Origin of the sequence: Streptosporangium sp. OZ121 (assembly GCF_051918885.1) — a bacterium.
Classification (GTDB): domain Bacteria; phylum Actinomycetota; class Actinomycetes; order Streptosporangiales; family Streptosporangiaceae; genus Streptosporangium.
In genome coordinates, this window is record NZ_JBPXMC010000045.1 from 1 (window position 1) to 49,679 (window position 49,679).

Sequence of the window (49,679 nt, forward strand, 5' to 3'; positions counted from 1 at the left end):
TGCCGGTGGACGCGGACATGCCCGACGCCCTGGAGGCGGACGAACGTCACGGACGGGTGTTCGGGCTGGGAGTCCCACCGGCAGCCGTCGCCGTCCTTGGGCCAGGTCACCGTGTCGAACCGGCCGCGCCCCTTGAAACGCGGATACCCCGGTGTGCGGCCGGCCTGGAGGCGGGCGAAGAACGCGGCGAACGCCGTGTCCAGGCGGCGCAGGGTGGCCTGCTGGGAAGAAAACGACCACCGGCCCTGACCGTCGGGGTCCTCGGCGCGGATGTGCTCGTGGTCGGGCATCACCTCAAGCGCCACGATCTGCCGGCCGTGCTCGTCGGCCTTGGCGTGGATCAACTCCTCCAGGCGGGTCTTGACCCGACCGTCCAGAACCGGGCGGCGGTACTTCGGGCACCACACCACGTGGTATCCGAGGTCGTAGGCCGCGCCGGGACAGGTGCGCACCTGACGCGTCACACGACCATTGCAACAGCGCCATCCATCCAACGCGCGACGAACGGAGAACTCTGATGCGTACGTCAGACGGGTCACTGCACGCTCGGGCCTTGGCGGCCCTCCCGCTCCCGATTCCCCCGTCACCCAAAGGCGACGGTCCCCTCGGGAGGAACTGATGGACACGGGCGGAGTCGGGCCGCCCGAGATGCTCGGGCGGCCAGGCGGCCGACGGCGTGAAGTGGCTGTTTCGCGAAAACGATCACCGTCAGCACGTTCCGCACCGGCGGACACGGGAACGAACACCGGATCGGCTGGACGACATATCGCCAGGTCGTGCGGCGCCCGCCCACATCGGCGGGCGGCCGCACGCCGGGTTCCAAGGACGTGACGCATGCATATCGATCTCACCGGCAAGACGGCACTGGTCACCGGATCCACCCAGGGCATCGGGGCGGCCATCGCCACCGGCCTCGCGCGGGCGGGCGCGACGGTCGCCGTCAACGGCCGCAAACCCGACAAGGTCGACGCCGCAGCCGACGCGCTGCGCGCCGAGGTCCCCGGCGCTCGGGTCGTCCCGCTCGCCGCCGACCTCGCCACCGAGGAGGGCGCGGAACGCGCCGTGGACCTCCTGCCGGACGTCGACGTCCTGGTCAACAATCTCGGGATCTTCGAGTCGAAGGACGCCCTGGAGATCACCGACGACGAGTGGCGCCGCTACTTCGAGGTGAACGTCCTGGCGGCGGTCCGCCTCACCCGCGCCTACCTGCCGGGGATGACGGCGCGCTCCTGGGGCCGCGTCCAGTACATCGCCAGCGACTCCGCGATCGTCACCCCCATCGAGATGATCCAGTACGGCATGTCCAAGACCGCCCTGCTGGCCGTCTCGCGCGGCTTCGCCAAGAAGGCCGCGGGCAGCGGCGTCACCGTCAACTCCGTCATCGCCGGACCCACCCACACCGGCGGCGTGAAGGACTTCGTCTACGGGCTCGTCGACCGGGACCTGCCCTGGGAGGAGGCCCAGCGCGCCTTCATGCGGGCGCACCGCCCGCAGTCACTCCTGCAACGGCTGATCGAGCCGGAGGAGATCGCCAACATGGTCGTCTACCTCAGCTCACCGCAGGCCTCCGCCACCACGGGCGGTGCCCTGCGCGTCGACGGGGGATACGTCGACGCCATCATCCCCTGAGCGGCGAGGGATGCCCCCGCTCTTCCGGCGGGCCGCCGACCGGCTGACCGACGCCGCACCCGGCTGGCTGGTCGAGACGGTCAGGCCCGTGCCCGCGCCGCTCCGGTGGTGGCCGATGCTGCGCATGGCCGTGGCGGTGACCGTCCCGCTCCTGCTGGGGTTCGCCACCGGTGACGTCACGGTCGGCCTGCTGCCGGCCCTGGGCGCGATGAACGCCGGCATGGCCGACCGGGGCGGCCCGTACCGGGCCAGGATCATCCTGATGGGCGCGGCCGGTGTCGCCGGGGCGCTGGGGTACCTCGTCGGGTCCGCGGTCCGCGGCCACGGCTGGTGGATCGTGCCGGTCGTGGTGGCCGTCTCGGTGGTGTCCGCGTTCATCAGCACGGGCGGGGCCACCGGCTCGGCCGCCGGGCTGCAGCTGCTGGTGATGACGGGGATCGCCACCGGCATAGGACTGCCGGGGGCGTCGGAGGCGAACGCGCTCGCGTTCCTGCTGGGCGTGCTGTGGGTGATCGTGCTGGGGGTCGCCGACTGGCCGTTCCACCCCCGGGCACCGGAGCGGGCCGCCGTGATCGAGGTCTACCAGGCCCTCGACCGGCTGTTCTCCGATCGCGACGCCCCCGCGCTGGCGGCGTTCGACACCGCTCTCAAGCGCGGCTACGACGTCGTGCTCGGCGCCCGCTCCCCGGCGGCGGGGCTGGATCCCGGCCGCACCCGTCTGGTGGCCCTGCTGAACCAGGCCTCACTGATCCGCAACGCGCTGCTCTCGCTGCGCTACGAGGGACGCGAGCCGCCCGCCGGGACCGTGCCCGCCGTCAGGGCCGTCGCCGGGTCACTCGCCGGTGGGCCCGCGCCCCGGATGTCGCCCTGCGAGCCCGGCTCGCCCGCCGCGCGTGCTCTTCACTTCGCCGTGCGGGGGGCCGCCGAGCTGGCGTCCGGCGGCGACGTCGCGGCGGACCAGCTGCCCTACGAACCGGTCGGCTACCGTTCCCGGATCCTCGCCGTCGCGGAGCAGATGTGGCGGGGCCACCTCGTCCGCGTCTACACGGTCCGGCTCGGACTCTGCATGGGCGTCGCCGCCGCGTTCAGCGCGTCCGGCCGGTTCGAACGGTCCTACTGGATGATGCTGACCGTCGCGCTGGTGCTCAAGCCCGACTTCGGGTCGGTGTTCGCGCGTGCCGTACAACGCGCGCTCGGTACCGTCGTGGGCGCGCTGATCGGCACCCTGGTGCTCGTCCTGGTGCCGTACGGCCCGCAGCTCCTGATCCCCATCGCCGTGTGCGCGGCGCTCATGCCGTACGGCATGCAACGCAACTGGGGGCTGATGTCGACCTTCCAGGCGTCGCTGGTCCTGCTCCTGGTGGACCTGCTGACCCACGGGGGCCCCGACCTGGGCAGGATCCGGCTGGTGGACACGCTGATCGGATGCGTGATCGTCCTGGTGCTGGGATACCTGCCGTGGCCGGCGAGCTGGGAGGCGCCGGTCGGCCCGCGGCTCGCCGACGCGGTGGCGGCCACCGCGAACTACCTGCGGCACGCGTTCGACACCGAGCACACCGGCAGGGCGCGGCTGCGCCGGGGGGTGTACGACACCCTGGGCGACCTGCGGACGGTCTTCCAGCGGGCACTGGCCGAACCCCCCGTGATCAGCCGGCGCGTCACCACCTGGATGCCGGCGATGGCCGCGCTGGAGCAGGTGGCCGACGCGGTCGCCGCCACCGTCGCGCGCACCGAGCGCGGCGCGCCGCCGCCGTCCGAGGCGGCCGTACGGGCGCTGGCGCGCTCCCTGGAGGACATCGCCGGGGACATTCGCGGGGGACGCGACCCCGGCGATGTCGGGCTCTGCGTCGAGGAGCCGCTGGAGCCGGTCCACTCCGCCGTCCGATGCCTGCGCGACACGGTGTCGGGCGACCGCCAGGACTGACCGGCACCGTGCCGTGCGAAGGCGGCGAGGACCGGCAGCGAGGACCGGTCGCGGGAACTACAAGAACAGGCTCAGGATCAGGACGAACACCAGGCCGGTCACCGAGATGATCGTCTCCATCACCGACCAGGTCTTGATGTTCTGGCCCACGGTGAGCCCGAAGTACTCCTTGACCAGCCAGAAGCCCGCGTCGTTGACGTGGGAGAAGAACAGCGAGCCCGCGCCGATGGCGAGCACGAGCAGCGAGGTCTCCCCGACACTGAGGTTGGCGACCAGCGGGGCCAGGATCCCCGAGGCCGTGACGGTCGCGACGGTCGCCGAGCCGGTGGCCAGCCGGATGAGCACGGCGACCAGCCAGGCGAGCAGCAGCACCGACAGGCCGCTGTTCTCCACCCAGGTGGCGATGAGGTCGCCGATCCCGGTGTCGATCAGCGTCTGCTTGAAACCGCCGCCGGCGGCCACGATCAGCAGGATGCCCGCGATCGGCGGCAGCGACTGCTCCAGGGACCCGGCGATCGCCTTCCTGTCCATGCCGGCGCCGAGGCCCAGGGTGAACATCGCCACGACGACGGCGATGAGCAGCGCCACCAGCGGCGTACCGAGGAAGTCGAGCACGGTGCGCAGGACGTTGCCCTCGGCGAGAAGGATGTCGGCGAGGGCCTTGCCCATCATCAGCACGACCGGCAGCAGCACGGTGGCGAGGGTGACGCCGAACGACGGCCGCCTGGTGTCCTCCGCCGGGGGCCGGGTCTCGTAGAGCTCCGGTGCCGGTACGTCCACCCAGCGGGCCGCGTACTTGGAGAACAGCGGCCCGGCGACGGCGACCGTCGGGATGGCGACGAGCACGCCCAGGCCCAGCGTGATGCCGAGATCGGCCTTGAGCGCGTCGATGGCGACCAGCGGACCGGGGTGGGGAGGGACGAGCCCGTGCATCACGGAAAGTCCCGCGAGCGCGGGGATGCCCACCCGGATCAGGGAGACGCCGGAGCGGCGCGAGACCAGGAAGATGACCGGCATCAGCAGGACGAGGCCGATCTCGAAGAACATCGGCAGGCCGATCAGCGCGCCCACCGCGGCCATCGCCCAGGGCAGGGAGCGAGGGCTGGACCGGCCGACGATCGTGTCCACGATCTCGTCGGCCCCGCCGGAGTCGGCGAGCAGCTTGCCGAACATCGCGCCGAGCGCGATGAGCGTGCCGACACCGGCCGCGGTGCTGCCGAACCCGTCGGTGAAGGCGGCGATGGTGTCGGTCATCGCCAGGCCCGCGACGGCTCCGACCGCCAGCGAGCCGAGGGTCAGGCTCAGGAAGGGGTGCAGCTTGAAGTACGTGATCAGTACGACGATCAGCGCGATGCCGACGAGCGCGGCCGGGATGAGCCTGCCGGGGGAGGTGGCGGCGGGCTCGGCGAGCGCGGTCAGGAGGGGGCTCACCTCGTGCTCCCGGCCTCGCCGGCGTCCTCACCCGTGTCTCGGTCCCGGTTCTCGGGCGTGGCCGGAGCGGCGGGGCCGGCGAGGGACGGGTCCGGCCGCGTCCGGGCCGTCGTGGTGAGGTAGGCGTCCACGAGCTCGTCGACGGGCATGGCGAAGTCGAGGACGATCCCCCGCTCGTCGGGCTCCAGGGGCTCCAGGGTCTTGAACTGCGACTCGACCAGCGAGGCGGGCATGAAGTGCCCCGGGCGGCCGGCCACTCTCCGGCGTACGGCGTCCATGTCGCCGTGGAGATGGACGAAGGTCACCGTCGGTGCGGCCTCGCGCAGGATGTCACGGTAGCCCCGTTTGAGCGCCGAGCAGCCGAGCACGCCGCCGGTGGCGGCGTGCTCGGCGAGCCAGGCTCCGACCGCGCGCAGCCAGGGCAGCCGGTCCTCGTCGTCGAGGGGGATCCCGTCCGACATCTTGGCGATGTTGGCCTCGCTGTGGAAGTCGTCGGCGTCGGCGAACGGCACTCGCAACCGCTGGCTGAGGGCGGCGCCCACGGTGCTCTTGCCGGAACCGGTCACTCCCATGACGACGAGCAGCGCGGCGCCGGAGGGTGATGCGGCGGGATCCCGAGCGGGGTTCATGGAGACGGCCTCCCATGTCGATCTTCGCGACAGCTTGGCTGGATCAGTGATCTTCGACCCAGGGTTAACAGTGATAAATCATGTTTTGTGCTGTTATATCCCTGTTTTTGGTGTTCAGTCGCTGGGGACAGCGACGGACGACTATGAGACTGCACCGGAGCGCCCTGGATAAACCCTGAACAAACTCGGCGCGCTGGTCGCGTCGGGTGACCTCGTCGCCGGCCAGGTGCCGGAACCGGGGAACACCGGCACCTGGCCGGGGCGGCTGAGAACGGCCGGGGGCGGCCGGGCGGCGATCCGCGCCCCGCGGACGCCGGGCCGGTCGGCGACCGTGGCCGAGCCGGCGTCATCGTGGCCGTGCGCGAGGGGGGAAACTCTCCCGGCCCCCGGTCCCGGGATCATCCGGCAGGTCCGGTCGGGGTCCGGGGGCAGGCGGCGCCTCGGCGAGCGGGCGGAGGCGGCCCCAGGAAGAGGGGACGTCAGGATTTGCGGGCGACGCCGCAGAACTGGGACACCTCCGCGGGCTCGCCCCACGGGGAGTGTTCCGGGCGCCACCTCGAGCAGGAGACCACGCCGGGCTCCAGGAGTTCAAGGCCGTCGAAGAACGAGGCGAGGTGGTCACGGTCGCGGGCCACGATTGGGGTGCCGCCCCGCTCCATGAACCGCCGCATCGCCTCGTGCATGGCGTCGCCGTGCACCTCGGCGGTGGCGTGCGCGATCACCAGGTAGCTGCCCGGCGCGACGGCGTCGACCAGCTCCCGCACGACTTTCCTGGCCTCGTCGTCATCGGTGATGTGGTGCAGGATCCCCAGCAGCATCAGCGCGACGGGCCTGGTGAAGTCGAGGGTCTCCGCCGCCGCCCGCAGGATGTGACGGGGGTCGCGCAGATCGGCGTCGATGTAGGTGGTGACGCCTTCGGGGCTGCTGACGAGCAGGGCGCGGGCGTGGATCAGGACCAGCGGGTCGTTGTCGACGTAGACGACCCGGGACTCCGGGGCGATCCGCTGCGTCACCTCGTGCGTGTTGTCGGCGGTGGGCAGACCCGTGCCGATGTCGAGGAACTGGCGGATCCCGGCGTCGGCGACGAGGTGCTTGATGCAGCGGCCGAGGAACGCCCGGTCGGCGCGGGCCGAGTCGACGATGCCGGGTATGAGCCCTTCGACCATGTCCCCGGCCTCGCGGTCGGCGGGGTAGTTGTCCTTCCCGCCCAGCCAGTAGTTCCAGATGCGCGCCGAATGCGGCCGGTCGGCGTCGAGTTCCACCGGCTGCCAGTCGGATTCGCGAGAGGTACTCATGGGGGTGGGGTCCGTTCATGAGGCATTCGCATCGAATGGGATGGGAGGTAGTCGATCACAAACGTGATGTTCGGGGCAAATCAACTACGCATCCACGGTCATCGTGAAACCCGTATGCGACTGCCTTTTCATATGGTGAGGAGCGGCGGGCCCCCGACGCCCTCCGAGGCGCGGAAAAGGCGGCGATTCGGGCGGGATCCTGTCGCCGCGGCATGGACACGCTCGCCTTTCGTCTCCGCGTTCCGCTCTTCGTGCCCGCCTCTTCCCGGCGTCCGCCCTCCTTCGAGGAGCGCTCTTCGCGGGCCCGCTTCGCGACCCGGTCTTCTCGCGGCGGAGACGGCGGGGTATTGGAACGGAAACATACAACGTTCCAGGCATTCGAAAAGCATTCCCGCAGAGCGGGATTTCGCTGGAACGAATGCGCTGCCCCCGGGCCGAAAGCCCCGCCGGGGACCCGGCCTCCGTGAGGAGGGTTTCGCCGGAGAAGGGGCCACACGGACGAGATGCGGCTCCACGAATGCTCCGGCGATCGCCGCCGAGCGGATCCGGCTGTGCGCGTACGGCGGACGGCCGCCTCTCGCGATGTGACGGCGGGTGGATGTCCGGAACGGGACCGGCGGCTCCGACGTCTCCGCCGAGTGACACCGCAGGGGTGCCCGGTGAGGAGACAGAACCGTGAAGTACAAGCTGCTGGCGTGCGGCGTCGTCGCAGGCCCGCTGTTCGTCGCGGTGGTGCTGATCCAGGCGTTCACCCGCGAGGGGTACGACCTGAGCCACCACCCGATCAGCCTGCTGAGCCTCGGGGACCGGGGGTGGATCCAGATCGCCAACTTCACCGTGACCGGCGTGCTGTACGTGGCCTGCGCCGTCGGCATGTGGCGGGCGCTGCGTCCCGGCCGCAGCGGCACCTGGGGCCCGCTGCTGGTCGGTCTTCTCGGCGCCGGGCTGATCGTGGGCGGGGTCTTCGTCACCGACGCGGGCGCCGGGTACCCGCCGGGCGCGCCGGCCGGAGCACCCGAGATCAGCTGGCACGGTGCCCTGCACGGTCTCGGGCCCATGCTGGCGGTCGGCGGGATGACGGTGGGATGCCTGGTGTTCGCGCGCCGGTTCGCCGCGCTCGGGCGGTGGGGCTGGGTCGCGGCGTGCGTCGTGACCGCCGCGGCGGCCCTGGTGCTCACCGCGTGGCCCGATCCGGAGGGCCTCAGCGTGCGGCTGCTGCTCGCGTCGGCGGTCCTGTTCGCGTTCGTGGCGGCTCTGGCGGTCCGCGTGATGCGCGGCCTTCCGGACGCGGCCTGCTAGCGAAGCGCGGCCCGCCTGTCCGCCGCCACCACGGCGATCCACACCATCGCGGTGATCGCGCCGACGGCCAGGGTCAGGGAACCGGCCCGCCCGCCCGACATCGCCCAGCCGTCGCCGAGGGCGAAGACCAGGCCGCTGAGCCGCGAGGCCGCGGCGAAACCGGGACGACCGGCGCGGGAGAAGTGGCGGCCCAGGACGAAGCAGGCGGCGATGAGGGCGGTGAACGCGATGGACCCGGCGACCAGGTGCATGAGGGCGTGCCAGCTCAACGTGCCCGTCTGGCCCAGGGGGGTGCCCGCGGGGAATCCGTCGCCCGGGTCCATCACGAAGACGCCGGCGGCGACCGTCGCGACGCCGTTGACCAGGATCAGCCGGGGCGCCCACGTACCGCCGGGCGTGCCGCGCATGACACGGCGCAGGCCGGCCGCCCCGGCGACCGTCAGGGCGCCGCTGAGCAGGAAGTTGGCGATCTGGAGCCAGCCGAGGTCGCCGGTGGCGAGCATGCTCAGGGGGTGGCGCGTCAGGTCGAAGCCCTCGCGGGTGAAGGCCTGCGCCAGCGACACGACCGCGAAGAGGGGCGCGGCGGCGACGGAGCAGGCGAGCAGGACGCGCGTCGCGGGGGTGACGGGGTCACCGGCGGGGCCGTTGGCGGCGCCGTTGGCGGGGACGGTGGGGTTGCCGGGCTGGATGGCGGTCATGTCGTTTCCTCTCGGCGCGACGGGGGCCGTCGCCGTTCTCGGTCCGCCGGTTCGCCCGGCCTCGCTGACGCGTCGAACGGGAGGGGCGGGAATCGACCTCTCGTCTCCATGACGCCTCTGAGCTGCGATGACCTGGATCGGGCACGCATTCCCTGTCACATGGCATTCCCTGTCACATCAGGTCGCCGCCCAGGTCGGGCGGTGCGTGTCGATTTCCGGCCGCTCCGTTCGACGCGTGGCCGAGGACCGGCGAGGATCGGTCACCCGGACACCTGAAGGAGATATGACGATGCGGTTCCTGATGACGACCAAGGGCAGCGACGACATGGCACCCCCGAGCGAGGCGATGCAGGCCGAGATGGCCGCCTTCGTCGAGGAGATGACCAGGGCGGGAGTGCTGCTGGCGACCGGAGGCCTGGACCCGGCCGGCACCCACATCTCGTCCTCCGGCGGTGAGATCACCGTCACCGACGGGCCGTTCACCGAGGCGAAGGAGGCGATCGTCAGCTTCGCGCTCGTCGAGGCGCGCTCGAAGGAGGAGGCCGTCGAGCTGGCCCGGCGCTTCTGGAGGATCGTCGGCGACGGCGAGGGGGACATCCAGCAGGTCTTCGGCCCGGAGAGCTGACCGGACGCTTGCGTAACCGGTCCGGAGGGTGCTCTGATCGGGCACGTGATGTCCGGGGACGCCCACCGCGCGGTCGACGCGGTCTGGAAGATGGAGTCGGCGAGGATCGTCGCCGGGCTCGTCCGGATGCTGGGCGACGTGGGGCTGGCCGAGGAGCTCGCGCAGGACGCGCTCCTGGCCGCCCTCGAACAGTGGCCGGGGGCGGGCGTCCCGGACAACCCGGGCGCCTGGCTCATGGCCGTCGCCAAGCGCCGCGCCATCGACCACCTGCGCCGCGAGGAGCGGCTCGGCCTCAGGCACGAGCAGCTCGCCCACGACCTCGCCACCCGGCGGGACACCGCGGGGACCGCGGGAACCGCCGAGGCCGACATCGACGCGGTCCTCGACGACGAGGTGGGCGACGACGTCCTGCGCCTGATGTTCGTCTCGTGCCACCCGGCGCTGCCCGCCGAGTCCCGGGTGGCTCTGACGCTGCGCCTGCTCGGCGGCCTGCGCACCGAGGAGATCGCGCGCGCGTTCCTCGTCCCCGAGTCGACCGTCGCGCAGCGCGTCGTCCGGGCCAAGCGCACCATCGCCACCCTCCGGCTCCCCTTCGAGGTCCCGGAGGGTCCGGACCGGGCGGCGCGCCTGTCGTCGGTCCTCGGGGTCGTCTACCTGGTGTTCAACGAGGGGTACGCGGCGAGTGCCGGCGACGACTGGATGCGTCAGGACCTCTGCCAGGAGGCGCTGCGCCTGGGCCGCCTGCTGGCGAGACTCGCGCCCGGCGAGGCCGAGGCGCACGGCCTGGTCGCGCTGATGGAGCTCCAGGCGTCACGAGCGGCCGCCAGGACGGGGGCGTCGGGGGAGCCCGTCGCGCTGCACGAGCAGAACCGCGGGCGCTGGGACCAGCTGCTCATCCGCCGGGGGTTCACGGCCCTGCTGCGCGCCAGGCAGTGCGCCGCGCCTCTCGGCCCGTACGTTCTGCAGGCCGCCATCGCCGCCTGCCACGCGCGGGCCCGTACGGCGGAGGAGACCGACTGGACACAGATCAACGCCCTCTACGAGGCGCTCGCCCGGGTGCTGCCCACTCCCGTCGTGCAGCTCAACCGCGCGGTAGCGCTTGCCATGGCCGACGGCCCGGAAGCGGGTCTGGCGCTCGTCGACACGCTGGTCGGCGAGCCGGTGTTCAAGGGCTACCACCGCCTGCCCAGCGTGCGCGGTGATCTGCTGGCCAGGCTCGGCCGCCACGAGGAGGCCCGGCGGGAGTTCGAACGGGCCGCCGCCCTCACCCTCAACGGGCCGGAACGCGCCGTCCTCACGGGACGCGCCGCGGCCTGCGCCGACATCGCCGCGCGGAGAGCGGCCGAGGCGGGAACGGCAGGGCCGGGGGCGGCCGGATGCGATCCGGCAGGGCCTGAGCCGGCCGGATGCGATCCGGCTGTGCCGGAGACGACCGGATCCGGTACGGCCGTGCCGGGGGCGGTCACCCCGGAAGGGGCCATCCCGGGGAGGGCCGCTCCGGGAAGGGCCACGCCGGGGGCGGTCGTCACCCTGGCCGAGGCCGCGACCGCCTTCCTCGCCCGTGACGACCTGGACGCCGCGACCGTCCGCTCCTACCGCCAGACCATGAACCGGCTGCGCCGCGACCTCGGCGACGACATCCCGCTGCCGGACGTGAGCGCCGCGCGGGTGACGGAGATCTTCGGCGCCGCGTGGGGAGACGCGGCCCCCGCCACGTGGAACCGCCACCGCGGGGCCGTCCGCTCCTTCTGCGCCTGGGCAGCCGGCCAGGGTCCGCCGGCAGGCGATCGGGGCTCGGCGACCGGCGGTCCGGGCAGTGGAGCGCACCGTGACCTGGCCGCGGGGCTCGGGCGCAGGCCCGAGCCCCGGGGACGCACCCACCCCATGGACCGGTCACGGGTCGAGGCGCTCTGGGAGCGTCCGGACATCGCCCCGCGCGAGCGCGCCCTTTGGCTGCTGCTCCACGAGAGCGCGGCCGGAGCGGGCCCGGTGCTCTCGCTCAACGTCGAGGATCTCGACCTGGCCGGGAGGCGCGGGAAGGTGGCCACCGGATCCGGCTGGGTCCACTGGCGCTCCGGTACCGCCGAGATCCTCCCGCAGCTCGTCGCGGGCCGTCGCCGGGGCCCTCTTTTCCTGTCCGACCGCAGACCCGGTCCCGGCCGGCCCCCGAAACCCGCCGACCTGTGCCCGGAGACCGGCCGCCGCAGGCTCTCCTACGAACGGGCCGAATACCTGTTCAAGCGGGCCACCGGCCACACCCTCGACCAGCTCAGGACCCGGTAGGACTCCGTCCGGCGCCCTTCCACCGGACGGAGTCCACGGCATTACGACCCCCTTCGCTCGCCGGGCGCCGCGAACTGGACGAGGAAGGGCTGCGCGCCGGAGATCCGGACGCGCTGGACGCGCAGCGGGACGAACCGTCGCCGGATCCCGGCCGCGATGTCCCCGGCGTCGGGAAGCAGGACCACGGCCATGCCGCCGGGCGCCAGGACACGGCTCAGCTCCGCCCACCAGTGCGAGGAGGAGCCGGAGAGCCGGCCCCGCGCGGCGACCTGACCGTTCCAGGGGGGATTGCACAGGACGCGGTCGATGCCGCCGCCCGGTAGCGGCAGGTGACCGGCATCGGCCCGGTCGATGGAGATCGGCAGCCCCGCCGCGTTCTCCTTCGCCGCCCGCAACGACTCCGAAGCCAGGTCGAAGCCGTGGAAGCGGGCCCGCGGCTGGTGGAGTCCGGCCTCGATCAGCAGGGTTCCGGCGCCGCAGCAGGGGTCGAGGACCGTGTGTCCGGGGTGGATGTCGGCCATCCGCGCCATCGCGGCGGCCAACGGAGGATGCAGGGTCCCCGGGATGGAGCGCTGTTTGTAGGCGCGCCGGTGCAGGGGCCGGTCGGTGATCCTCAGCATGAGGGCGGCCCGCGTGCCGTCGAGGGTCAGCCGCCACCCGCTGTGCGCGGGCGGGGGACCGGTGCCCGCCCGCCGCGAGTGGTAGCCGATCCCCAGCCGCCGCGCCAGGACCTGACCGACGGCGTCCTCGGCGTCGTACCGGTTGAAGGTGCGCCGGCCCAGGAACGACGCCGACACCTCGACCCCGGTGACCGCGCCGGAACCTCCCCGCTCCTCCCGCAGCCGCATCAGCGTGCCGAGGTCGGCGGTCTCGGCGAGCTGGGCGAGCACGGTGAGATCACGCTTGGTCGTGCCGATGTCGGGCCGCTGCGCGGCGAGCAGGAACACGTCGTCCGCCGTGCTCAGCCCGAGCACTCCCGGTCCCGACCCGAAGGTGCGGAAGTGGACCTCGCGATGCCCCAGGTGAGTGACCGTTCCGAGTCCGAGCTGGAGGATCTCGGCCGCGACCGTCGACTCCAGCCCGTGAACGCACCGCGCCACCAGGCGCGCCGCCGTCACGAGACGGCGAGGGCGCTGGGACGCGGTGCGGTGAGAAAACTCGCGCGAATGCGCATAGTGATCGTTCTTCTCCCACGTCAGCCCGGGACGGCGCTACGCCGCCCCGCGTCGTCGGCGACGGGGGTGTGCCTCGCTTCGCCGACGGGGGCTTAACGCAGGTTGAAGAAGAACGAGTACGTCATGACCGAGAATCCTAGCGATCGGAGCGGCGTACGCAACCGGAGGCGGGGGCGGGTCCGCCCCCGCCGAGCCCCGTCCCGCTCCCCGAGCACGCTTCGAGGACCATCCCGTGCGGCGCGGAAGGGCCCGCCGAGGGCCGGACACCGGTGCAGGATGGAGAATCCGCCATCTCATTGTTCGTAACATTTCTGACCTTAGTGATTGGGAGGGTGAGTCACCGGAGTGGATGGTCGTGGCGCCGAGGGCGACGCCGTCCGGGCCGCGGAAGACATCCACGCCGCTTTCTTCGCAAAGCGCGGCAGGCAGGTTCTTTCCCCAATCCCGGGAACACCGCTCCGAATGGCGCCGTACGGGCGGGGGCACATCCCCCACATGGCCGACACCGCCATCCTCGACATCGACGGCACCCTGGTCGACACCAACTACCAGCACGCGCTCGCCTGGTTCAGGGCGTTCGGGCGCTACGACGTGTGGCTGCCGGTGTGGCGCATCCACCGGCACATCGGCATGGGCGGGGACCAGCTGGTGGCCGCCCTCGCCGGTGACGACGTCGAGCGGCGGCACGGCGACGCGCTGCGCGACGCGTGGGTGGAGGAGTTCGACGTGTTCCTCGACGACATACGGCCTTTCGAGGGAGCCACCGAACTCCTGGACGAGCTCGGCGGGCGCGGGTTCACCGTCGTGCTGGCCTCGTCGGGCAAACCCCAGCACGTCGAGCACTTCCTCGACCTCATCGACGGCCGGTCACGCTGCCGGGCGTGGACCACGTCGGAGGACGTCGAGGCGACCAAGCCCGCGCCCGACCTGCTCCAGGTGGCACTCGCCAAGGTCGAGGGCGCGTCGGGTGTCGCGGTGGGAGACTCCACCTGGGACTTCCTCGCCGCCCGCAGGGCGGGCATCCCCGGTATCGGGGTCCGCACCGGAGGCTTCTCGCCCGAGGAGCTTCGCGAGGCCGGGGCCGGCCACGTCTTCGACTCTCTTCCCGAGCTGATCGGCGATCTCGGTCGCACCCCGCTGCGCGCACCTCCCTGATAAGGGGGATTCCGGGCCCGGCGTGCTCCTGCGCCTGGCACGGTCCTGGGTTCGGCGAGATTCCGGCCCGGTGCGATCCGGGCCCGGTGAGGTCCCGGGCCGTGTGGCCCCCTGCCCGGCGCGGTGTGGCCCCCGGCCCGGCGCGGTCAGCTCCAGGGCAGCGCGCCGCGCTTCGCCCAGTAGTCTTCGGGCTCCTCCGCCAGGCCGGCGAGCCGCTCGTCAAGCTCCGCGTCCCAACCGATCCCGGCCGCGGCGAGGTTGTCGCGCAGCTGCCCGGCCGAGACCGCGCCGCTCAGCACCACTCCCGCCCAAGGCCTCTCCAGTACGGCCGCGAGGGCGAGCGCGTCCGGCGTGGTGTCCCGCTCGCGCGCGGCGGCCACGAGCGCGGCGGGGGCCGCGCGAACGGTCAACCGGCCGTTCGCCACCCCCTCCTTGACGATCACGCCCATCCCCGCCTCGTGCGCTCGCCCGAGCGCCTCACCGGCCGAGCGCTCCAGCAGATTCCACGTCGACTGCACCGTGTCGAACAGCCCGGCTTCGATCGCCCGCCCGATGGTGTCCGCCTGGCGCGGCCCGCTCGTCGACAGCCCGACCGCGACCCCCTCCGCCCGCAACGCGCGCAGCCCGTCGAGCACGTCCTCGTCGTCGAGCACGCCGCTCTCGACCGTCGCCGAGTGGATCTGGTAGAGCGACAGATGCTCGCCGAGCAGCGCGCGTGTCTGCTCCAGCTGGACGCGGAACCGCTCGGCGGTGAGCTCCTTCACCTCGTGCCGCTCGGCGTCCAGCCGCCAGTCACCGACGTAGGCGTATCCCCACTTCGAGCCGACCGTGACGGCCCCCGGGGTGATCCCGCGCTCGCGCAGCCACCCGGCGAGGAACTCCTCCGCCCGCCCGTACGAGCGCGCCGTGTCGAGATAGCGCACGCCGGCCGCCCACGCCGCGTCGAGCACGGCCCAGGTGCGCGACCGCATCGCGGCGACGTCCCGGTCGTCGCCGAGGTCCTCGGCACGGCCGAGCGTGATGTAGGCGGGACGGCCGAGGGCCGCCAGTCCCAGGCCGAGCGGTGTCACGGACAGGGCGGTCTGGCCCAGCGGGCGTCGGACCAGCGCGTTCATCTCGCCAATATAGCGATCACGGCGCCCGGGAACGTTCGGAAACGTTCGGGACCGTCCCCGGGCGTTCGGACGTGGGAAGGTCTTGATCTCCGCCGCGCGTATCGCGCCGCGACGCTCCGTGTCACCGATCGGCGTCACCTCGCCGCGCCCCGCCGCACCACGTCGTGCCGGTGGTGGCTACCATCACCGGGACCTCGCATGGCTTTGTATATCGAAGCGGTTTTATGTTTTCTTTTTTCTCTCGCGGAGGTTTGACCACCTCTCGAAAGACGCTTCCTCCTCGCAACGAGGGAGCCTTGACGTGCTTTCCTTACAAATCACATAATTTCTGGACTTATGGAGACGTAAGGCTAAAAGTAGAAAACAGCCGACTCCACAGGGATACGGGGAGATACTCCGGCCGGAGCGGTTCTGGAGGGCTCATGGGGAAGTGGCGGGCCGTGATCGTCGCGGTACTGGCGCTGTTCGTTCTGGGTGCGGGGACGCCGGCTCACGTGGCGGCCGAGAAGTCGTACGAGGTGTGGCTGGTCGACCAGTCCAATACCAACGGGCTCGCGCACGGCGGCACCGTCAGCGTCTACTCCGGACAGGACGTCACCAAACAGCTGTCGGCCGCTCGGCCCGTCCACGTCATAGACCTGGGCGGCGCGACCTCGTCCCTCTGCCTGGCGAGGACCGGCAGCGTGCCCGTGCGCCCGCACATGATCGTTTTCAACAAGGCCGACACTCACGCCGCGCTCGCCTTCGTCGCCAGCGGCCACGTGGTCGTCTTCGACGCCCGCACCCGGCAGCCGCTCACCTGCCTCCTCACCGAGGCGGGGGCGGGGGGCGTACGGCAGGCTCACGCCCTCTGGCCCACCGAGGACGACAGGTACCTGATCATCGCCAACCAGAACGGCAAGAAACTGGAGCGCGTCAGCACCGACTACGCCTCGAACACCTTCGTCCAGCAGCCGGCCGCGACGATCGACCTGGCCGGTTGCACCACCCCGAACGGCGCGCCGTGCCAGTCACCCGCGCTCCGGCCGGACAACGCGCCGATCTGCCCGTTCATCGCCTCGGACAACGGCCCGGTCTTCGTCAGCCTGCGGGGCGGCGGGATGCTCGTGGTCGACTGGCACACGACGCCGATGTCGATCGTGGGGGAGTACGACTCGGCCAGGATCCCGGCGAACGGGTGCGGGTTCATCGAGGCGAAGGGCACCGTCTTCGGCAACGGGGGCGGGGGCACGCACAGCAATCTCGACCAGTTCAGCGTCTTCCGGCTGCCGATGAGCGGCTACTCGCCCGCGAACCCGCCCAACACCCCGGCGGTCCAGCTGCTCTTCAACGACGACTCGCCCGAGCGCGACGCCCACGGCGTCCTCGCGTCCGCCGGGGAAGGGTACGTGTGGGCCGGTGACCGTGACGCCAACGTCGCCGAGGTCTTCGACGGGGAGAGCGGCGCCCACGTCGACACCGTCGACCTCGTCTCGCCGTTCAGCGCGGACCCGACGGTCGACCTCTTCGCGGTCTCTCCCGACCACAAGTGGGCCTTCGCCTCGACGCGAGGGCCGAACCCGCTCTCCGGCGACCCGCACTCCTCCCACGGGAGCGACCCGGGAATGCTGATCCTCAGGCTGACCGGCAACGGCAAGAAGGGCACGGTCGAGGGCCTGATCCGGATCTCCAACGTGGACGCCGGCGGTGTCCAGCGGGCCGACGCCCACGGCATCCGGGTGCGGCTCACGGACTGACCGGACCGGACGGTTCCCCGGCCCCCCGGGAGCACTTCCCGGGGGGCGGGGGTACGCCTGACGCGAGCTCTCACGCGCGGGAGGGGCCGAGCCACGTCGACCGGGCTCGGCCCCTGGGGTGTCGGTGTCAGTTGGGGTTGGCGGCGTGGGTCAGGGTCTCCCAGGCGACGAAGAGGACGTTCGTCCCGGCCGGGCGCTGCTGCTCGGTGAGACGCTGGGTGTTCGTCATCGCGATGCCCATCCGGGTGTTCAGGGCGTTGAAGCCGACCTCGGTGATCGGGCCCAGCCCGAGGTGGAGGGTGCCTCCGCACAGCGAGGACGGCACGGCGGCGCCGAGCTGGTACTTCGCCTGCATGCCCAGCGCGTGGCGCAGCCGCTCGCTGATCTCCGGGTAGAGGTCCTGCCCCTGGATCCTGGTGGTCTCGGCGAAGTGCGAGATGGCCGACAGCCCGTACCCGGTGTGGGTGAAGTCGCGGCAGGTCTCCTGGGTGAGGCCGTCCATGAAGGTGGACTGGCCCTGCCAGTAGTTGATGATCTCGGCGCGGGTGTCGATGCCGCTCCCCGGAGGCGCCTTGGGGAGCGCGCCGTCGGACGAGATGTAGATGAAGGCCGGCACCCGCCCGCGGAACTTGGCCACGGCCTTGTCGTAGCTCACCCGGTCCTCGAGGAAGACGGAGATGCCGAGCGCGGCCTCCATCATGCTCAGTTCCCAGTTGCCGTTGCTGTTGGAACCGTTGATGATCTTCGGCAGGTAGACGGTGCGCAGCATGGTGGAGAAGCGGCTGACGGAGGCGGCGGACCAGCCGGTGTAGGTGTAGCGGATGATCTCGGCGGCCCTGGGCCATGAGGACCCGGCCCATCCGGTCTGCAGCGGGGCGTTGCTGTTGGTGTGGTCCCTGATCACCGCGGACCAGGCGTCCATGATCTGGATGGCCTTCTGGGCGTACCTGCTGTCCTGCGTGATGTACCAGGCCAGCGCCATGGTGTACGCGGCGAGCGCGTCCTGGCGCTCGTCGGTGCAGCCGTTGTTGGGGTTGGAGTAGGAGCCGCACTCCACGATCGCGCGCGGCTTGGGGGTCCGCGACAGCGACGCCAGGGAATGCCCCATCATCTGGTCGAAGGCGCCCTTCCACGGCTGGGCGCCGGCGTTGACCTTCGCCCGGATGAAGTCGAGCTGTGGCCTGCTGACCAGGACTCCGGGGTGGGTGAAGGTCGCCGGGGCGGCCTGTGCCCGCGCGGCCGGGAGGTTCGGCGGCGGTGCGGCGCCGGCCGCGGGGGCGGAGAGAGTGGTGACGGCGAGAGCCGTGGCACCCAGGATCGCGGCTGCCGTCGTTCGGATGCGTCTGAGCATGTGGAGCTCCTCGCTGGCCTGACAGGCCAAGGGGGTGGCGAGAGGTCTCGGCCGGTGGCCTCGATGACCGCCCATCCAACACATCGCGACAACGGTCCGTCAATATTTTTAGGAAAGTTTCCTAACATTTAAAGGTCTTATCGGAAACCCTTATGGCGCTCACCCTCGACGACGCGACCCTCGACCGGATCGACGAGATCGTGCCGCCCGGGACCAGCCTGTACAGCCCTGACGGCGCCTGGCGCCCGCCCTCGCTGACCGACACCGCACAGCGGCGGCGCCCGCTCGCGGATCGCGCCGCGGGTTAGGCGGATCACGCCGAGGGCCGGCCGGGAACGCCCTCGCGGGTCGGCCGGATCGCGCCGCTATTGACACGGCAATGGCGGGGTAGCAAGCTGACTCCATATGTACAAATCGATTTGCGACACCGGTGCGTCCTTCCCGACCGCAGGTGGTGACGCATGAGTGAGGTTCCCGGGCGGGTCCTGGTGACGGGGGCCGCGGGCAGGCTGGGGCGGCTCATGCTCGACCTGCTCGCGCACCGGGGCGTGGCCGTCACCGCCCTCGACCTCCGCGAACCGGGCGGGCCGGTGGCGGGACGGGTGGTCGTCGGGGACGTGGGAGACCCGGCGACGGTGCGCGACGCGCTCGACGGCGTGGACGCCGTCGCGCACTTCGCCGCGATCCCGGCCCCGGTCCTCGGCACGCCCGAGGAGGTCTTCTGCGGCAACACCCGGGCGACCTTCGTGGTCCTGGAGGAGGCGGGCCGGGCGGGGGTGCGGCGGGCCGCCATCGCGAGCAGTTACTCCGTGCTCGGCTTCCCCTGGGCCTCGCGCCCGCTGCACCCGGCCTACCTCCCGATCGACGAGGCGCTGCCCCTGCAGGTCGAGGACCCGTACGGGCTGTCGAAGCAGGCCGACGAGGCGACCGCGGCGATGATGGCGCGCCGCTACGGCATGACGGTCGTCGCGCTGCGCTTCCCCCTGCTCGGCGGGCCGGGCGACAAGCTCGACAAGCGTGCGCGGGAGTACGCGGAGGACCCCGGCTCCGGCGCCGCCGAGCTGTGGACCTACCTCGACGGCAGGGACGCAGCCCTCGCCGTCTGGCAGGCGCTCACCCGGCCGATCGAGGGCTACCGCGCGATCTTCGTGACGGCCGAGGACACGCTGGCCCCGCAGCCCACCGAGGAACTGCTCGACCGCTTCCACCCCGGGGTGGAGCGGCGGGCCCCGCTGCCGGGCAGGGCCGTCCCCGTCGACCTGGGGGAGGCCAGGCGCCTGCTCGGCCTCACCGTCCGGTACCCCTTCCCGGTGCCGGACGCGGCGGAGACCGCGTGACCACCCTTCCCGTACCGGACGCCGCGGAGGCCGCGTGACATCCCTTCCCATGCCAGAGACCCAGGCACCCTGGCCCGCCAGGGACGCCCTCCGCGTCACGGGGGTGCGGCCGATCGTCACCGCCCCCGAGGGCGTGCCCCTCGTGGTGGTCCGGGTCGACACCAGCGACCCCGGCCTGTACGGCCTGGGCTGCGCGACCTTCACCCAGCGCTTCCACGCCGTGGCCGCCGCGGTGGAGCACCACGTCGGCCCCCTTCTGATCGGCCGCCACCCCGCCGACATCGAGGACATCACCAGGATGGTGCACTTCTCCTCCTACTGGAGGGGCGGCCCGGTCCTGAACAGCGCCCTGTCGGGGGTGGACCAGGCGCTCTGGGACATCGCGGGCAAGCGCGCGGGCATGCCCGTGTACGAGCTCCTCGGCGGCCGGGTGCGCGCCGCGGCCGACACCTACCTGCACGCGGGCGCGGCCACCGTGGAGGAGACGATCGAGGAGGCCCAGGCGATCCTGGCGTCCGGGTACCGCCACGTGCGGCTCCAGACGGGCGCGCCCGGGCTCGGCCACTACGGCTCGCCGGGCTCGCCGGGCGGCTACCCCGGCTCCCCGTACCCCGACGGGTGGGACGTGCAGCGCTACCTGCGCGACACCCCGAAGCTGTTCGAGCGCGCCCGCCGGGAGCTGGGGGAGGAGCCGGGCCTGATGCACGACGTGCACTCCCGGCTCACTCCCAAGCAGGCGATCGCCCTCGCGCGGGCGCTCGAACCGTACCGGCTCTTCTTCCTGGAGGATCCGATAGCGCCGGAGTTCTACGACCGCCTGCCCGAGGTCCGCGAGGCCGCTCCGATGCCCATCGCGGCGGGCGAGCAGCTCAGCTCCGTCGCCGACGCGGCCAGGATCGTCCGCGAGGGCGGCGTCGACCTGCTGCGGCTGCACGTCTCGTCGGTGGGCGGGCTCACCCCCGCGCGCAAACTGGTCGCGCTCTGCGAGCTGACCGGCGTGGGCACCGCCTGGCACTCGCCCGCGGACGTCTCGCCGGTGGGCGCCGCCGCCAACGTGGCGCTCGACGTGACCACCCCCGCCTTCCAGATCCAGGAGGGGCACCTGTATCCCGAGGCCGTCCACGAGGTCTTCCCCGGCACGATCGGTCCCGTCAACGGATACCTCTACCCGAACGACGCGCCCGGCTGGGGGATCGACCTGGACGAGGCGCTGGCGGCGAAGTACCAGCCGCTGGAGCACCTCCACGAGCGCTGGTCGGCCCGGGTGCGCCGGCCCGACGGCGGCATCGAGCCGCCCTGAGAAACTTATAGTGGGTGTAAGGAGTGTGTCGATGTAAGATCTGCCCATGGTCCCGGCACCCTCCGAGGAGCGACCCCCCACGCGGCGTGAGCGGAGGAAAGGGGAGACGCGGCGTGCCATCGCGGGCACGGCACGCCGCCTGTTCGCCGAGCGCGGCTTCGAGGCCGTGACGGTGGCCGAGATAGCGGCGATGGCCGACGTCTCGACCAAGACGGTCTTCAACCACTTCCCGGTCAAGGAGCAGATCTTCTTCGAGGCGGATCCGCTCGGGTGGCCCGCTCCCGAGCTGGCGCTGCGGGAGCGCGCGGCGGGGGAGCGGCCCGTCGACGCGATCCGCCGCGTCATGGCCCGGACCTCGCCCGACGCGGGGAAGAGCACGGGCGACGCGGGCGACGCGGCCGACGCGGCCGACGCGGCCGACGCCGGGACGGTCGCCGTCCACGCGCGGATCTACCGGGACAGCCCGGCACTGCGGTCGTACTCCCGGGAGATGTTCGCGGGACAGGAGCACGCGCTGCGCGAGGCGATCGAGTCCGGCGCGGGAGCAGACGGCCTCGACGCGGGAGGCCCCGGCGCGGGAGGAGGCCTCGGGGCCGGGGTCGTGGCCGCGCTCGTCCTGGCCGCCGTCCGCGAGGTCTGGGAGTCCACCCTGCTCAGGATCGCCGCCGGTGCCGCCTTCGAGGACGCCGCGGACCTCGGGCGCCGCGAGCTGGACGCGGCACTCGACCTCCTCTCCCGTGACCCGTCCGGCCGCGACCCGCTCCGTGACCTGCCGGACCGCGAGCCGCTCGACCGTGACCTGCCGGGCCAGGACCCGCGGGACCTCGCGCGTGGCGGCCCGCGGAAGGCCCCGCCCGCCGGGGCGGCGCGGCCCCCGGCGGATGAGCCCGCGCAGGGAGCGCGGCAGGCACGGCAGTCGCGGGAAGCGCGGGAAGGTCATGGGGCGGAGGGGCGCGCTGGGGCCGGAGGCGGGGAGGCCGGCGCCGCGGGCCTGGACGTTCGCGGGCCGGTCCGCGGTGACCGTCCCAGCATCACCAGGGTGGCGCAGCTCGCGGGGGTGAGCGCGACCACGGTGTCGCACGCGCTGAACGGGCGCCGCCCGGTGGCCGACGAGACGCGGCGGCGCGTGCTGGCCGCGATCGACCAGCTGGGGTACCGGCCCAACGTCCTCGCCCGCGGGCTGCGCACGAGCAGGAGCCAGACGATCGGGCTGATCATCCCGGACATCACCAACCCCTTCTACCCGGCGCTGGCGCGCGGGCTCCAGGACGTGCTGGGACCGGCGGGCTACGACGAGATCATCAGCAACACCGACGGCGACCGGGAGCTGGAGCGCGCCGCCATCGAGCAGATGATCGCCCGGCAGGTGGACGGTCTCGCCTTCGCGGTCTTCCACACGCACGCCGAGGACCTGCTGCCCGTCATCGGGGCGGGCATCCCCGTCGTGCGGCTCGGGGGCCGCCTGGTCCAGGCCGGTGTCGACGTCGTGCACAGCGACGACGAGGGCGGGGCCGCCGAGGCCACCCGCTACCTGCTGGAACGCGGCTACCGCAGGATCGGCTTCGTCTGCGGCCCGCACGCGGAGGGGCCCGCGGCCGAGCGCGTCGCGGGCTACCGTTCCGCGCTGCTGGCCGCCGGCGCGGACGCCGATCCCCGGCTCGTGGCGCACACGCACTTCAGCCGGGCGGGCGGGTCCTCGGGCACCGCCCGCCTGCTCGACCTGCCCGAACCTCCGGACGCCGTGCTGTGCGCCAACGACATCATGGCCATCGGCGCGCTCGACACGGCCGAGGAGCGGGGGCTGCGCGTTCCCGCGGACCTGGCCGTCATGGGGTTCGACGACATCGAGGCGGCGAGCCTCGTCTCGCCGGGACTGACCACCATGGCCAACCCGGCCAGGGAGATCGGCCAGGCGTGTGCCCGACGCCTGCTGGAACGGCTGCGGGGCGGGGCGGCGCAGCCCTCCGCCGAGACGGTCATCCCGGCCAGGCTGGTCCGCCGCCGGTCGGCCTGAACGCTCCGCCGCGTGTGCCGCCGTCCCTCCTCCGCCCCGGCGTGACCCTTGACACGCGCTGTGTTGCGTGTAAGTTTCGGAACCAATCTTAACGATTTGCGCGGATGTCGCCTCGTGATCCGGATCCCCCCCGGGGCACGGGCGAGAGCCCGGACTCATCCTCCGCGACCCCCCGAGGAAGTGACGATGCCGATGCCAACCGGCCCACACCGATCACCTGACCGCGCCCGCCGGGTGCCGGAGCCCGCCAGACGCGGGAGCACCGGACCGTCATGTGCGGACCGTGCCGCACGCACCGCAGCAGTGGGGAAGGAAGCGACATGAAGGCAGGCAAGCGGGTTCTCGCCGCCGGTCTGGCGCTCGCGGTGGGTCTCACCGCGGCCGCCTGCTCGGGCGCGGGACAGAGCGGTGGCCAGAGTGGTGACCAGGGCGGGCAGGCGGCCGCCGGCCGGACGCTGAAGATGTGGACGTTCAAGCGGACCCACGCCGACGCCCTGGCCAAGGCCGCCGAGCAGTTCAAGACCGAGACGGGCATCGCCGTCACCATCGAGGCGATCACCCCCGACGACGTGTTCGTCAGCAAGGTGCAGAGCTCCGCGCAGACCGGCGACCTGCCGGACGTGCTGGAGATGCACGCGGGCGGCGAGGACCTCGAGATGGGCTCCTCGGGCCTCCTGGTCGACCTGGCCGCCGACGTCTCCGACGCCTGGAAGCAGCGGCTGCTGCCGACCACCCGCGAGGCCGGGCTGATGACCCAGAAGAGGATCGACCTCGCGGCCAACGACTCGCCGTTCAAGCAGGTCAAGGCGAACACCCTGTTCAGCGTGCCGTTCACGGCCGGCGCGTTCGGCATCGTCTACGCGAACAAGGAGAAGCTGAAGGCCGCCGGGCTCGACCCGGACACGCCGCCGAAGACGTGGGAGGACTTCCTCGCCGCGCTCAAGGCGACCACGGACGAGGACCCCGAGCAGGGCGGCCTCTCCCTCGGCCTGAAGGTCACCCAGACCGGCTTCAACTGGGCCTACCAGCCGCTGGCCCACTCCTACCTGGGCAAGGAGAGGTTCCACGCGCTGTTCGCCAAGGGCACCGCGCAGGGCTTCGGCTCGCCCGACGGGATCAAGACGCTGGAGCTGTACAGCGAGCTCACCCCGTACTGGATGCCCGGGACGACGTCGCTCGGCATCGACGAGGCGGACGTCGCCTTCGCGCAGGGCAAGTCCGCCTTCAACATCGGCGGCACCTTCACCCTGGCGTTCCTCGCGCAGAACGGGATGACCCCCGACAAGGTGCTCGCCTTCCCGATCCCGCCGTCCTCGGAGGGGCTCAACAAGGAGATCGTGATGGCGCCCCTGGCGCTCACCTCCCTCGGCGTCACCGCCACCAGCAAGAACCGGGAGGCGGCGGTCAAGTGGCTGGACTTCGTGACCTCGCCCAAGGGTGCGGGCATCGTCGCCAAGACCTCGCTCGACCTGCCGGCGACCGACCTCGGCACGGAGGCCGAGACCCTGCTCGGTCCCGACCTCGCGTCGCTGCAGAAGTACTTCACCGGCGCCCCGGAGGCCACCTACGAGGCCGGTGACACCACCTTCTTCCCCTCCGACTACGACCAGGTCAAGCCCGGGAACCTGATGGTCAGGCTGACGCCGCTCAAGGAGGTCACCCCGCAGCAGGCCGGGCCGGAGATGGACAAGATCATGGGCTCCATGTGGAAGTCCACGAAGTGAGCACCCTCACCACCGAGGATCGCGCGGGGCGGCTCCCTGAGGAGGCGCCCCGCCGTGACTGCGGCCGGAGCCGGAGCCGGTGGGGGCGGTGGCTGACCGGCTGGGCCTTCGTCCTGCCCGCGGTGGCGCTGTTCCTGCTGATGGGCGTCTACACCATCGGCACCGGCTTCGCGCTGAGCTTCGCCAAGTGGAACGGGTTCACCCCCGAGTGGAAGTGGACCGGTTTCCAGAACTACCTCGACCTGCTGTACGCCGACCCGGCGCTCGCCCCCGAGCTGCGCCGGGCGGCCTGGAACACCTTCCAGGTCATGGTGGCCGTCCCGGCGCTCACGGTGGCCGTCTCGCTCCCGCTCGCGGTCGCGCTGAACTCCGTCAAGCGGCTGCGCGGGGTGCTGCGCTCGGTGTACTTCCTGCCCTACGTCACCACCGGCATCGCGGTCTACTACGCCTGGCGCTACGTGCTGGAGCCCGACGGGGCGATCAACGTCCTGCTGCGGTCCCTCGGTCTGGGCAGCCTGTCGCAGCCGCAGGGCTTCCTCGGCAACCCGGACACCGCGCTTCCCACGCTGATCCTGATCCTGGTCTGGTCGAGCGTTCCCGTCGCGACCCTGCTCTACCTCAGCGGCCTGCAGGCCATCGACCCCAACGTGATCGAGGCGGCCCAGATCGACGGGGCCGCGCCGCGCCAGGTGCTGCGCCGCATCGTCTGGCCGCTGCTGACGCCCCTCACCGCGGCCATCGTGCTGCTCGGCGTGCGGGACGCGCTGCACGGCTTCCAGATCTTTCTGATCATGACGAACGGCGGGCCCGGCGGGCACACCGACGTGCTCGGCCTGCAGGTCTACCGGCTCTCGTTCATGAAGGGCCTCGCCCAGACCCTGGGGATGGCCAGCGCGCTGGGCTGGCTGCTCTTCGCCGGTGCCCTGCTGCTCACCCTGGTCAACGCGCGCCTGCTCAGGAGGATCCGATGATCGGGTCACGCATCGTGAGGACCGTCGCCCGCACCGCCCTGGTGGCGTACGCGCTCATCAGCCTGTACCCGTTCCTGTGGATGCTGTCCGGCGCCTTCAAGACCAGGGAGGAGATCCTGCGGGGCGGCAACCTCATCCCGGCCGACCCCACCCTGGACACCCTGGTGGCCACGTGGAGCCGCCTGCGCTTCTTCGACTACTTCCTCAACAGCCTCCAGGTCACCGCGATGACCGTCGCCGGGGTGCTGGTGGTCTACAGCCTCGCCTCGTACGCCTTCGCGGTGCTGGACTTCCCCGGCAGGAAGGTGCTCTTCTGGTTCTTCGTCTCGCTGTTGTTCGTGCCGGGCATCACGGTGCTGCTCCCCGTGGTGATCCTGGAGAAGAACCTCGGCATCCTGGGCTCGCACCTGGGCCTGGTCCTGCCGTTCGTCAACGGCACCGCCCCGCTGACGGTGCTGCTGCTCACCAACGGCTTCAGCGGGATCCCCCGGGAGCTGCGCGAGGCCGCCCGCGCGGACGGTGCGCGGGAGTTCCGGATCTTCTGGTCGGTCTACCTGCCGCTCGCCCGGCCCACCCTCATCACGGTCGCGGTGCTGACCGCGGTGCCGACCTGGAACGAGTACGTCCTCACGCGGGTGTCCCTCAACGACCCCTCCCTCTACACGCTGCCGCTCGGCCTGGAGACCCTGCTGTCGGGCGACGTGCCGCACTACAACGAGGTCATGGCCGCGTCGCTGATCATCGTCATCCCGGTCATCGCGCTCTTCCTCCTGCTGCAGCGCTACTTCGTCAACGGCCTCGTGGGCGCGGTCAAGGGATGAGGGAGGTGCTCACCGGGCGACGACGAGGATGACGGGGATCACCACCAGCAGCAGGTCGGCCGCGAGGACCAGCGACAGGCTGCGCCTTCGCATCGACGTCTCGTCGGGGAGGTTCTCGTCGGAGATGCCGCGCAGCAGGCCCAGCTTGTCGACGAGGAAGGCGCCGCAGGCGGCGACGCCCAGCAGCGCCCAGGCGGGTCCGTAGAGCCACAGCAGCCCCCAGCCGATCAGTGCCAGCGCCGTCACCGTACCCGCGCAGGCCACCAGCAGCGCGACGCGGGCGCCGTGCCGCACGGCCGGCGGGCGGTCGCCCGCGAGGGCGTCCCCGGTCCGGTCGGGGATCGACCACCACAGCGAGCGCCCGAAGAGCAGCACCGCCAGACCGGCGAACACCAGCCAGACCGGCACCGGGATGTCCGGGCGGATCGCCGAGTACGTCGACACGCAGGGCAGCAGGGCGAAGGTCAGGCCGAAGTAGGCCGGGTTGGCGTAGCCCCTGCTCTTCAACCGGACGGGTTCGAGGTTGTAGAGCAGGTGCAGGACGATCGCCAGCGCCACGCCGATCACCACGGCGGGGCGGGCGAGCCACACCGAGACCGCGGCCGCCAGTCCCAGCGCGAGGGCCATCTCCGCGGCGGCCCACCGGAAGGCGGCGCGCGGGCCGAGCAGTCGCGTCGCGTCGGCGATGTCGCCCTTGCCCTGTGTGCTGGTGTCCGCGCGGACGTCCAGCGCCGCGTTCAGCGGGTTCTGCGAGATGATGCCGAGCAGGTTGGCCAGCAGCGTGACCAGCACGGGAACGGCGAGCAACTGCCCGGGGGAGGTCATCGCGAAGCAGGCGCCCCACAGCACGTGGCAGGCGTACACGGCGGGGAAGGGATATTCGAGCCGGTGGATGCGGAGCGCCGCCCGCCCCCGGGTCATCGGCCGGACCGGCGTGGTCGTCCCGGTCATGCCCGCACCTCGCTCTCACCGGCCGGTGGCGCGGGGCGCGGCCGTCCCGCCCGCATGGGGCAGCCGCCGACCGCCATCCTGAGCGGTCCCGGTCCCATGGCTGGCCCGCGCAGGTGCGGCACGGCGGCTTCGGGATTGAGACAGCGCAGGTCGTGCCGGCGCAGCACCGCCGCGACGACCATCCGCATCTCCAGCATGGCCAGGTTCGCGCCGAGGCAGCGGCGGGTCCCGCCGCCGAAGGGAAGGTACTCCTGGGCGTGCCGGGGGGCGCCCAGGAACCGCCCGGGGTCGAAGCGCCCCGGATCCGGGTAGATCTCGGGGCTGCGGTGGGCGAGGGCGATGCACGGCGTGAGGCGGGTGCCCGCGGGCTCGGGCCGGTCGAGCAGCCGCCAGTCCGAGGTGAGCATCCGGTTGCCGGCGACCGTGGCGGGAGGGGAGATCCGCAGCGCCTCCTGGCAGACCGCGTTCAGCAGGGGCACGGCCTCGGTGGTGGAGCCGTCGTCGGTCGTCGCCTCCAGCTCCGCCAGCACGTCGTGGCGGACGCGCTCGTCGCGGTGCAGCCAGAACAGGGTCCAGGCGATCGCGGACGCGGTCGTCTCGTGGCCCGCGAACAGCAGGGAGATCAGCTGGTCGGAGAGTTCCTCGTCGCCCATCGGGCCGAGGGGTTCCTCCCCCGAGGTCAGCAGGCCGGCGATCGCCGGCGGTTCGCCGGTCCTTTCCGCGGCCTTTCCGCCGGGCTCGCGCCCCTGCCGGGATCCCCCGGACCGGGAGGCCCGCAGGAGGTCGCCGACGATCTCGGCCCTGTCCCGCTGGAAGGTCCGCCACGGCGAGGGCAGGGGGCCGAGGCCGCGCAGGTGCCGGTAGGCCAGGGTGCGGGCCCGTGATCCGAGCGTGTACTCCACCCACTTCGTGAACGGGCCGAGCGTCTCGTCCTCGGCGTGGCCGAGGACGATCCTGCCGATGATCCGGAGGGTCAGCGCGCGGGTCCACTCGGGCAGGGAGAACGTCGTGCCCGGGGCGAGCGAGCCGAGGGCGGCGTCGGTCGCCTCGGCGATGACGCCGCGGTAGGCGGCCAGCCGGTGCCCGCGCAGCGCCGTGCCGACCACCTTGCGGTACGCCGCGTGCCGCTGCCCGTTGGCGAACAGCATGGAGTGCCTCCCGACCAGCGGTCCCAGCGTGTCGCTGCCCTCCAGGACCATCCGCCGCTCGGAGCGGAAGATCTCCCCGACCGCCTCCGGGTTCCATACCAGCAGCTGCCGGTCCGGCGCCGGGCTGAGCTCGACCATGCCGGTGCGGTCCGCGGCGTGGGCGTCCAGGAACGACCGGGTGCGCAGGGCGAAACGGTACTTGTTCAGGCTCACGGTGCCACCTCCGAACCGGCCGGCGAGGCGCCGGGACCGCCGATCCCGGCGGGGCCCGTCGCCGTTCCCCGAAGGGCCGCCGCGGGACTCACCGCCGTTTTCCCGGAAGCCGTTTCCCGGGAAACGGCTTCCCGGGAAACGGGCACGGCGCTCATCGCCACTCCCCGGGAAAGCGGGTGCGGGCCAGGGCCCGCGCGGCCAGCGCCTCGGCCCGCACGACCGCGACGGGGGCGTAGAGGTCCTTGTCGTGCCACAGGGGCGGGTGCTCCCGGTGGTCGCCGTGCCCGGCCAGGAAGGCGTCGCCGCGCAGCACCGCGCGGCTCACCGCGTCATCGTGGCGCGAGGCCCTCAGCAGGGTCTGCATGGCGTACGCCGTCTCCTCGCACGTCCCGGACCACAGCCCCCACGACCCGTCGGGCCGCTGGGTGTCGAGCACCCATCCCACGGCCGCGCGCAGCGCCGGGGCGCACATGGCGTCGCCGTGCCGCGCGAGCGCCGAGACGCAGCACACGGTGGCGTAGAAGGGGGAGGCGTGCCACTTGTCGATCCAGCTGCCGTCGGGGCGTTGCTCCCCGCACAGCCAGTGGGAGATCTTGGTGATCGCCTGCCGGAGGCGGGCCTGTCCCGGTGAGGTGGCGCCGTCGCCCGCCTGGTCCCCGAAGGCCGTCAGGATGTGGGCGTTGGTGCTGGTGGAGGGGGTGCGCTCGCCCGCGAAGCAGCGGAAGTAGGTGTCGCTCTCGTAGGTCCACAGGCATTCGGCGGAGCGCGGGCGGTCGATGAGCCTCAGGGCGTGGAGCACCCCGGCGGTGTCGTCGGAGTCGGGGGGCAGGCCCGCGCCCGCGGGCGCCCCGAGGTCGCCGAGGACGGCCTCCAGGCTGTCGCCCAGCTCGGGCGGCGGCGTCAGGGAGGGGAAGGCCTCGGCCAGCGCCGCGAGCACCCAGGCCCGCTCGAAGACGTCGATCGGCGTCACGCCGGGGACGGGGCCGCCGTGCCTGGCCTGCACGGCGCGCAGGTAGAGGATCGCGGAACGCCGGTCCGAGGCCGGCTCGCCGTCGTCCTTCGGTCCCAGCCAGGCCGCGGTGGCGGCCGGCGAGCACCCCACGGCCCCGCCGACGACCCGCACCTGCGGGGCACGGGCGGCGGCCGGTCCCAGCGCCTCCAGCGAGTGCCAGACCTTCGCGGGCAGCGCCTCGCCCCGCTCGGCGACGTCGCGCAGCAGGTCGAGGGGCGCCGAGCTCCACCCGTCGGGCGTGCCCAGGCGGCCCGATCCCCGCCAGACGTCCAGCCCGGTGAGGGGATGTTCCGCCAGCGCGTCCAGATGCCGGTTGACCTCGCCGACCAGCCAGGGAATGAGGAACTCCGCGCCGATGGTGTCGGGCAGGGCGCTCTCCCCGGCCCCGGGGCCGAGCCGGGCGAACAGCGCGTCCAGGCCGCGCCGCGTGGCGGTCACGACGCCGCCGTCGAGCCGGGCGGGCGGCCCGCCGGGCGGATCCGCGCCCATCACGGTGAGGAGGGCCTCCACCGCGCTGAGGGTGGGGACGAGCACGTACGCGCCGGGCCCTCCCCAGGTTCCGTCCGGGTTCTGGCCCCGGACGAGGAACTCGATCCGCTGCAGGTGGCCCGCCAGCCACGGCGCCGAGGCCACCAGCCGGGCGGTCTCGTAGACCGACGCGGTGACCTGGCCCATCGGATCCATGGCCGTCTCGGCGAGCAGGGCGCGAGGGGCGGCGTCGACGGTGGGCATCGTGCCGGTGGTGCTCATCCGTTCCTCCCGGGGGTGGTGTGCTCAGGGCCGTCGCCCGTCTCGTCCTGTTCGGCCTCCTCGGCCAGGCGCGTCGCCTCCTCCAGGAGCGCCTCCACGATCTGCGACTCGGGGACGGTGGCGACGACGGCGCCGCGTACGAAGATCTGGCCCTTGCCGTTGCCGCTCGCCACGCCGAGGTCGGCCTCGCGGGCCTCTCCGGGGCCGTTGACCACGCAGCCCATGACGGCCACCCGCAGGGGAAGGGGGAAGCCGTCGAAGGCGGCGGCGACCCGTTCGGTGAGCCGGTACACGTCGACCTGGGCGCGGCCGCAGGACGGGCAGGAGACGATCTCCAGCCGCCGGGGCCGCAGGCCGAGGGACTGCAGGATCTGGATCCCCGCCTTGACCTCTTCCACCGGAGGGGCCGACAGGGAGACGCGGACGGTGTCCCCGATGCCCTCGGCGAGCAGGACGCCGAAGGCGACGGCGGACTTGACGGTGCCCTGGAGCGCGGGACCCGCCTCGGTGACGCCGAGGTGCAGCGGGTAGTCGCAGGAAGCGGCCAGCAGCCGGTACGCGGCGACCATCGTGAGCGGGTCGTGGTGCTTGACGGAGATCTTGATGTCGCCGAAACCGTGCTCCTCGAACAGCGAGCACTCCCACAGGGCGGACTCGACGAGCGCCTCGGGGGTGGCCCTGCCGTGTTTGGCCAGCAGCCGCCCGTCGAGCGACCCGGCGTTCACCCCGATCCTGATCGGGACGCCCGCGCCGGAGGCGGCGCGGGCGATCTCACGGACCTTGTCGTCGAACGCCCTGATGTTGCCGGGGTTGACCCGCACCGCGGCGCATCCCGCGTCGATGGCGCTGAAGACGTACTTGGGCTGGAAGTGGATGTCGGCGACCACCGGGATGGTGGACTGCCTGGCGATGGCCGGCAGCGCGTCGGCGTCGTCCTGGGAGGGGACGGCGACGCGGACGATCTGGCAGCCCGCGGCGGTCAGCTCGGCGATCTGCTGGAGCGTCGCGCCGACGTCGGCGGTGACGGTCGTGGTCATCGACTGCACCGACACCGGGGCGTCCCCGCCCACCTCGACGTCGCCCACCCGCAGGCGGCGGGTGGCCCGGCGCGGCGCCAGGACGGCGGGCTCCGCAGAGGCGGGCGCCGGCGGAGCCTCGGCGGGGGCGCCGACGCCGGGCATGCCCACGAGTACGGGAGCGCTCACCGGCGGCCTCCGATCGGCTGTGACCTCCGCTGGGACTTCGGCTTCGACGTGGCCTGTGACGTGGGCTGTGGCACGGCCTGTGGCGTGGCCTGTGACCTCGGCGGTGACTTCGGCCGGGAGGCCGCGCCGCCACCGCCGGCCACCGCGCCCGGCCCGGCGGTGGCGGGGCGGGTGGGGGCGTGGACGGCGCGGAGCACCGAGGCGGTGATGGAGCCGTGGTCCAGGCCGGCGGCGGCCAGCAGGTGGGCGCGGTCGCCGTGCCCGATGAACTCCCTGGGCAGGCCGAGGGCGCGGACCGGCGTGTCCAGGTCGGCGTCGGCGCACGCGGTGGCGACCGCCGCGCCGACGCCACCGGTGCGCAGGCCGTCCTCGACGGTGACCACCAGGCCGTGCGAGGCGGCCAGCTCCACCAGCGCCGGATGGACCGGGTCCACCCACCGCGGATCCACGACCGTGGCGCCGACGCCGTGGTGGCGCAGCTGCGCGGCGGCCGCCACGCACGGGCCCGCCAGCGAGCCGACGGCCACGAGCAGCACGCGGTCGCCGTTCTCCGCCAGCACGTCGACCCCGCCCGCCCCGCCGAGCCGCCGCAGCGCCACGATGTCGGGACCGACGCTGGCCTTCGGATAGCGGATCGCGGTCGGCCCGCCGTCGAAGCCGACGGCCTCGTGGAGCGCCTCGCGCAACCGGGTCGCGTCGCGGGGCGCGGCGATCCGCAGCCCCGGGATCATCCCGAGCAGCACCAGGTCCCACATGCCGTGGTGGCTCGGCCCGTCGGGGCCGGTTATCCCCGCCCGGTCCAGGACCAGCGTGACGGGCAACCGGTGCAGGGCGACGTCCATCAGCGCCTGGTCGAAGGCCCGGTTGCAGAAGGTCGCGTACATCGCCACGACGGGGTGCATGCCGTTCATGGCGAGCCCGGCGGCGCAGGTGACCGCGTGCTGCTCGGCGATGCCGACGTCCACGAAGCGGTCGGGGAACCTGGCCGCGAACGCCGCCAGCCCGGTCGGGCCGGGCATCGCCGCCGTGATCGCGATCACGGCCGGTCGCTCGGCGCCTATCGCGGTGATCTCCTTGGCGAACACCGACGTCCACGAGGGCGGCGTCGCGGCGGTCGCGGCCGGCGGGCGGCCGGTGGCCGGGTCCAGCACCCCGATGCCGTGCATCCGGTCGGCCTCGTCGTCCTCCGCGGGACCGTACCCCTTCCCCTTGACCGTGACCGCGTGCACCACCACGGGACGGCCCAGGGCGCGGGCCCGCAGCAGTGCTCCCTCCAGGGCGTCGATGTCGTGGCCGTCGACGGGGCCGAGGTAGGAGAATCCCAGGGCCTCGAAGACGTTGGTCCCGGCCGGCCGCGTGGCGTCCCGGCCGTCCCCGGCGTCCCGGGTCTCCGCGGTGTTCCCGGTCTCCCGGGTCTCCCCGGGCTCCCCGGCCTCGCGGGGGGCCCGGCGGGGTTCCTCGCCGTCGCCGCGTGACTCCGGGTCCGGCAGGCCGGGGCGGGAGCGGCGCAGTGCGGCGAGGTGGGCGGCGAGCCCGCCGGCGGTCCTGGCGTAGGAGCGGCCGTTGTCGTTGATCACGACGATGACCGGCAGCCCCGGCGCGGCGCCCAGGTTGTTGACCGCCTCGAGCGCGAGCCCCCCGGTCAGCGCGCCGTCCCCGATCACCGCCACCACGTGCCGGTCGGCGCGGCCGCTGAGCCGGACGGCCTTCGCCAGCCCGTCGGCGTAGGACAGGGCGGTCGAGGCGTGCGAGTTCTCGACGACGTCGTGGACCGACTCGGCCCGGCTCGGGTACCCCGACAGGCCCCCAGGTTGGCGCAGCCCGTCGAAGTCGTCCCGGCGGCCGGTGAGGATCTTGTGAACGTAGGCCTGGTGGCCGGTGTCGAACACGATCGCGTCCTGGGGGGAGGCGAAGACCCGGTGCAGCGCGACGCTCAGCTCCACCGCCCCCAGGTTGGAGCCCAGGTGGCCGCCCGTCGCGCTGACCTTGTCCACCAGGAAACGGCGGATCTCACCGGCCAGCGCGGGCAGCCGGGCGGACGGCAGGCGCCGCAGGTCACCGGGATCCCCGATCCGTTCCAGCAGGCCGTCCACGGCCGCCGCGCCACCGGCCGTGCCACCGGGGGCGGCACCGGCCCGCGGGGGCCCGGGGGGGTCGGGGACGGTGACCGTGGCGGCGTGGAAGCCGGTTGCGGCGGTGTCAGCGCTCATGGCGTGCGCACTTCCTTCGGAGCGGCGAAACGGACGGTCTCGATGGTGTGGCGGTGCTCGGCGACCTGGACGGGCCCCAGCTCGCGCAGGAAGTCGACGACCTCCTCCACCAGGTGGTGCGGGGCCGAGGCGCCCGCGCTCACGCCGACGGCGCGGGCGTCGCGGAGCCATTCGGGCCTGATGTCGCCGACGTCGTCGATCAGGTGCGCCGCGACGCCCCGGCGCCGGGCGAGCTCGACCAGCCGCACCGAGTTCGAGGAGTTGGCGGAGCCGATGACGAGTACCAGGTCGGCGCCGGCGGCGACCTCGGAGACCGCCCGCTGCCTGTTGGTCGTGGCGTAGCAGATGTCGTCGCTGCCCGGTCCTGCCAGCGCGGGGAAGCGGGCGCGTAGCGCCTCGACCACCTCGTCGGTCTCGTCGACGGCCAGGGTGGTCTGGGTCAGGTAGGACACCCGGCCGGGGTCCTCGACCTCCAGCGCGGCGGCCTCGGCGGGGGTCTGGACCAGCACGGTCCGCTCCGGCGCCTCGCCCATGGTGCCCTCCACCTCCTCGTGCCCGGCGTGCCCGATCAGCACGACGGTGTCGCCGCGGGCGGCGAAGCGGCGCGCCTCGGCGTGCACCTTGGTGACCAGCGGGCAGGTCGCGTCGATCACCCGCAGCCCCCTGGCGGCGGCCTGCTCCCGTACGGCCGGTGAGACGCCGTGGGCGGAGAACACCACCGTCGCCCCCGGCGGGACCTCGTCGAGTTCCTCGACGAAGACCGCGCCGCGCCGCCGCAGGTCGTCGACCACGTGGACGTTGTGCACGATCTGCTTGCGCACGTAGACGGGGGCGCCGCGGTCGGCCAGCACACGTTCCACGGTCTCGATCGCCCGCTCGACACCCGCGCACAGCGACCGGGGGGAGGCCAGCAGCACCTTTCGCGCCTCCTCGCCGCCGGGCTCGCCCGCCCGTGAGGGCGGGCCCGCGGACAGGTCGCCTGTGGTCCGTGCCGTCATCGAATACCTCCAGCGTGGAGAACCCGGGTCCGAGCCCGGGAGGTGGGCGCGTCAGTGGTCCCGCCGAGTGATCATGTGGGCCAGGAGGCGAAGGTCCTCGGCCGGGCCGGGGGCGGGGGCGGCCTCGCGCAGGCGGTCCAGCGCGGCACCGAGGTTGGCCTCGGCCTCCCGCCGGGCCCAGGCGCGGGCGCCGGCGGCCTCGACCAGGTCGGCGGCGCGGGCCAGGTCGCGCTCGTCCAGTTCGCGGTCGCGGTGGTAGAGCGAGGCCAGCCGCTCGCCCGCGGCGGTGCCCGAGGTGAGGGCGGCGACCACCGGCAGGGACTTCTTGCGGTTGGCCAGGTCGGAGAAGACGGGCTTGCCGGTGACCTGGGGATCTCCCCAGATCCCCAGGAGGTCGTCCGCCAGCTGGAAGGCCAGGCCGAGGTGGCGCCCGAACTGCCCGAACAGCCGGGCGCGGGCGTGATCTGCGCCGCCGGCCAGCGCGCCGAGCTCGCAGGCGCAGCCCAGCAGCGCCCCGGTCTTGCCCATCGCCATCTGAACGCACTGGGAAAGGGTGACGTCGGTCCGCGTCTCGAACGCCAGGTCGGCGCTCTGCCCCGAGCACAGCCGCAGCAGCGAGCCGGTCATCACCCGCAGGCCGGGGCTGGTGGCGAGCAGGTCCAGGGAGAGGGCCAGCAGTACGTCCCCGACCAGGATGGTCTCGCCGGTCCCGAAGACGGTCCACGCGGCCGGCCGGTGCCTTCGGGTGAGGTCGCCGTCCATGATGTCGTCGTGAAGCAGCGAGAAGTCGTGGACCAGCTCCACCGCGACCGCCGCGGGGATCGACACCTCGGAGACCCGCGGGTTCTCGCCGCCGACCGCCCACGCCGACGCGAGCACCAGCGCGGGCCTGACCGACTTGCCGCCGCTGTCGCAGGGGCGGCCGTCGGCGTCCCACCAGCCCACGTGGTAGCCGGCGACGTGGCGGATCTCCTGCGGCAGCCGGTCCACCGCGGCACGGTGGGCCGGCTCGACCAGCTCCCGGGCGGCGGTCAGGACCCGGCCCGCCGATCGCGTGGTGCCGGCGAGGGAGCCGAGCACCGGTGCTGTCGTCACCGCACTTCACCTCTCTTCCGGTTCTCCTTGGTGCCGGGCGGCCGGGAAAGGGGCGTGCCGCCGTGCGCCGGGAAGAAAGCGGTCCGCTTCCCCCACTTCCAGTACGACCGCCGCCGCGATATCCCGGAACCCCCCGGCGCCGGGCGATCGGTTTCATTTGCGGAAGGTGTTTCATGACGACGTCCGTGACGCGATCGCCGCCTTCGTGATAACGGCGAGGATCGCTGATAGGTGAAATTTAAATTTGAAAAAGCGGGGAGGTGAGGAATATCGCCGACGAGTCCGGTGAGAGAAAACGGATGGGCACAGGACACCGACCCAACGTCCGATTACGGGCGTTGCTGACAGAGGCCCGGTGGACCGGGCAGCAGCTGGCCGACGAGGTCAACGGGCTCGGCGCCGAGGCGGGAGTGGCGCTGCGCTACGGGCGGGCGGCGGTCGCCCACTGGCTGGCGGGCATGCGCCCGCGCCCGCCCGTGCCGCATCTGGTGGCCGAGGCGCTGTCGCGCCGTCTCGGACGCCCGCTGGAGATCGCCGCGGTCGGCCTGGCGGACCCGGGCCGGGCCCCCCGCGACGCCCCGAGGACCGCGGGCGAGGACTGGCGGGACGAGGATCCCGTGACCCGGCTGGTGGAGCTGCACACCGGGGTGTGCCTGGGCAGGCGGCGGATGCTGGAGGACTGCGTCTACAGCCTGGCCGCGCTGTCGGTGCCCGGCTGGGCCGACGCCGCCGCGGCGGCGGCCACCGCGGGCTCGGGCCGCAGGCGGGCGCCGGAGGTGGGAACACCGCAGGTGGAGGCGGCGGAGGCGATGGCCCAGGTGTTCTCGCAGACGGACACGGCCTTCGGCGGAGGCCAGGCGCGGCGGGCGCTGTCGGGATACCTCGCCGTGGACGTCGTGCCGTGGCTGCGGGCCCGGATGAGCCCCGGGACGCGCCGTAGGATGCTGTCGATCGCCACCGAGCTGACGTACCTGTGCGGCTTCATGTGCTTCGACGAGCAGCTCCACGGGGTCGCCCAGAGCTACTACCGGGCGGCGCTGAGACTCGCCGCCGAGAACGGCGACGCGGCCGGGTACGCGGTCACCCTGCGGGCACTGTCGGTGCAGGCCCACACCCTGGGGCACCACGGCCAGGCTCTCGACCTGGCCGAGGCGGCCCTGACCAGCGCCCCCGCGGCGATCGAGCCGGGCACCCACGCCTTCCTGCGCGGACAGGCCGCCGTCGCGGCGGCGGCGGAGGGCGGCCGGCGCACCGCCCTCCGCCACCTCCGGGCGGCCGAGCACCACCTCGACCGCGCCGTCGCCACGACGGGCGCCCCCGCCGACACGGTGGGCGCCTACCACCAGGCGTCCCTCGCCCACCAGCACGCCGCGGTGCTGACCGCGCTGGACGACAGGCCCGCCGCCGCCGACGCCCTGGCCGCCTCCATCCGGCACCGGCCGGCCACCGAGCGCCGTGCCCGCGCGCTCACCTCCGCGACCCTGGCCGCGCTGCACCTCGACCAGGGGCACCTGGAACAGGCCGCGCTCACCTGGCACGCCTTCCTCGACGACTATCCCCACCTTCGCAGCGGGCGGACCCGCGCCGCCCTGTCCACGCTCAAGGCGCGGCTGCGCCCCTACCAGCGCAACGCCCTCGCCAGGGCGGTGCTGCAGCGGGCCGTGGCCATCTGAGGGAACCGTCTGACGGGCCGGGCCCGGCCCGCGATGACGAAGGGATATCCGCCGGATCGGCGGCCCTAATCACCCATAAAGTATTGTCATAAAAAATGCGCAGGTGGTGATCGCCTTGATATTTTCGCGCACCGGGTCGTGTATCCATTCGCGGGCAGGGAAACGAGATCTGGCGGGTCTCGAAAACCCGCTCCGAATCCGCCGCCGTGGGCTCGGTTTCCTTGACGATCGGGGACGAGAATATGAACAGGAGTAAGATCCGGGAGCGTTTCGCCTGCCAGGGCGTCGCCGGCGGGGAAGTGGTCGTCGCTCCCGTCTTCGACCACCCCGGCAGGGGATCCGTCGAGTGTCCCGCCGCGCCGGCCCTGGGGGCGGCGCTCACCCGCAGGGGGCTGCGCGTGCGCTACGCGCCGCTGACCGCCCGTCCGGAGACCCGCCCGGCCGTCCGGCGGGACGTCCTTCCGGGCATCCTTCCGGGCATCCTTCCGGGCATCCTTCCGGACATCCTTCCGGACATCCTTCCGGACACTGCCCCGGAGCCCCGTCCGGGCACCCGGCGGGACGGCCCGCGGTACGCGCCGGCGACCGGGCGGGCCGGCGACATCTCCCTCGGCGACGGCCACCTGTTCGCCGTCTCCTGTATCGACCGTCACGGCCGCGTCACCGGGCTCGCGGCCGCCGCCCACCCCGATGACCGTGCCGCGGTGGAGGCGGCTTGTCAGGAGGTACGGCGATGGGGTGACGTCATGCGCAGCCGCCGCGCGCTGCTGGCCGGCACCCGGCCGGTCTGCCCCGGAGCCCGAGGTGCCCTGGAGACCGCGCTGGAGACCGCCCGGGGCGGGGCCGGAGGCGGGCCCGTGTTCGCCTACGGTCCCGTCACCGACGTCCCCCACCACGCGGGGGAACTGGCCCGCGCGGGCGTCGGTACGGTCACCGGCCTCGGCACGCTCCCCGAGCACGCCGTCGTCGTCCTCCCCGCCCACGGTGTGCCGCGGGCCCTGCGGGCCGAGGCCGCGGCCAGGGGGCTGGCCGTCGTCGACGCCACCTGCCCCCTGGTGTCCGCCGCCCACGCCGAGGTGGCGCGGTTCACCGAGCGCGGTGACCTCACCGTCGTGATCGGCAGGCACGGCGACGCCGTCGTCCCGGGCATCCTCGGCCAGGCCCCGCAGACGACCGTTCTGGTGGAGACGGCGGCCGACGTGGCGCGGCTGCGGCCCGCCGACCCCATGGCGGTCTCCTACCTCATCCAGCCCGGCATCCCCGTCGAGCACGCCCGCCCCGTCGTCGCGGCCCTGCGCGCCCGCTTCCCCGGATTGCGCGGCCCCGACCCCGACGACTTCTGCTACCACGCCTCCGACCGGGCGACCGCCGTCGCCGCCGTCGCCGCCGCCGGGGATCTCCTGCTGGTCGCCGCGGGCCCCGGCTGTCCCGACGCCCGTCACGTCATCGGGCTCGCCGGTGACTCCGGCGTCCTTTCGCGGGTCGTCACCGGTGTCGCCGACCTCTGCCCGAGCCTGCTGCGGGAGGCCGGCACCGTCGCCCTCACCGGCGCGAGGTCCGCTCCCCCCGGGCTGGTGGACGAGATCCTCACGGTCCTGTCAGGCCTCGGTCCCCTGAACGTCGTCGACCGCCGGGTCACCAGCGAGGTCGTCACCAGCGAGGTCGTCACCGGCGAGGTCGTCACCGGCGGGGAGCGGGAGCGCGAGATGGCGTGACTCCGGCGTGGGCCGGGCCGGAGGGCGTGGGGCGGGCACGGGGGACCCCTGCCCGGGGCAGGGTGACGCGGGTGCGCGGCCGACCGGCGTCTCGGGCGCGCGAGAGGCCGGCGTCCTCAACGCCACAGGTCGATCACCTGTCCCAGCTCGCGCGCCGTGGCCTTCTGGGCGAGGTGGTGGCCGAGCGCGATGTCGGTGACGGCGAGCCCGCTGTTGTACGCGAAGATCCGCTCGCCGGCGTCGAGCCGTGCCCCGGCGGATCCGGCGAGCACCTCGGGCAGCTCGACGTCCACCGGGCGGAGCCTGCCGCGCGCGTCGGCGAGGTCGGTGCCGGTGACCGCCATCCGGGCGGCGCTGGTGGCGAGCACCCGGTCGGCCCGGTGCAGGGTCGAGGAGGCCAGCCCGTACCCGACCAGCACGCACAGCGCCCCGGGCCGCAGCCAGCGGGCCTCGATCGCCGCGGGGGTCTTGGGCCCGGCGGCGGCGAGCACCACGTCGGCCTCGCCGGCCGCGGCCCGCAGGTCCTCGACGATCTCCACCTCCTCGCCGGGCACGGCCTCCCGCACCGCGCGCAGCCCGTCGGGGTGGGTGCCGTAGACCATGAGCCGTTCCAGGCCGGGCATGGTGGCCATCAGGTAGGGCAGGGCCTGCCGCCCCTGGACGCCCGTACCGATCACCAGGGCGCTGCGGCTGCCGGGGGCGGCGCACTCGCGGGCGATGAGCGCGGACACCGCCGGGGCCCGCATGGTCCCGATCCTGGCGCAGTCCATCAGCGCGACGGGGAGCCCGCTCTCGTCGTCGTACAGCGACAGGGTCGTGTACTGGTGCTCGCGCCGCGGATAGAACCGGTAGGAGGTCTTGAAGGCGACGACCTCGCGAGTGCCGTCGCGCCCCACCAGGGTGTGGCCCACCGAGTGCCCGTCGGGTGGCTTGACCGTCAGCCTGCTCGGATTGACCGACAGCCCGGAGGCCAGGGCCCGGTAAGACTCCTCCACGACCGAGACCACCTCGGAGGGGACGAGCTCGACTCTGGCCAGGTCGCTCCGGGTCAGGATCCTCACGTGGTTCGCCGCCTTCGCGTCACGGTGATCATCAGGGCTGTGCGGTTCCGGAGTCCGGTTCCGACGGTAGACCAGGAAATCTGATTAGGCAAGGGTACCCTAAGTTGGAAATATAACGCGCCGAGATGGCCCCGTGATCTGCGAAGACGCATATAAACGGACATTTCCGACGTTGAAGATACGGGAAAAGCAGGGTAGGCAGGTAATAGGGGATCCGGGTGATCCGGGCGGTCCGAGTAATTTGCGGGCGGAAGGAAAGCGACAAACGGCCCGGCGCAAGGAGCCGGCGGGGAGCCGGTACGAAGACGGCCTCCGGGGAGCGGCACCGAAGGCGCGGGCACGCTGACCGCGGGCGACCGCCAGTCATCTGACCCGCCGCGCCCGGGAAGGGATCCACTCGGCGGCCGGCCGGAAATTCCTCTGGTCAGGATGGCTGTGGATCTTTATAGCGAACTTTCTTGAAATACAGGTGGATGCCGCGTTTTTCAGGGTATTGGAGCCCTCTTGAAGTAGTGGAACTGCGGTTGTCCGACGCGACGGCGGGATGAACATGAGCTCACAACGACTCGATCCTTTAGGCCGGGCCGTTCTGGTCGCCATGGGCAGTGAGGTGCTCCGCTGCGGGCTGTGCACCATGCTCGCGACCGTCGACACGGTGGAGAGAACGTACGAGGCGGGCGACCTCGACCGCGCTCTCGAGCTGCTGCAGTCACAGAGGCCGGACGTCCTGCTGCTCGCCCCGTCCGGCAAGGCGCACGCGACCGAGAAGCTGGCCACGGTCGCGGCCGAGCACGACGCGCACGTCCTGCTGGTCCTGCGCGGCGTGTGCGACGCCTCGCTCGCGGAGGCCGCGGCCCTGCCGGTCGACGGCCTGCTGCTGGAGACGGACCTGACCCACACCTCGCTCAGGAGTGCCCTGGCGGACCTCGGCAGCGGCCTCATGCCGATGCCCGGCCCGCTGGCCCGGCGGCTCCTGTCCCGCATCCGCGACGAGGAGGACCTCGAGGGGACGCCCGGCCCCGACGACGACTCCTGCCCGGAGAGCGACCCCGTCGACTCGCCGCTGAGCTCGCGCGAGCAGCAGGCCCTCGCCCTGATGGCGGAGGGGCTCAGCAACAAGCAGATCGCCCGCCGCCTCGGCATCTCAGAACACGGGGCCAAGCGGCACGTCGCCAACATCCTCGCCAAGCTCAACTGCTCCAACCGGACGCTCGCCACCGCGGTGGCGCTCAACCGGGGGCTGCTCCCCGAACCCGGCCGTTAGACGCCGTCGGACCGGGTCGGGCCCGGCCGCCGGCCCGGCCCGGCCCGGCCCGGCGGCCGGGTTAGACGCCGTCTCAGGCGAGACGCCGGGGGGCGGGCGCGCCGGACAGCCCGCCGAGGCCCCGCAGCGGGGCGCGGGCCTTGAGCAGCATCTCCTCGTACTCCTCGACCGGGTCGGAGTCGAGGACGATCGCCCCGCCCGCGCCGACCGTCAGCCCGCCGGGCCTGGCGACCGCGGTCCGGATCACGATGTTGAGGTCCGCGGTGCCGCTGAGACCGAAGAATCCGATCGTGCCTGAGTAGACGCCGCGCGCGCGGCCCTCGAGCCTGTCGATGATCTCCATCGTGCGCAGTTTGGGCGCGCCGGTCATCGACCCGCCGGGAAAGCAGCTGCGCGCGGCCCGAACGGCGCTCATACCGTCCTGCAGGTGCCCGCGGACGGTGGAGACGAGCTGGTGGACGGTGGCGTAGGACTCCACGGCCATGAAGCGCGGCACGTCGATCGTGCCGACGTCGCAGATCCGGCCGAGGTCGTTGCGGAGCAGATCGACGATCATGAGGTTCTCCGCGCGGGTCTTGCCGGACGACGCGAGCTCCCTCCTCAGCTCGTCGTCGTGGCGCGGCTCGGGATCGCGCGGCGCGGTGCCCTTGATCGGCTTCGACTCCGCGACCCCGTCCCTGCCGACCTTGAGGAAACGCTCGGGGGAGGAGCACAGGACGTGATCCTCCTCCAGCCGCAGATAGGCCGCGTACGGCGCCGGGTTCAGCCGCCGCTGGCGCAGGTAGAGGTCCTCTGCCGACCCGTGGAAGGGGATCTCGACGGTGTTGGTGAGGCAGATCTCGTAACTCTCCCCGGCGCGCAGCAGCCGCAGGCACTCCTCGATGTCGGCCAGGTAGCGCTCGCGGGGCCGTACCAGCCAGGGCTCGGGATCGAACTCCTCCCCCTCCACCTCCGCCACCGGGACGTCACGCCCGAAGACCATCCCCCGGCACGCCGCGGCCGTCTCCTCGACCCAGCGCCTGGCCTGCTTGCGGCTGCCGGAGCCGCCGTCGGTGAGCGCCACCGCCCACGTCTGGCCCGTCTCGTGGTCGATCGCGACGAACCGCGTCGCCGACATCCAGACCGCGTCGGGCATCGACGACAGGTGTTCGGCCCGCGCCCCGCAGTCGCGCTTGAGCTCGTAGCCGAAGTAGCCGACGTAGCCGCCGTCCAGGTCGAAAGGGAGCGCGGGGTCCGGTTCCATCGCGCGGGCGGCCACCCGCTCGTCGAGCAGGTCGAAGATCGGGACATGGATCGCCATGCCCGCACCCGAGGCGTCCTGGATCCGCACGCTGCCCGCGCCGGGCCGGCAGGAGAGCACCTCGCCGTGCGGGCCGCCCGCGTCGCCGAGGAAGGAGAAACGCGCCCCGCCGGGCTCGGCGCGGCTGCTGTCCAGCCAGTAGGCGTACCGCTGGGAACGGAAGAGGCCGGTGAACACCGCCTCGGCGTCGGCGGCGCCGTCGATCCGCTCCGTCTCCAGCGACCACGTGGGGACGTGCGCGACGGGCGGCGCCGTACCGGGCACGGGCCCCGCAGCCAGGGCGAGGTCGCGGAAGTTGCGCAGCAGCGCGGGGCCGTGCTCGGTGGAGATCGACTCGGGATGGAACTGCACACCCCACCACGGCATCGTGCGGTGCCGCAGGCCCATCACGACCGAGTCGCCCGTCCACGCCGTGATCTCCAGCTCGTCGGGTGGCGGGGTGGCCACGCAGAGCGAGTGGTAGCGGACCGCCTGGAAGTCCTGCGGCAGGCCACGGAAGAGGTCCCGCCCGCAGTGCCGGATCCGCTCGACGTGCCCGTGGATCGGCGCGGGCGCCGGCACCACGTCGGCGCCGGACAGCCAGCCCAGCGCCTGGTGTCCCAGGCACACGCCCAGTACGGGCAGGCCGGAGGCGCGGATGAGGTCGAGGGAGACGCCGACGTCCCGCTCCACCTGGGGCCGGCCGGGACCGGGGGAGATGATCAGCGCGTCGAACCGGTGCAGGGGCAGGTCGTGCCAGGCCTCGTCGTCATTGCTCATCACGACCGGTTCCACGCCGTAGGTCTCCGCGACCAGCTGGAACAGGTTGTAGGTGTAGGAGTCGTAGTTGTCGACGAGCAGCGTGCGCACCAGCGATCACCAGTCCCCGTCGCGGACGGCGAAGCGGCGCAGCTTGCCGGTGTGCGTCCGCGGCAGGGCCTGGCACAGCTTCACGCTACGCGGGACCTTGAACGGTGCCAGCCGCCCGCGGGCCAGCTCGATCAGCTCCTTCTCGATCCGCGCCGGATCCTGGCCCGGGGTGGCGGGCACCACGAACGCCCGCAGCTTGCGCGCTCCGCGCTCGTCGGCGATGACGGCGACGGCCACCTCGGCCACGGCCGGGTGCTCCGAGAGGACCTTCTCGACCTCGACCGGCGACATCGTGATGCCGCCGACCATCTCCAGGTCGTCACAGCGGCCGCGGTGGACGTAGGCGCCGCCGGGCAGGCGCTCGACGCGGTCGCCGGTGCGCAGCCACCCGTCCACCAGGGCGTGCGCCGTCTGGTCGGGCTGGTTGAGGTACTCCAGGAGCAGCGACTCGCCCCGTACCCAGAGCTCTCCCTCGGTGGCCGGTTCCCCCCGCTCGTCGCGCACCCGCAGCTCGTAGCCGGGCAGGGCACGGCCGATCGTGCCCGGCTCGTCACGGGCCAGGGTGCTGGAGCAGAAGGCGTGCCCGGCCTCGGTCGAGCCCAGCTGGTCGAGGACGGGGGCACCGAGCAGTTCCCGGGTGCGGGCGCCCAGCGTCTCGTTGAGCGTCTCGCCCGCCGACACGGCGACCCGTACGGAGGAGAAGGCGGCCGGCTCGCACTCGGCGACGAGGTTGGCGTAGGCGGAGGGCACCGCGTACAGCGCGGTGACGCCGTGGCGGGCGACCGCCTCGGCGACCAGCGCCGGGGTCGGCCGGTCCGCGAGCAGGACGGCGGACGAGCCGGAGAACAGCGGGAACACCAGCGCGTTGCCCAGGCCGTAGGCGAAGAACATCTTCGAGACCGACAGGGTCACGTCGTCCCCGCGGATGCCGACCACGCCCTCGCCGGCCGCGCGATGGTAGAGCGCGAGGTCGCCGTGGCGGTGCAGCGCGCCCTTGGGCCGCCCGGTCGTGCCCGAGGTGTACTGCGCGTAGAGGGGCGCCGAGGAGCCGACCTGGGCGACGGGCCCCGGCGGGACCCGGCCGGCCAGGCAGAGCAACTGCTCGCCGGTCAGGTGCGGCACGCCGTCGAAGCGGGGTGCGATCTCCCTGGTGGCGACCACGAGCCTGGCGTCGCAGTCGGCGAGGACGAAGGCGTGGTCGGCCTCCGTCAGCTCGGGGTTGACGGGCACCGCCGTGACGCCGAGCCGGGCGGCGCCGAGGAAGGCCGCGACCCACGCGACGCAGTCCTCGAGCGCGATCATGATGCGCTCGCCCGGCCGCACGCCCAGGTCGACCAGGACCGTCGTGACCCGCGCCGCCAGGTCGTGCACCTCCCCGTGGGTCCAGACGCGGTCGCCCTCGTAGAAGGCGGGCGCCGTGCTCCAGCCGCGGTCTCCGGCGAGGCGGGCGAGCTCGCCGGCGACGTTCCCCGTCCCGGGGGTCCCCGGGTTCTGCGTGCCGGGCGAGGGGGCGGGGACCTGGCCCACACCGGTGATCGGGAGCGCTCCGGCGCCGCCGGTCCTGGGAATCCGTGCTCTCTGAGCCGGGACGCCGGGCGCCACCGGCGCGGAAGGCGCCGTGGTGGTTCCTTGGCGCGTGCCGAAAGAGTCATCGGGCATGCGGTTCACCTCCGTCGGCCGCGTAGGGGGAGATCAGGAAGGCGCCGTTCACGGGGCCGATGGGCCACCAGCCGGAGGCCAGCAGCTCGGCGAGCCCGGACAGCGGATCGTCTTTGCCGTCGTCTTCGTCTTCGTCGTGGCCTGGGCCGCCGCCGTTCGCGGCGGGGGCGCCGCCGGGGTCCGCGAGCGCGTCCGCGACGACCGTGCCGATCAGCCACAGCAGGGCGCCGGACACGGCGCGCGCGTCGGGGTCGGTCTGGTCGGCGGGGTCGAGGCGGGGCGTCGCGACGAGCATGGCCACATGCTCGGCCGTGTCCAGCTGCTGCTCGCGGCCGGCCGCCACGAGCCGCTCGCGGGCCGCGCCGCGCCGCCGGTCGAGCGCCTCCAGCCAGCCGGGGTCGACCCGGTCCATCGCCGCGGCCGCGACGGCCGGGTCGCGCACGACGGTGAGAGAGGAACCCGGGGCGCGCCGCCGAGCCGGGGCCCGGCCGGCGGCGCAGATGCCGCGCAGGAGACGCTCCACCCGGTCGCCGCCGGGCCCCAGCTCGGCGGCCAGCCCCTCGGGCGGTTCGGTCAGCTCGAAGTGCCGTACCATCGCACATCCACTTCCGGGTAGTCGAGACCGAGGTCGGACTCGAAGAGCTCCCGCGTGCGCCGGACGAACTCCGCGCGGCACTCGTCGTTGGTCATCCGCTTGATGGCCAGGCGGCGGAACACCTCGTTGTTCTTCGAGTCGCTGCGGCCGAAGAACGGCATCGTCATCGCGAGCAGCTCGTGCCCGGCCCGCCGCACCTCGTCGCGCTGGGCGGGGTCGGCCACCAGCCGGCGCGCGCTCGTCGCGCCGAACCCCACGTGGAAGCGCTCCTCGGGCATCAACGACCGGCAGAGCTTGCGCAGGGGCAGGTAGGAGCAGTCGCAGAGGTCCTCCATCAGCACGACCTCGGCGAGGTCGACGATCGCCTTGGTCATCACGTATTCGGTCCAGCTCCGCACCTCGTACTCGAATATCGAGAGAGGGCTCCTGGCGTTCGCGTCCTCAAGGCCGAGTTCGGCGGCGAGCTTGTTGAATTTTAAATGGTGGCCGTATTCCTCCATTGCCATTCTGCAGGCCAGCCACTTATCACGTGGAGTGGGCGCGAGCGCGATGGAGGGTTCGTCGAAGACGGCCGCCCCGACGGCCTCGTTGCGGACGTGGCTGTTGAGGATTTTGCCCACCGCCGTGACGTACTCGTCTCCGAGCACGCGGGCCTCCTCCGGCCCCGCTACCACACGGTCCGGCGAAACCTCCAGTGTGCTGGCCACTTGCGGTCTCCTCTCCCATGGACCCTGCCGACGCTAGGTCGGGCCACAGGGGGCGGCAAGTAGCCGATCGGGCACCTCGAAATAGGTGCCTGAATATTTTCCTGAACGTCCGGACGGGCAATTGGTGAGCGCCTTCGCTGTGTCTTCGCAGGAGCACGGCCACCCTGATGGGCAGTTAGGTAAGGCATGCTTAATCGCTATCCGGCTACATCGTCGAGCATTTCGCCGGCGGAAGGCGATTTTGTGAATTGCCGCATTTCATGGCCCGTGACAACGTGAATCGCTATGTGGGACATGTCGATTCGCGGCCGCATCCGCCGCCCCGAGCCGCTGGAGAGCACCGTGGCCGAGGTCACGGGGCAGGAGTGCCGCGCGTTCCAGACGCCCTTCGACGGCGGCCTGCTGCTGCTGGTCGAGACCTCCGGGGAGCTCCCGGAGAACGGGCCGGCCGAGCTCGTCCGGCGGATGCGCGCCGCCGTGATCCGGGAGCACGGGCTGGTGGCCGACGTCGTCGCGCTCGTGGCCCCCGGCGAGCTGCGGCGGCTCGGTGACGACCGGCTCGCGGTCCTCAACGGGTACCGCCGCGGCGAACTCGACGTGCGCCACAGCCACTCCCTGTCTCCGGGTCCGGCCTCCCCGTCGCCGGACCCGGCCTCGTCCTCACCTTCATCCTCGGCGGACGCCGCGGACGCCGTGGGCACCGTGGACATGTCCGGCGGGGTCGCGCGGCCCGCCGAGCCGCTGACGTACGAGGCGGTCCGGCAGGCCGCCGCGACCGTGCTCGGCCTGGACGCGTCCCGGCTGAACGGCGGGGACGACCTGATCCGCCACGGCCTCGACTCCATGCGGGTCATGCAGCTGGCCAACGAGTGGCGGCGCGGCGGTGTGGAGGTCAAGTTCGCCGACCTGTTCGAGGCTCCCACGCTCGACGACTGGTGGGAGCTGCTCTCCGCCGGCCAGGACACGGCCGGCGCGACGGCGGCCGGGCCTCGGGCGCCGGAGGTGGACGAGAGCGCGCCCTTCGCGCTCACCCCCGTCCAGCACGCCTACTGGATCGGCCGGCAGGACCGGCAGGTGCTCGGCGGCGTCGGCTGCCACTTCTACGCCGAGTTCGACGGCGCGGGCGTCGACGCGGAGGCCCTCGAAGGCGCCGTGCGCGCCCTGTTCGAGCGGCACGCGCTGCTGCGCGCCAGGTTCCTCGACGACGGCACCCAGCAGATCCTGGACCGCAGCCCCTGGCCTGGCCTCGTGGTGCACGACCTGCGCCTGGACGACGGCGGACGTCTCGACGAGCTGCGCGAGACCTTCTCGCACCGGCGCCTGGAGGTCGAGCGCGGTGAGGTGTTCGACATCCGGCTCTCGCTGTTGCCCGGGGGCGCCCACCGGCTGCACGTCAACTTCGACCTGCTCGTGGCCGACGTGCGCAGCATCCAGATCATCCTGGAGGACCTGGCCGTGCTCTACTCCGGGCGGGGCGAGTCGCTGCCGCCCCTGCGGTACGGCTTCCCCACCTACCTCGCCGAGCACGAGCTGCGCGGACGCGAGGCGCGCGAGAAGGACCGTGCCTACTGGAGGGAGCGGCTCGCCGACCTGCCCGAGGGGCCCCAGCTCCCGCTCGCGGTCGAGCCCGAGCGCGTCGAGCGGCCTCGCGTCGTCCGCCGCGGCCACTGGCTGCCGCCCGAGGGGCGCGACCTGCTCGCCGACCACGCCCGCACGCGCGGGGTGACCCTGCCCATGGTGCTGGCGGCGGCCTTCGCCGAGGTCATCGGTGCCTGGAGCGCCCAGCCGCGCTTCCTGCTCAACCTCCCGCTGTTCGACCGGCAGACGCTCCACCCCGACGTGCCCCTGATGGTCGCCGACTTCACGAACCTGATCCTCCTCGATGTCGACCTGACGCGGGAGGAGACCTTCCAGGACCGGGTCACGGCCCTGCAGAGCCGCTTCATCGCCGACGTCGCCCACTCGGCCTACTCGGGCGTCGAGGTCCTCCGTGACCTCAACCGGGGCCGCCGCGGCGGGCAGGTCACGGCCCCGGTGGTGCTCACCAGCGCCGCCGGGATGGGCGACCTCGTGGGCCAGGACGTCCAGCGGAGCCTCGGGAGGCTCGGCTGGATGCTCTCCCAGACGCCGCAGGTGTGGCTGGACCACCAGGTGGTCGAGGTGGACGGAGGGCTGCTGTTCAACTGGGACGCGGTCGACGAGCTCTTCCCCGCCGGGATGCTGGACGCGATGTCCGGTGCCTTCGCCGGCCTGCTCGACTGGCTCGCCGAGGGCGACTGGGACCGCCCGCTCCCCGCGCTCACCCCCTCCGGCCAGTCGCTGGTGCGGGCGGGGGTGAACGCGACGGCGGGTGCGGTGCCGGAGGGGTTGCTGCATTCGGGGTTCTTCGGGTGGGCGGCTCGGGAGCCGGGTCGTACGGCGGTGGTGTGGGACGGTGGTGAGCTTTCCTACGGGGAGCTGGCGGGGCGGGCGCTGGGGGTGGCCGGGTGGTTGCGCGGGCACGGCGTCACGCCGGGCGACGCGGTCGCCGTCTCCCTGCCCAAGGGCCCGGACCAGGCCGTGGCCGTGCTCGGCGTGCTGGCCGCCGGGGGCGTGTACGTCCCGGTGGGGGTGGACCAGCCGGAGACCCGCAAGGAGCGGATCTGCCGCCGGGCCGGGGTGCGGCTGGTGCTGACCGGCGACGACTCGTCCGCCGGTGTGGAGGCCGGTTCGGAGGGTGGTGTCGAGCGGGTTCGTGTGGGGGTGGCGGTGGGTGCGGTGCC

37 protein-coding genes and 1 pseudogene are annotated in these 49,679 nt (G+C 72.9%); 18 read left to right on the forward strand and 20 right to left on the reverse strand.

The window, feature by feature from the left end; translation table 11 throughout:
* Nucleotides 1–464, reverse strand: a 464-nt coding sequence (tnpA, locus tag ACTOQ1_RS40445) for an IS200/IS605 family transposase (protein ID WP_440073622.1), incomplete at its 3' end; no start/stop codon positions are given.
* Between the two features lie 370 nt (nt 465–834).
* Here tnpA and ACTOQ1_RS40450 point away from each other — a divergent pair.
* The gene (locus ACTOQ1_RS40450; protein ID WP_440073624.1) at nt 835–1,629 is read left to right on the forward strand and encodes an SDR family NAD(P)-dependent oxidoreductase; all 795 of its coding nucleotides are present in this window, start codon (nt 835–837) and stop codon (nt 1,627–1,629) included.
* Between the two features lie 10 nt (nt 1,630–1,639).
* On the forward strand, nt 1,640–3,553 hold the full coding sequence (locus ACTOQ1_RS40455; RefSeq protein ID WP_440073625.1) for an FUSC family protein: 1,914 nt from the start codon (nt 1,640–1,642) through the stop codon (nt 3,551–3,553).
* A 57-nt stretch (nt 3,554–3,610) separates the two neighbouring features.
* Here the strand turns inward: ACTOQ1_RS40455 and ACTOQ1_RS40460 are convergent, their stop codons facing one another.
* The 3 genes from ACTOQ1_RS40460 to ACTOQ1_RS40470 all read right to left on the reverse strand — a co-directional run bounded on the left by ACTOQ1_RS40460 (nt 3,611) and on the right by ACTOQ1_RS40470 (nt 6,908).
* The gene (locus ACTOQ1_RS40460) at nt 3,611–4,984 is read right to left on the reverse strand and encodes a GntP family permease (protein WP_440073627.1); all 1,374 of its coding nucleotides are present in this window, start codon (nt 4,982–4,984) and stop codon (nt 3,611–3,613) included.
* The gene (locus tag ACTOQ1_RS40465) at nt 4,981–5,613 is read right to left on the reverse strand and encodes a gluconokinase (RefSeq protein ID WP_440073629.1); all 633 of its coding nucleotides are present in this window, start codon (nt 5,611–5,613) and stop codon (nt 4,981–4,983) included. Before ACTOQ1_RS40465 ends, ACTOQ1_RS40460 begins: the two co-directional genes overlap by 4 nt.
* A 479-nt stretch (nt 5,614–6,092) precedes the next feature.
* A complete protein-coding gene (locus ACTOQ1_RS40470; protein ID WP_440073630.1) occupies nt 6,093–6,908 on the reverse strand; it encodes an SAM-dependent methyltransferase in 816 nt (271 codons plus the stop codon).
* Between the two features lie 675 nt (nt 6,909–7,583).
* On the opposite strand from ACTOQ1_RS40470, the gene ACTOQ1_RS40475 reads away from it, so the two are divergent.
* Entirely contained in the window at nt 7,584–8,207 is a 624-nt protein-coding gene (locus tag ACTOQ1_RS40475) for a DUF998 domain-containing protein (protein WP_440073631.1), read from the forward strand.
* Here ACTOQ1_RS40475 and ACTOQ1_RS40480 read toward each other — a convergent pair.
* Nucleotides 8,204–8,905 carry a DUF998 domain-containing protein gene (locus ACTOQ1_RS40480; protein WP_440073632.1) on the reverse strand — a complete coding sequence of 234 codons (702 nt, stop codon included), beginning with the start codon at nt 8,903–8,905 and terminating at the stop codon, nt 8,204–8,206. The genes ACTOQ1_RS40475 and ACTOQ1_RS40480 overlap by 4 nt on opposite strands.
* Before the next feature lie 283 nt (nt 8,906–9,188).
* Between ACTOQ1_RS40480 and ACTOQ1_RS40485 the strand changes: the two genes are divergently transcribed.
* A complete protein-coding gene (locus tag ACTOQ1_RS40485) occupies nt 9,189–9,530 on the forward strand; it encodes a YciI family protein (protein ID WP_440073634.1) in 342 nt (113 codons plus the stop codon).
* 48 nt (nt 9,531–9,578) lie between these two features.
* Nucleotides 9,579–10,853 (forward strand): annotated as a pseudogene (locus ACTOQ1_RS40490) (RNA polymerase sigma factor); the annotation flags it as partial.
* A gap of 1,001 nt (nt 10,854–11,854) precedes the next feature.
* On the opposite strand, the gene ACTOQ1_RS40495 reads toward ACTOQ1_RS40490, so the two are convergent.
* Nucleotides 11,855–12,931, reverse strand: coding sequence for a TRM11 family SAM-dependent methyltransferase (locus ACTOQ1_RS40495; RefSeq protein ID WP_440073635.1), 1,077 nt, complete (start codon nt 12,929–12,931; stop codon nt 11,855–11,857).
* A gap of 552 nt (nt 12,932–13,483) precedes the next feature.
* Between ACTOQ1_RS40495 and ACTOQ1_RS40500 the strand changes: the two genes are divergently transcribed.
* Nucleotides 13,484–14,143, forward strand: a complete 660-nt coding sequence (locus ACTOQ1_RS40500; RefSeq protein WP_440073636.1) for an HAD family hydrolase — start codon at nt 13,484–13,486, stop codon at nt 14,141–14,143.
* Nucleotides 14,144–14,289: 146 nt separating this feature from the next.
* Here the strand turns inward: ACTOQ1_RS40500 and ACTOQ1_RS40505 are convergent, their stop codons facing one another.
* Entirely contained in the window at nt 14,290–15,258 is a 969-nt protein-coding gene (locus ACTOQ1_RS40505) for an aldo/keto reductase (RefSeq protein WP_440073637.1), read from the reverse strand.
* A gap of 422 nt (nt 15,259–15,680) precedes the next feature.
* Between ACTOQ1_RS40505 and ACTOQ1_RS40510 the strand changes: the two genes are divergently transcribed.
* Entirely contained in the window at nt 15,681–16,994 is a 1,314-nt protein-coding gene (locus tag ACTOQ1_RS40510; protein ID WP_440073638.1) for a hypothetical protein, read from the forward strand.
* Between the two features lie 127 nt (nt 16,995–17,121).
* Here ACTOQ1_RS40510 and ACTOQ1_RS40515 read toward each other — a convergent pair whose 3' ends face one another.
* A complete protein-coding gene (locus ACTOQ1_RS40515) occupies nt 17,122–18,345 on the reverse strand; it encodes an alginate lyase family protein (protein ID WP_440073640.1) in 1,224 nt (407 codons plus the stop codon).
* A gap of 152 nt (nt 18,346–18,497) precedes the next feature.
* On the opposite strand from ACTOQ1_RS40515, the gene ACTOQ1_RS40520 reads away from it, so the two are divergent.
* The 7 genes from ACTOQ1_RS40520 (at nt 18,498) to ACTOQ1_RS40550 (ending at nt 26,512) form a co-directional block, all read left to right on the forward strand.
* Complete coding sequence (locus ACTOQ1_RS40520) at nt 18,498–18,653, forward strand: hypothetical protein (RefSeq protein WP_440073642.1); 156 nt, start codon at nt 18,498–18,500, stop codon at nt 18,651–18,653.
* Nucleotides 18,654–18,806: 153 nt separating this feature from the next.
* The gene (locus ACTOQ1_RS40525; protein ID WP_440073643.1) at nt 18,807–19,682 is read left to right on the forward strand and encodes an NAD-dependent epimerase/dehydratase family protein; all 876 of its coding nucleotides are present in this window, start codon (nt 18,807–18,809) and stop codon (nt 19,680–19,682) included.
* 49 nt (nt 19,683–19,731) lie between these two features.
* Nucleotides 19,732–20,982, forward strand: coding sequence for an enolase C-terminal domain-like protein (locus ACTOQ1_RS40530; protein ID WP_440073644.1), 1,251 nt, complete (start codon nt 19,732–19,734; stop codon nt 20,980–20,982).
* 46 nt (nt 20,983–21,028) lie between these two features.
* Nucleotides 21,029–22,996, forward strand: coding sequence for a substrate-binding domain-containing protein (locus ACTOQ1_RS40535; protein ID WP_440073645.1), 1,968 nt, complete (start codon nt 21,029–21,031; stop codon nt 22,994–22,996).
* A 320-nt stretch (nt 22,997–23,316) separates the two neighbouring features.
* A complete protein-coding gene (locus ACTOQ1_RS40540) occupies nt 23,317–24,720 on the forward strand; it encodes an ABC transporter substrate-binding protein (RefSeq protein WP_440073646.1) in 1,404 nt (467 codons plus the stop codon).
* Complete coding sequence (locus tag ACTOQ1_RS40545) at nt 24,717–25,691, forward strand: carbohydrate ABC transporter permease (RefSeq protein WP_440073648.1); 975 nt, start codon at nt 24,717–24,719, stop codon at nt 25,689–25,691. Before ACTOQ1_RS40540 ends, ACTOQ1_RS40545 begins: the two co-directional genes overlap by 4 nt.
* On the forward strand, nt 25,688–26,512 hold the full coding sequence (locus ACTOQ1_RS40550; RefSeq protein WP_440073650.1) for a carbohydrate ABC transporter permease: 825 nt from the start codon (nt 25,688–25,690) through the stop codon (nt 26,510–26,512). Before ACTOQ1_RS40545 ends, ACTOQ1_RS40550 begins: the two co-directional genes overlap by 4 nt.
* 9 nt (nt 26,513–26,521) lie before the next feature.
* On the opposite strand, the gene ACTOQ1_RS40555 is transcribed toward ACTOQ1_RS40550, so the two are convergent.
* The 7 genes from ACTOQ1_RS40555 to ACTOQ1_RS40585 all read right to left on the reverse strand — a co-directional run bounded on the left by ACTOQ1_RS40555 (nt 26,522) and on the right by ACTOQ1_RS40585 (nt 36,094).
* Nucleotides 26,522–27,463: a UbiA prenyltransferase family protein gene (locus tag ACTOQ1_RS40555; protein ID WP_440073652.1), complete on the reverse strand. Its 942-nt coding sequence runs from the start codon at nt 27,461–27,463 to the stop codon at nt 26,522–26,524.
* Nucleotides 27,460–28,824, reverse strand: a complete 1,365-nt coding sequence (locus ACTOQ1_RS40560) for a cytochrome P450 (protein WP_440073654.1) — start codon at nt 28,822–28,824, stop codon at nt 27,460–27,462. The genes ACTOQ1_RS40555 and ACTOQ1_RS40560 overlap by 4 nt, the downstream gene beginning before the upstream one ends.
* Before the next feature lie 151 nt (nt 28,825–28,975).
* Nucleotides 28,976–30,586: a prenyltransferase/squalene oxidase repeat-containing protein gene (locus tag ACTOQ1_RS40565; RefSeq protein ID WP_440073656.1), complete on the reverse strand. Its 1,611-nt coding sequence runs from the start codon at nt 30,584–30,586 to the stop codon at nt 28,976–28,978.
* The gene (ispG, locus tag ACTOQ1_RS40570) at nt 30,583–31,767 is read right to left on the reverse strand and encodes a flavodoxin-dependent (E)-4-hydroxy-3-methylbut-2-enyl-diphosphate synthase (protein ID WP_440073676.1); all 1,185 of its coding nucleotides are present in this window, start codon (nt 31,765–31,767) and stop codon (nt 30,583–30,585) included. Before ispG ends, ACTOQ1_RS40565 begins: the two co-directional genes overlap by 4 nt.
* A 20-nt stretch (nt 31,768–31,787) precedes the next feature.
* A complete protein-coding gene (locus ACTOQ1_RS40575) occupies nt 31,788–34,001 on the reverse strand; it encodes a 1-deoxy-D-xylulose-5-phosphate synthase (protein WP_440073657.1) in 2,214 nt (737 codons plus the stop codon).
* Complete coding sequence (locus tag ACTOQ1_RS40580; RefSeq protein WP_440073659.1) at nt 33,998–34,999, reverse strand: 4-hydroxy-3-methylbut-2-enyl diphosphate reductase; 1,002 nt, start codon at nt 34,997–34,999, stop codon at nt 33,998–34,000. Before ACTOQ1_RS40580 ends, ACTOQ1_RS40575 begins: the two co-directional genes overlap by 4 nt.
* Before the next feature lie 51 nt (nt 35,000–35,050).
* The gene (locus ACTOQ1_RS40585; RefSeq protein ID WP_440073660.1) at nt 35,051–36,094 is read right to left on the reverse strand and encodes a polyprenyl synthetase family protein; all 1,044 of its coding nucleotides are present in this window, start codon (nt 36,092–36,094) and stop codon (nt 35,051–35,053) included.
* 338 nt (nt 36,095–36,432) lie between these two features.
* Between ACTOQ1_RS40585 and ACTOQ1_RS40590 the strand changes: the two genes are divergently transcribed.
* Entirely contained in the window at nt 36,433–37,767 is a 1,335-nt protein-coding gene (locus ACTOQ1_RS40590) for a hypothetical protein (RefSeq protein ID WP_440073662.1), read from the forward strand.
* Nucleotides 37,768–38,009: 242 nt separating this feature from the next.
* Nucleotides 38,010–39,482, forward strand: coding sequence for a hypothetical protein (locus ACTOQ1_RS40595; RefSeq protein ID WP_440073663.1), 1,473 nt, complete (start codon nt 38,010–38,012; stop codon nt 39,480–39,482).
* Between the two features lie 116 nt (nt 39,483–39,598).
* Here the strand turns inward: ACTOQ1_RS40595 and ACTOQ1_RS40600 are convergent, their stop codons facing one another.
* Nucleotides 39,599–40,543: an ornithine cyclodeaminase family protein gene (locus ACTOQ1_RS40600; protein WP_440073665.1), complete on the reverse strand. Its 945-nt coding sequence runs from the start codon at nt 40,541–40,543 to the stop codon at nt 39,599–39,601.
* 550 nt (nt 40,544–41,093) lie between these two features.
* On the opposite strand from ACTOQ1_RS40600, the gene ACTOQ1_RS40605 reads away from it, so the two are divergent.
* The gene (locus ACTOQ1_RS40605; protein WP_440073667.1) at nt 41,094–41,807 is read left to right on the forward strand and encodes a response regulator transcription factor; all 714 of its coding nucleotides are present in this window, start codon (nt 41,094–41,096) and stop codon (nt 41,805–41,807) included.
* 73 nt (nt 41,808–41,880) lie between these two features.
* Here the strand turns inward: ACTOQ1_RS40605 and pabB are convergent, their stop codons facing one another.
* Genes pabB through ACTOQ1_RS40625 form a run of 4 tightly spaced genes read right to left on the reverse strand, consistent with a single transcriptional unit; the run spans nt 41,881 to nt 46,857 of the window.
* The gene (gene pabB, locus ACTOQ1_RS40610; RefSeq protein WP_440073668.1) at nt 41,881–43,956 is read right to left on the reverse strand and encodes an aminodeoxychorismate synthase component I; all 2,076 of its coding nucleotides are present in this window, start codon (nt 43,954–43,956) and stop codon (nt 41,881–41,883) included.
* A 6-nt stretch (nt 43,957–43,962) separates the two neighbouring features.
* Complete coding sequence (locus tag ACTOQ1_RS40615; RefSeq protein WP_440073670.1) at nt 43,963–45,615, reverse strand: AMP-binding protein; 1,653 nt, start codon at nt 45,613–45,615, stop codon at nt 43,963–43,965.
* Nucleotides 45,605–46,210, reverse strand: a complete 606-nt coding sequence (locus ACTOQ1_RS40620; protein WP_440073672.1) for a hypothetical protein — start codon at nt 46,208–46,210, stop codon at nt 45,605–45,607. The genes ACTOQ1_RS40615 and ACTOQ1_RS40620 overlap by 11 nt, the downstream gene beginning before the upstream one ends.
* Nucleotides 46,189–46,857 carry a Phenylacetic acid catabolic protein gene (locus tag ACTOQ1_RS40625; protein ID WP_440073673.1) on the reverse strand — a complete coding sequence of 223 codons (669 nt, stop codon included), beginning with the start codon at nt 46,855–46,857 and terminating at the stop codon, nt 46,189–46,191. Before ACTOQ1_RS40625 ends, ACTOQ1_RS40620 begins: the two co-directional genes overlap by 22 nt.
* A 354-nt stretch (nt 46,858–47,211) precedes the next feature.
* On the opposite strand from ACTOQ1_RS40625, the gene ACTOQ1_RS40630 reads away from it, so the two are divergent.
* Nucleotides 47,212–49,679: condensation domain-containing protein (locus ACTOQ1_RS40630; RefSeq protein ID WP_440073675.1), on the forward strand; the 2,468-nt coding region annotated here is incomplete at its 3' end.

What these genes read in the sequence shown, in the direction of transcription:
- ACTOQ1_RS40450 (WP_440073624.1), top strand. Translation starts at nt 835, where the DNA reads ATGCATATCGATCTCACCGGCAAGACGGCACTGGTCACCGGATCCACC.
- ACTOQ1_RS40455 (WP_440073625.1), top strand. Translation starts at nt 1,640, where the DNA reads ATGCCCCCGCTCTTCCGGCGGGCCGCCGACCGGCTGACCGACGCCGCA.
- ACTOQ1_RS40465 (WP_440073629.1), bottom strand. Translation starts at nt 5,613, where the DNA reads ATGAACCCCGCTCGGGATCCCGCCGCATCACCCTCCGGCGCCGCGCTG.
- ACTOQ1_RS40470 (WP_440073630.1), bottom strand. Translation starts at nt 6,908, where the DNA reads ATGAGTACCTCTCGCGAATCCGACTGGCAGCCGGTGGAACTCGACGCC.
- ACTOQ1_RS40480 (WP_440073632.1), bottom strand. Translation starts at nt 8,905, where the DNA reads ATGACCGCCATCCAGCCCGGCAACCCCACCGTCCCCGCCAACGGCGCC.
- ACTOQ1_RS40485 (WP_440073634.1), top strand. Translation starts at nt 9,189, where the DNA reads ATGACGATGCGGTTCCTGATGACGACCAAGGGCAGCGACGACATGGCA.
- ACTOQ1_RS40500 (WP_440073636.1), top strand. Translation starts at nt 13,484, where the DNA reads ATGGCCGACACCGCCATCCTCGACATCGACGGCACCCTGGTCGACACC.
- ACTOQ1_RS40505 (WP_440073637.1), bottom strand. Translation starts at nt 15,258, where the DNA reads ATGAACGCGCTGGTCCGACGCCCGCTGGGCCAGACCGCCCTGTCCGTG.
- ACTOQ1_RS40510 (WP_440073638.1), top strand. Translation starts at nt 15,681, where the DNA reads ATGGGGAAGTGGCGGGCCGTGATCGTCGCGGTACTGGCGCTGTTCGTT.
- ACTOQ1_RS40515 (WP_440073640.1), bottom strand. Translation starts at nt 18,345, where the DNA reads ATGCTCAGACGCATCCGAACGACGGCAGCCGCGATCCTGGGTGCCACG.
- ACTOQ1_RS40520 (WP_440073642.1), top strand. Translation starts at nt 18,498, where the DNA reads ATGGCGCTCACCCTCGACGACGCGACCCTCGACCGGATCGACGAGATC.
- ACTOQ1_RS40525 (WP_440073643.1), top strand. Translation starts at nt 18,807, where the DNA reads ATGAGTGAGGTTCCCGGGCGGGTCCTGGTGACGGGGGCCGCGGGCAGG.
- ACTOQ1_RS40530 (WP_440073644.1), top strand. Translation starts at nt 19,732, where the DNA reads ATGCCAGAGACCCAGGCACCCTGGCCCGCCAGGGACGCCCTCCGCGTC.
- ACTOQ1_RS40535 (WP_440073645.1), top strand. Translation starts at nt 21,029, where the DNA reads ATGGTCCCGGCACCCTCCGAGGAGCGACCCCCCACGCGGCGTGAGCGG.
- ACTOQ1_RS40540 (WP_440073646.1), top strand. Translation starts at nt 23,317, where the DNA reads ATGAAGGCAGGCAAGCGGGTTCTCGCCGCCGGTCTGGCGCTCGCGGTG.
- ACTOQ1_RS40550 (WP_440073650.1), top strand. Translation starts at nt 25,688, where the DNA reads ATGATCGGGTCACGCATCGTGAGGACCGTCGCCCGCACCGCCCTGGTG.
- ACTOQ1_RS40555 (WP_440073652.1), bottom strand. Translation starts at nt 27,463, where the DNA reads ATGACCGGGACGACCACGCCGGTCCGGCCGATGACCCGGGGGCGGGCG.
- ACTOQ1_RS40565 (WP_440073656.1), bottom strand. Translation starts at nt 30,586, where the DNA reads ATGAGCACCACCGGCACGATGCCCACCGTCGACGCCGCCCCTCGCGCC.
- ispG (WP_440073676.1), bottom strand. Translation starts at nt 31,767, where the DNA reads ATGCCCGGCGTCGGCGCCCCCGCCGAGGCTCCGCCGGCGCCCGCCTCT.
- ACTOQ1_RS40575 (WP_440073657.1), bottom strand. Translation starts at nt 34,001, where the DNA reads ATGAGCGCTGACACCGCCGCAACCGGCTTCCACGCCGCCACGGTCACC.
- ACTOQ1_RS40580 (WP_440073659.1), bottom strand. Translation starts at nt 34,999, where the DNA reads ATGACGGCACGGACCACAGGCGACCTGTCCGCGGGCCCGCCCTCACGG.
- ACTOQ1_RS40595 (WP_440073663.1), top strand. Translation starts at nt 38,010, where the DNA reads ATGAACAGGAGTAAGATCCGGGAGCGTTTCGCCTGCCAGGGCGTCGCC.
- ACTOQ1_RS40605 (WP_440073667.1), top strand. Translation starts at nt 41,094, where the DNA reads ATGAGCTCACAACGACTCGATCCTTTAGGCCGGGCCGTTCTGGTCGCC.
- ACTOQ1_RS40615 (WP_440073670.1), bottom strand. Translation starts at nt 45,615, where the DNA reads ATGCCCGATGACTCTTTCGGCACGCGCCAAGGAACCACCACGGCGCCT.
- ACTOQ1_RS40620 (WP_440073672.1), bottom strand. Translation starts at nt 46,210, where the DNA reads ATGGTACGGCACTTCGAGCTGACCGAACCGCCCGAGGGGCTGGCCGCC.